This window comes from Paenibacillus sp. E222 (assembly GCF_013401555.1).
Taxonomy (GTDB): domain Bacteria; phylum Bacillota; class Bacilli; order Paenibacillales; family Paenibacillaceae; genus Paenibacillus.
Map to the genome: position 1 here is coordinate 576,714 of NZ_CP058552.1, position 57,671 is coordinate 634,384.

The 57,671-nt window shown below is 49.2% G+C and carries 48 protein-coding genes (2 of these 48 cut by a window edge); 11 read left to right on the forward strand and 37 right to left on the reverse strand.

The window, feature by feature from the left end; all coding sequences use genetic code 11:
• Positions 1-453 carry the start of a Gfo/Idh/MocA family protein gene (locus HW560_RS02500; protein ID WP_179261904.1) on the reverse strand. The gene continues 618 nt to the left of window position 1, outside the view, so the window shows 453 of its 1,071 coding nt (coding positions 1-453); the start codon lies at positions 451-453; its stop codon lies beyond the left edge, outside the window.
• Positions 454-491: 38 nt separating this feature from the next.
• Entirely contained in the window at positions 492-968 is a 477-nt protein-coding gene (locus tag HW560_RS02505; protein ID WP_090904216.1) for a GNAT family N-acetyltransferase, read from the reverse strand.
• Positions 969-1,250: 282 nt separating this feature from the next.
• Between HW560_RS02505 and HW560_RS02510 the strand changes: the two genes are divergently transcribed.
• Positions 1,251-2,324, forward strand: coding sequence for a copper amine oxidase N-terminal domain-containing protein (locus tag HW560_RS02510; RefSeq protein WP_177185874.1), 1,074 nt, complete (start codon positions 1,251-1,253; stop codon positions 2,322-2,324).
• Positions 2,325-2,487: 163 nt separating this feature from the next.
• On the opposite strand, the gene HW560_RS02515 is transcribed toward HW560_RS02510, so the two are convergent.
• From HW560_RS02515 to HW560_RS02615, 21 genes are all read right to left on the reverse strand, one after another.
• Entirely contained in the window at positions 2,488-2,910 is a 423-nt protein-coding gene (locus HW560_RS02515) for a RidA family protein (RefSeq protein WP_179261906.1), read from the reverse strand.
• A gap of 221 nt (positions 2,911-3,131) precedes the next feature.
• Positions 3,132-4,106: a M15 family metallopeptidase gene (locus HW560_RS02520; RefSeq protein WP_090904213.1), complete on the reverse strand. Its 975-nt coding sequence runs from the start codon at positions 4,104-4,106 to the stop codon at positions 3,132-3,134.
• Between the two features lie 317 nt (positions 4,107-4,423).
• On the reverse strand, positions 4,424-5,245 hold the full coding sequence (locus HW560_RS02525) for a hypothetical protein (protein WP_179261908.1): 822 nt from the start codon (positions 5,243-5,245) through the stop codon (positions 4,424-4,426).
• A 246-nt stretch (positions 5,246-5,491) separates the two neighbouring features.
• Complete coding sequence (locus HW560_RS02530; protein WP_179261910.1) at positions 5,492-8,695, reverse strand: DEAD/DEAH box helicase; 3,204 nt, start codon at positions 8,693-8,695, stop codon at positions 5,492-5,494.
• A 286-nt stretch (positions 8,696-8,981) separates the two neighbouring features.
• Positions 8,982-9,434, reverse strand: coding sequence for a chemotaxis protein CheW (locus HW560_RS02535; RefSeq protein WP_090904210.1), 453 nt, complete (start codon positions 9,432-9,434; stop codon positions 8,982-8,984).
• 257 nt (positions 9,435-9,691) lie between these two features.
• Entirely contained in the window at positions 9,692-10,654 is a 963-nt protein-coding gene (locus HW560_RS02540) for an ABC transporter ATP-binding protein (protein WP_090904209.1), read from the reverse strand.
• Positions 10,651-11,628: an ABC transporter ATP-binding protein gene (locus HW560_RS02545; protein WP_090904208.1), complete on the reverse strand. Its 978-nt coding sequence runs from the start codon at positions 11,626-11,628 to the stop codon at positions 10,651-10,653. The genes HW560_RS02540 and HW560_RS02545 overlap by 4 nt, the downstream gene beginning before the upstream one ends.
• Positions 11,629-11,687: 59 nt before the next feature.
• On the reverse strand, positions 11,688-13,025 hold the full coding sequence (locus HW560_RS02550; protein WP_257031636.1) for a M20 family metallopeptidase: 1,338 nt from the start codon (positions 13,023-13,025) through the stop codon (positions 11,688-11,690).
• 95 nt (positions 13,026-13,120) lie between these two features.
• On the reverse strand, positions 13,121-14,704 hold the full coding sequence (locus HW560_RS02555; RefSeq protein WP_090904207.1) for an ABC transporter substrate-binding protein: 1,584 nt from the start codon (positions 14,702-14,704) through the stop codon (positions 13,121-13,123).
• Positions 14,705-14,967: 263 nt separating this feature from the next.
• Positions 14,968-15,843 (reverse strand): ABC transporter permease, encoded by an 876-nt coding sequence (locus HW560_RS02560; protein ID WP_063568004.1) that lies wholly within the window; start codon positions 15,841-15,843, stop codon positions 14,968-14,970.
• 51 nt (positions 15,844-15,894) lie between these two features.
• A complete protein-coding gene (locus HW560_RS02565) occupies positions 15,895-16,905 on the reverse strand; it encodes an ABC transporter permease (protein ID WP_170867904.1) in 1,011 nt (336 codons plus the stop codon).
• Positions 16,906-17,217: 312 nt separating this feature from the next.
• Positions 17,218-18,750, reverse strand: coding sequence for a PucR family transcriptional regulator (locus HW560_RS02570; protein WP_179261912.1), 1,533 nt, complete (start codon positions 18,748-18,750; stop codon positions 17,218-17,220).
• A gap of 396 nt (positions 18,751-19,146) precedes the next feature.
• A complete protein-coding gene (locus HW560_RS02575; RefSeq protein WP_090904204.1) occupies positions 19,147-19,779 on the reverse strand; it encodes an aspartate/glutamate racemase family protein in 633 nt (210 codons plus the stop codon).
• 229 nt (positions 19,780-20,008) lie between these two features.
• Positions 20,009-20,959, reverse strand: coding sequence for an aminopeptidase (locus HW560_RS02580; RefSeq protein ID WP_179261914.1), 951 nt, complete (start codon positions 20,957-20,959; stop codon positions 20,009-20,011).
• Between the two features lie 19 nt (positions 20,960-20,978).
• Positions 20,979-21,650 (reverse strand): AroM family protein, encoded by a 672-nt coding sequence (locus tag HW560_RS02585; protein ID WP_179261916.1) that lies wholly within the window; start codon positions 21,648-21,650, stop codon positions 20,979-20,981.
• A 96-nt stretch (positions 21,651-21,746) separates the two neighbouring features.
• Entirely contained in the window at positions 21,747-22,697 is a 951-nt protein-coding gene (locus HW560_RS02590) for a DUF1177 domain-containing protein (RefSeq protein ID WP_090904202.1), read from the reverse strand.
• 228 nt (positions 22,698-22,925) lie between these two features.
• A complete protein-coding gene (locus tag HW560_RS02595) occupies positions 22,926-24,947 on the reverse strand; it encodes an alpha/beta fold hydrolase (protein WP_179261918.1) in 2,022 nt (673 codons plus the stop codon).
• Between the two features lie 78 nt (positions 24,948-25,025).
• On the reverse strand, positions 25,026-25,616 hold the full coding sequence (locus HW560_RS02600) for a TetR/AcrR family transcriptional regulator (protein ID WP_179261920.1): 591 nt from the start codon (positions 25,614-25,616) through the stop codon (positions 25,026-25,028).
• Positions 25,617-26,108: 492 nt separating this feature from the next.
• Positions 26,109-27,407: an ABC transporter substrate-binding protein gene (locus tag HW560_RS02605; protein ID WP_090904199.1), complete on the reverse strand. Its 1,299-nt coding sequence runs from the start codon at positions 27,405-27,407 to the stop codon at positions 26,109-26,111.
• A gap of 604 nt (positions 27,408-28,011) precedes the next feature.
• Positions 28,012-28,848 (reverse strand): carbohydrate ABC transporter permease, encoded by an 837-nt coding sequence (locus tag HW560_RS02610; RefSeq protein WP_076290578.1) that lies wholly within the window; start codon positions 28,846-28,848, stop codon positions 28,012-28,014.
• Positions 28,849-29,730, reverse strand: a complete 882-nt coding sequence (locus HW560_RS02615) for a carbohydrate ABC transporter permease (RefSeq protein WP_063567994.1) — start codon at positions 29,728-29,730, stop codon at positions 28,849-28,851.
• Between the two features lie 143 nt (positions 29,731-29,873).
• Between HW560_RS02615 and HW560_RS02620 the strand changes: the two genes are divergently transcribed.
• Positions 29,874-31,700, forward strand: coding sequence for a cache domain-containing sensor histidine kinase (locus HW560_RS02620; protein ID WP_179261922.1), 1,827 nt, complete (start codon positions 29,874-29,876; stop codon positions 31,698-31,700).
• Positions 31,701-31,705: 5 nt separating this feature from the next.
• The gene (locus HW560_RS02625; RefSeq protein WP_179261924.1) at positions 31,706-33,337 is read left to right on the forward strand and encodes a response regulator transcription factor; all 1,632 of its coding nucleotides are present in this window, start codon (positions 31,706-31,708) and stop codon (positions 33,335-33,337) included.
• Between the two features lie 165 nt (positions 33,338-33,502).
• Here the strand turns inward: HW560_RS02625 and HW560_RS02630 are convergent, their stop codons facing one another.
• Entirely contained in the window at positions 33,503-34,498 is a 996-nt protein-coding gene (locus HW560_RS02630) for an arsenic resistance protein (RefSeq protein WP_179261926.1), read from the reverse strand.
• A gap of 655 nt (positions 34,499-35,153) precedes the next feature.
• Here HW560_RS02630 and HW560_RS02635 point away from each other — a divergent pair.
• Positions 35,154-35,912 carry a tryptophan-rich sensory protein gene (locus HW560_RS02635; RefSeq protein WP_090904194.1) on the forward strand — a complete coding sequence of 253 codons (759 nt, stop codon included), beginning with the start codon at positions 35,154-35,156 and terminating at the stop codon, positions 35,910-35,912.
• Positions 35,913-36,011: 99 nt separating this feature from the next.
• Here the strand turns inward: HW560_RS02635 and HW560_RS02640 are convergent, their stop codons facing one another.
• From HW560_RS02640 to HW560_RS02655, 4 genes are all read right to left on the reverse strand, one after another.
• Positions 36,012-36,386, reverse strand: coding sequence for a RidA family protein (locus tag HW560_RS02640; RefSeq protein WP_024632179.1), 375 nt, complete (start codon positions 36,384-36,386; stop codon positions 36,012-36,014).
• 148 nt (positions 36,387-36,534) lie between these two features.
• Positions 36,535-37,215 (reverse strand): oxidoreductase, encoded by a 681-nt coding sequence (locus HW560_RS02645; protein WP_256222415.1) that lies wholly within the window; start codon positions 37,213-37,215, stop codon positions 36,535-36,537.
• 20 nt (positions 37,216-37,235) lie between these two features.
• Positions 37,236-38,393, reverse strand: a complete 1,158-nt coding sequence (locus tag HW560_RS02650; RefSeq protein WP_256222440.1) for an MFS transporter — start codon at positions 38,391-38,393, stop codon at positions 37,236-37,238.
• A 208-nt stretch (positions 38,394-38,601) separates the two neighbouring features.
• Positions 38,602-40,017: a sensor histidine kinase gene (locus HW560_RS02655; RefSeq protein ID WP_090904191.1), complete on the reverse strand. Its 1,416-nt coding sequence runs from the start codon at positions 40,015-40,017 to the stop codon at positions 38,602-38,604.
• Positions 40,018-40,249: 232 nt separating this feature from the next.
• Between HW560_RS02655 and HW560_RS02660 the strand changes: the two genes are divergently transcribed.
• A complete protein-coding gene (locus tag HW560_RS02660) occupies positions 40,250-40,903 on the forward strand; it encodes a phosphatase PAP2 family protein (RefSeq protein WP_090904190.1) in 654 nt (217 codons plus the stop codon).
• Here the strand turns inward: HW560_RS02660 and HW560_RS02665 are convergent.
• The 7 genes from HW560_RS02665 to HW560_RS02685 all read right to left on the reverse strand — a co-directional run bounded on the left by HW560_RS02665 (position 40,896) and on the right by HW560_RS02685 (position 46,079).
• Positions 40,896-42,419: an HD domain-containing phosphohydrolase gene (locus HW560_RS02665; protein ID WP_179261928.1), complete on the reverse strand. Its 1,524-nt coding sequence runs from the start codon at positions 42,417-42,419 to the stop codon at positions 40,896-40,898. The two genes, HW560_RS02660 and HW560_RS02665, sit on opposite strands and share 8 nt — an antisense overlap.
• Before the next feature lie 241 nt (positions 42,420-42,660).
• Positions 42,661-43,641 (reverse strand): anti-sigma factor, encoded by a 981-nt coding sequence (locus HW560_RS02670; RefSeq protein WP_090904188.1) that lies wholly within the window; start codon positions 43,639-43,641, stop codon positions 42,661-42,663.
• Positions 43,638-44,234, reverse strand: coding sequence for an RNA polymerase sigma factor (locus HW560_RS02675; RefSeq protein WP_090904187.1), 597 nt, complete (start codon positions 44,232-44,234; stop codon positions 43,638-43,640). Before HW560_RS02675 ends, HW560_RS02670 begins: the two co-directional genes overlap by 4 nt.
• Positions 44,235-44,809: 575 nt before the next feature.
• Entirely contained in the window at positions 44,810-45,115 is a 306-nt protein-coding gene (locus tag HW560_RS33645; protein ID WP_090904186.1) for a hypothetical protein, read from the reverse strand.
• A 164-nt stretch (positions 45,116-45,279) separates the two neighbouring features.
• Positions 45,280-45,384, reverse strand: a complete 105-nt coding sequence (locus HW560_RS33465; protein WP_212677023.1) for a YjcZ family sporulation protein — start codon at positions 45,382-45,384, stop codon at positions 45,280-45,282.
• Between the two features lie 44 nt (positions 45,385-45,428).
• Positions 45,429-45,545 (reverse strand): YjcZ family sporulation protein, encoded by a 117-nt coding sequence (locus HW560_RS33470; RefSeq protein WP_208642743.1) that lies wholly within the window; start codon positions 45,543-45,545, stop codon positions 45,429-45,431.
• Between the two features lie 207 nt (positions 45,546-45,752).
• The gene (locus tag HW560_RS02685; protein WP_024632187.1) at positions 45,753-46,079 is read right to left on the reverse strand and encodes an MTH1187 family thiamine-binding protein; all 327 of its coding nucleotides are present in this window, start codon (positions 46,077-46,079) and stop codon (positions 45,753-45,755) included.
• 762 nt (positions 46,080-46,841) lie between these two features.
• Between HW560_RS02685 and HW560_RS02690 the strand changes: the two genes are divergently transcribed.
• From HW560_RS02690 to HW560_RS02705, 4 genes are all read left to right on the forward strand, one after another.
• Entirely contained in the window at positions 46,842-49,175 is a 2,334-nt protein-coding gene (locus tag HW560_RS02690; RefSeq protein WP_179261930.1) for a ribonucleoside-diphosphate reductase subunit alpha, read from the forward strand.
• 208 nt (positions 49,176-49,383) lie between these two features.
• Positions 49,384-50,415 carry a ribonucleotide-diphosphate reductase subunit beta gene (locus tag HW560_RS02695; protein WP_024632189.1) on the forward strand — a complete coding sequence of 344 codons (1,032 nt, stop codon included), beginning with the start codon at positions 49,384-49,386 and terminating at the stop codon, positions 50,413-50,415.
• A gap of 166 nt (positions 50,416-50,581) precedes the next feature.
• Positions 50,582-51,556 carry an SMI1/KNR4 family protein gene (locus HW560_RS02700; RefSeq protein ID WP_090904184.1) on the forward strand — a complete coding sequence of 325 codons (975 nt, stop codon included), beginning with the start codon at positions 50,582-50,584 and terminating at the stop codon, positions 51,554-51,556.
• A gap of 21 nt (positions 51,557-51,577) precedes the next feature.
• Complete coding sequence (locus HW560_RS02705; RefSeq protein ID WP_179261932.1) at positions 51,578-52,615, forward strand: phosphotransferase family protein; 1,038 nt, start codon at positions 51,578-51,580, stop codon at positions 52,613-52,615.
• 173 nt (positions 52,616-52,788) lie between these two features.
• Here the strand turns inward: HW560_RS02705 and HW560_RS02710 are convergent, their stop codons facing one another.
• Together HW560_RS02710 and fosB are read right to left on the reverse strand one after the other, a co-directional pair.
• Positions 52,789-54,600, reverse strand: a complete 1,812-nt coding sequence (locus tag HW560_RS02710) for a S9 family peptidase (protein ID WP_179261934.1) — start codon at positions 54,598-54,600, stop codon at positions 52,789-52,791.
• A gap of 129 nt (positions 54,601-54,729) precedes the next feature.
• Positions 54,730-55,149 (reverse strand): metallothiol transferase FosB, encoded by a 420-nt coding sequence (gene fosB, locus HW560_RS02715; protein WP_090904181.1) that lies wholly within the window; start codon positions 55,147-55,149, stop codon positions 54,730-54,732.
• Between the two features lie 168 nt (positions 55,150-55,317).
• Between fosB and HW560_RS02720 the strand changes: the two genes are divergently transcribed.
• Together HW560_RS02720 and HW560_RS02725 are read left to right on the forward strand one after the other, a co-directional pair.
• Positions 55,318-56,217 carry a glucose 1-dehydrogenase gene (locus tag HW560_RS02720; protein ID WP_090904180.1) on the forward strand — a complete coding sequence of 300 codons (900 nt, stop codon included), beginning with the start codon at positions 55,318-55,320 and terminating at the stop codon, positions 56,215-56,217.
• 204 nt (positions 56,218-56,421) lie between these two features.
• A protein-coding gene (locus HW560_RS02725; protein ID WP_179261936.1) for a gamma-glutamyltransferase family protein crosses the window boundary here: on the forward strand, positions 56,422-57,671 show its 5' portion. Its footprint extends 361 nt past the window's final position; 1,250 of the gene's 1,611 nt are visible here — the first part of the coding sequence; the start codon lies at positions 56,422-56,424; its stop codon lies off the right edge, out of view.

A 57,671-nucleotide genomic window follows, 5' to 3' on the forward strand; every position in this document is an offset into this window, starting at 1 on the left:
ATAGTACAACTCACCAAACTCACCGGCATCAATGAAACCGCGCATCATCTGCATATTGTTGTCATAACGACGCACAAAGCCCACGACAAAGGTACATCCGCTTCTCTTCACAGCCTCTTCAATCCGCAGCGCATCTTCCACATTGGTTGCTACCGGTTTTTCCAGCAGCACATGTTTACCTGCCTCCAGGGCAGCGATCGCAAATTCGGCATGTGTATTATTCCATGTACAGATACTAACGGCATCCACATGCGGGTCCTTCAGCATCTCCCGATAATCGGTGTACACAGATTGTGCATCATACTTCTCAGCAGCCGCGGCTGCACGCTGTTCGTTCAGGTCACAGATGGCGTAAATGACTGCATTCTCGTTCTTGGCATAACACCTCATATGAAGATCCGAGATGGAGCCTGTGCCGATCATGCCAATATGCAGCATTTTGCTCGTGGTCATCTTCTTCCTCCCTTCCTTTTCCAGAACATGAATATCGTCTAGTCTGCCCGGAGCATGCCTTTGTAAATCCCTGGTGTTGAATTTTCGATCTTCACGGCCCCCAGGGTCTGAGCATAGAAATCCACGGGTCCCGCCGATCCAATAATCGCGTAAGCGTAACCATCTGCCTTCATGGCATGCATACAGGCCAACAGCAGCGCTGTACCGACACCTTTGCCCCGTGCCTCCTGACCCACACCTGTTGGACCAAAGAAATTACGACATGTTGCTTCATAACAAGCGAAGCCGATCATCTTCCCATGCTCAAGTGCAATATAACAAGTCACAGGTTGACGTGCAAAAGCTACATCACATTCATCCACCCAGGGCTGGCTAAAATGGGATTTCACCCAATCCAGCACAACCTGCTTCTCTGGTGCAATGGCTCTACGGATAACAATAGAGGACTCCTCCAACTTTTTCAGTCCACTCTCTTGCTCTGGCAAATGGTAAAGCGCCACTAACATATCACTCATGTGACTTCCCCCTCCTCTTATCTGGGTGCTCCCCACCCCCATGTAATCCAGGGTTAATTCCACGTCTGAATCACACGTTTTCCACTCATTGATCCTTAACCGCATCCTGCTTCTTATAACCGGGAATCTGGCATGTTTTTCAAATAATAGACTACCATGCTGCTCACATTAATTACCTTAAAGTGCAACACTGGACGAAGTTGTCCCGTCTATAAGGATGGAACGTGGCCTTAATAGGAGTTTACCGCGTCATAACCAAGATGAGAAGGGATGAAATCAACGATGAACAACAACATGAAAAAAGTTAGTGCCCTGATGGTCCTGTCCTTGGCCCTGGGCGGGGGAGCCGCATACGCAGCAAACCTGGACAGCATTCAGCCTGTTAATTCAACTTCCGTATCAGCCGATAGCAAAGCAACTGAAGCTGTAAAAGTATCTGTGAACGGTGCTCCGATGACTGACGGTTATTGGAACAAGGATGGTCAAGTACCTATGATCGCACTTCGTGATCTCACCGAAGCACTTGGCATTGAACTGAAATGGAACAAGGAAAACAAATCTGCGGAGCTGACAAAAGGTACCCTCTGGACACTTGTAACCACAGGCAAAGACCAGTATTCAGTCAATAAAATGCTGCTTAAGCTGGGAACAGCACCTGAAATCACAAATGGTACATTGTTTGTACCCGCTTCTTTTGCAGATAAAGTACTGCACGCACAAGTGAATACAACAGGTAACCAAGTAACCATCTCCAGTGAAGAGGAAGTGAAAACCGTTACTGAGCGTGGGGTCATTACGGGAATTAACAGTGAAGGCAAGTATCAATCCATCCATATCGGCGGTGCAGGTACAGAGGGTATCGTCCTTAATGTTAGTGAAGATACCGTGTTCAAATCCGCGGATGGCAAAGATATCAAGCTTACCGATTTGACCATTGGCATGAACGTGGAAGCTGAGCATTCAGAGATTGCAACCCTCAGTTTACCGCCGCAAACCCCTACTTACAAAGTCACTGTACTGGATACTGCTGCTTCTGAATCCGAAGCACAACCCAAAGAGGTTCTGGGTACAGCAGGTACAATTGAAAATGTAAAAACAACAGAAGATAATGGTACTCAGATCGAGATCTCTGGCTCCCGTCTGACAGAGACGGCCCCTGACCATGTTATCCTTAACATTACCAAAGATACACAACTGGTGAATCATAAAGGGGAAACGATCAAACCAGAGGAACTGACCAAAGGTGCTAAAGTGATTGGATTCTATAGCCCGGTCCTGACTCGCAGCCTGCCACCAATCGGAACGGCTTGGAAAGTGGTCATCGAAACACCAGCGGATCAACCTGAAGCGAAATAAGCTCTCAGTAAAGAAGCCTACCCTAATTTAGGCGTAGGGCTCAGTAGAGCTAGATTACACTATATCAATGCAAAAATAACCTTATCCCTTGCTTCCTCCTTCATGGAGGTTGGGGTAAGGTTATTTCTCGATCCTGCATTTCGTATATATGTACGCAATAGCTCTACTCCGTTATTGTTATTTCGGCTTTAACTTCAGCTTGTGCTTCAACAATCGCTTCTGCCTCAATCTCTACCATCAGCAAAGGATCAATGAGTGCACTGACCTCCACCATCGTGGCGACAGGCTGGATCTGACCAAAAAATTCACCATGGGCCTTGCCCACTTCTTCCCACCGGGAAATGTCAGTAACAAACATGCGGGTTCTCACGACATGAGACATGTCTGCTCCCAATTCTTTCAGTGCATTTTCGATGGTCTGCAAAATAAATCTCGTCTGTGCATATGGATCTCCTGCTCCAACCACAACACCATCCTGCATGGCTGTAGTACCCGCAACCTCAATTCGGTTGCCAACACGAATGGCACGGCAATATCCTACAAGCGGCTCCCAAGGAGAACCGGTAAACACCTGCTGTCTGTTCATTCTGCTTCCCCTCGCTTTAACTGTGATTTCGATTCCTGATTAAACATGAATTATATCAGCCTGCCGACTTGCTGAACAAGCAAATAAATAGGATATTAGCTGAACTTAGCTCAAATCAAAAAGCCCCTGAGTGATTTCCCGTGCCTTGGACAGGGGCTGAATCATTCAGCGGCTTTGGAGATTGAGATCCTATTCCTCAATCAAAAGATGAAGCATCAGGCTTACAGCTTGATATTAGCTTCGTCAAAGTATTCTTCAAGTGTCAGTCCACTTTTCACAATATCAGGAGCCAGATCAGTGCCAACATAGCGAATATGCCATGGCTCGTACACATAGCCGGTTATCGCTTCCTCACCTTTTGGATAACGGATGATGAACCCATATTCTGCTGCATGCTCAGCCAACCACTGGCCTTCTTTCGATGTGCCAAACACCTCTTCTATGGCATTGCCTACACTTGGACTGGAAACGTCAATCGCTAGTCCGGTCTGATGTTCGCTGTGGCCTGGCACAGAGCTTACACGATCCGTGTATTCTTGACCTTTGGTTTTGACATTGTTGTTATAGATCGACACCTGGCGCTGATAAGAACGATATCCAGATACCGCACGAAGCTCAATGTCGTCCGCTTTGGCACCGGCAAACAGCTTCTCCAACGCTTCGGCAGCTTCCTTGCGCATATGACGCTTTTCATGCGGCCCGTCGAAGGAGAACGGTACGTTAGGCTCCACCAGATCATCCGGCTCGTATCCTTCTGGCAAGCTGCGCTGTTTGTTAACGATCACTGTCATCGCTTCTGAATTGGTCACTACCGCTTGTGCATCAATCGTCGTTTGCAGCGCGCTAATGCTGCGTTTCTCCATCAGGGAATTCTCTGCTGTGGTGGCTCCATTGCCTGCGTCAGAAGAACCCGCTCCCCCAGTTGATGCATTGCCGGAACCACTATCTGTACCTTCATTGTTATTGTCCGAAGATGAGCTGTCAGCCCCACCTGTGTTGCTGCCATCCTTGCCAGTATCCTCCGTCAAATGAACCGTGGTACCGTCCGACTCTTGCTGTGCGCTTCCTGCTGCGTTCAGATTCTGGTTCTCCTCCGAGCCTGAGCCGTCCTGGCAAGCAGATAACAAAGCGGCGCATATCATAAGTGAGGACAGCATAACCGCAATGTGGCGCTGTCGTCCTGTACGTAATTTCATGTAAAAACTCCTATCGCATAGTAATAATAATTGCCGTATTCGTGCATGTGGGCTTGTCTTCCCCTGCGACAGTATACCTCAAATTGCTGCGAAGCTCCACCGGTAAAGACCTCCTTGAGAGGAGGTCACCCTAAAGATATGCCGGGTGTACAGCTTGTACGGTCGTTTTTTGGACTTTTAGAGCCCTATCCCAAGGTTCAACGCCATAGAAGCGAATTAGAAATGTATATATCCATTTTGGATCAAAAGGATTACGCCGATGCACAGCACAAACAAGCGGGGATGATCTAAGATCTCCCCCCGCTCGTAATGGTGCATCATTTGGTTGCCGGGCTGTCATTCTTCTTCTTTTGGACAGCCTCCCACATCCGCGCAGCTACGCGCTCGCGGATCAATGCCAGCCCTGCGGTGGCAGGCACGCCTGGCAGCAGGGCCGCCAGCTCTGGCGTTGCCGGGGGCTTGCCCGGCTGCGCCAGCCGCACCTTCACGGCGCCGAAGCCAGGCCCCGGCTGGTGCATGGCGCCGTCCGCGGCTGCCTCGGCGATCCACTCGCCGACGGCTGCGCCGCCTTCGCCGCCCCGCGCCTGCGGGCGGCCGGCCGTTTCGGCTGCGCGGCCGGGGCCGCTGGGATCATGGGCCAGTTCCTCCGCCCATGATCCCAGCACGCCGGCGAGCAGCGCTTCGCGCGGCAGGCCGGCGTGCGCCAGCTGCAGCAGCGGCTCGGCCGCGAAGCGCGCGGCAACGGCGCGCTCAGCGGCCGCGGCATGCGCGCAGCCCGGGCGGCCGCAGGTGCACGTCGCTGCGCCGCCCGCGCTTAGCGAGCTGCCAACGGCTGTGCCGTGCTCAGCCTCGCTTGGCGCATGCAGCGGCAGCAGCCCTGCGAGCTCCGCCGGGGCAGGGCCGCCGCGCAGCAGCGCGTACAGCGCCAGCGGACGCTTGCTCAGCTGTGCCAGCACAGCCTCCCGTTCAGCTTCACTAAGCTGCGTCAGCGTGCCTGTTACCGTAAACAAGCCTTCGGCTGATTCGGTCTTGCCTGCGGCGGCTGCTAATGCCTCTTTGCCTGCATCAGCAGCCGCACTAACTTCTGCTGTCCATCCACCGGGGGACATATGCAGCTCTACATTCCATTTTTCGCTCACAACAATCCCCCTTCCTGTCATTACACTCTTCATTTATGTGAGTGTGTATCTATATATGTTTAACTAAACATTCACACAATAACGGAGAGGACAGAAATAACCTGAAGAAGCAAAGCGTTCGCCTTTATCCCCGGATTTCCCCTTTTATAAAGGAATTAAAGAAATCTGGGGATAACAGCGATCGGAAGGTTGTTCTGTCATCGGAGTGCCAGTGTAAATATTCATTAGTTGAACTTATATAGCAACTTACAGCCATGTCTCGCCCTGAAGCGAGATCAGGCCGCGCAGCTCATCATCCGACATCTCGGTCAGCCAGTTCTCACCGGAACCGACCACTTGCTCAGAAAGTGCCTTTTTACTCTCAATCAGCTCATCAATCCGTTCCTCCAGGGTACCCTGACAGATCAGCTTATGCACCTGTACGTTTCGATTCTGCCCAATCCGGAATACCCGGTCCGTTGCCTGATTCTCCACCGCAGGATTCCACCAGCGATCGTAGTGAACGACATGACTGGCACGCGTCAGATTCAGGCCCACACCTCCGGCACGAAGAGACAGGACAAACAAGGATGGCCCTTCCCCTTTTTGGAAGGTTTCCACCATATCATCTCTTTGCGACTTCGATACGCCGCCATGCAGGAAGTAAGGTTCTTCCTCATACCGCTGTTTAAGCCTGGATACGAGCAGTTCTCCCATCGCTACATACTGAGTGAAAATCAGCGCCGACTCCCCGTTGTCACGGATTGCATCCAGCAATTCCAGCAAACGCTCCATTTTACCAGATGCCTCAGCCTTGCCGTGTTCCTTCCGACTGCTGTCTGCCAGCACCGGATGATCGCAGATCTGCTTCAGCTTGGTCAGTGATGACAACACAATTCCCTTACGAGCGATACCGTTACGTCCATCCAATCCGCCCATCAGATCATCCACCACTCGCTGATACAGAACGGTCTGCTCTGGTGTCAGGGAACAATAGGATTTCAGTTCCAGCTTCTCCGGCAGATCCTTGCGGATATCCGGGTCACTTTTCAGCCTGCGCAGCATAAAGGGCGATACAAGCCGATGAAGCTCACGCAAAGAGGCTGCATTTTCTTCGGATGGGCCCAGTCCGGTATAGCGCTGGCGGAATGAAGAAGCCGTGCCCAGATACCCCGGATTGAGGAATTGGAAAATGGACCACAGCTCGCTTAGTCGATTCTCCACTGGCGTACCCGTCATCGCAATGCGATGCGGCGTAGACAGACGCATGACGCTTTGCGCTTGCTTCGTACGGTAATTTTTAATATATTGCGCCTCATCCAGCACAACGGTAGACCAGTGCAATGAAGCCAGATCGGGGCCATCCCGGCCAGCCAGATGATAGGTCGTCAGCACAATATCATGGGACTGTGCTTCCGCCTGGAAGGCATTGCCGTGCAACCGTTGTCCGCCATGATGAATATATAACGACAGATTCGGAGCAAAACGCTTCAGCTCACGCTGCCAGTTCCCGAGCAACGAGGTAGGACACACAATAAGTGCAGGCAGATGCGCATCATGCACATGCGGTTGTTCACTGTTCCCGAACTCTTCTTCCATCCCCATAAACGCTTCGTGCTCACGCGCTTCATCTGCCGCGGCTTGCTGTTCCTCCTGTTTCAAGTCCAGCAAGCAGGTGATAACCTGAATCGTTTTTCCCAGTCCCATATCATCGGCAAGACATACTCCGAACCCAAGCTCACGCATGGCGGATAACCATTGGTATCCCCGCTCTTGATAGGGTCTCAGCTCGCCGTGCAGCTCTGCCGGAACTTGACGAGGCTCAATACTGCGGAGCACCTGCCCGTCGAGCAAAAAGGACAGCAGCCCCTCGGATTCCGCACCAAAGACGGAAAGTCCCTTCCATGCGGTATCTTCGCCTTCTTCCGCTGCCAGATGCAGCCATTCGGATAGAGGCATATATTGTTCTTCTTCTTTTTTCATATAACGCAGAACCTGGCGAATCTCTTTTGTATCCACTTCAATCCATTCGCCGCGGAACATCACATAAGGCACCGTTGCTTCTGCAAGGGCAGCCAGCTCCTCCGCCGTAACCGGTTTGCCGTCCAGCATCGGTTCTGCCTTGAAGGCAACCAGCTGCTCCATGCCCAGTGCAGACGGGGCCCCGACCGGTCTTTCTATGCCACGATTGAGCATTTGCAGACGTAGCCCAGCGCGGCGTTTCCCTGCTCGGCTCCAGCGGGAAGGCATTAACACGGTTACTCCCGCCTTCTGCAGACGAGGCACAGCATAGGTCAAAAATTCAAAAAAGGCTTGCTGTTCCAGCTTCATTCCTTCCGGTCGTGCATGAAGAAGCGCCGTTTCCAGCTCCGGTGCCAGTTCTGATGCATGCCCCAGCGCCATCAGGAGCTGTTCTGCAGCTGAAATATAACGTACTTTGCCTCGGTCCAGATCTCGTTCCGGATGCGCCCAGATCGTACGTGCAGGCAATCTCAGCCCAGATTCCTGCACACTGTCTGCCCAGAAGGTAATCCCCCACAATGATTCATGATCACCAAGGGGCGGTTCCAGCCGCAGTACCAGCTTCAGCTCCCCTTCCGTGGGAGCCGTTTCTTCACTGCCTACCACGGGTCTCGCCGTACCGCCAGCTTCTTGCAGCGTTCCAATGAGTTCTGCCATTTCTTCCGTAGGTCCCTGCACCGTCACCGGGCGGAACATCGAGATCAGACTATTCCACCACAGCTCTGCTACCGGAGAGGACCCACGCCGGAATGGCGTGCGGTAACGAGACAGCTCACTGTCCATGCTTTCCATCTCACTTGTGACAACCGCATGAATCATTCCGCTCATAAATGAAAATAATACGGCTGCTCCCGCTTCCTCCCGTGATTCCGGTTCAGAAGATGCGTATGCTCCAGGTGCAGACAATCCGATCGGCGGCATGGATTCCGCCAACTCCCGGAATCGTTCCACATCCGCTTCCTGCAGCAGACGCGGACGCCATACGCCCGTCAGTGTTTCCTGTCCGGTGCGCCGACGCGCACCCGTCTTGGCCGCAAACTCAGCGGATGGAGCAAATTCTCCACGCAGCAGCAGTTCCTGTGTAAACTGTGCTGCTTTCACCCAGTAGCGAATCTCTTCTCCGGCCTGAATTCCTGCCGCATTCAATATACTTTCGTCCCAATGGAGCAGCAGCTTGAATGTATCTTTAGGCGAGATTGCCAGCCCTTCCAACGTCCGTCCGAGCAATTGACGCCGCTTCGTACCCTTCGCTTCCGCGGCATTACGCATCGGATTGGGCCAACGAAGCTCCGCAAGGCGCAGAGCGGCAGGCTGAAACAGACGACCCCCGTCGCCAAAATTCAGCTTCCGTACCACGTGGCTCCACGCATCCACACGTGGCTCCGATGTTTCACCGGAAAAACAAAAAAATACGTCACCAAGCCATACTCCATACAGCGATTGCATCATTACAGTCTCCCGTCATCCCTTCGCATTGTTACTCTCCATCATATACGAAAATGCTCGGATTTAAAAACGTTTACGAATAAAAAGTGCTACATCACTTCGAAAAACCATCTTCAAACCACTTCGTACTATATTATGTACGGCTGTTAAAAGGTGAAACATACCACGTCATTGCATTCAACGATTAGGTGATCACACTAAAAAATGCCCCTCGTCCCCAAAAAGGGATAAGGAGCATTATCTAAATCAAGCGGATATGTGCTTTGTATATAACATTTCAACGTTGCGTTTACTGCGATTTGGTTAAATTACCGAGCAATACATCCAAATTAAGAATGCCCGCCTCATGATCGTCATTGTGTGCGATTTCCTTGAATATGCCCGTTGTGTAACGTCGATATTCTTCCGTAGGCTCTTCAAACCGATCATACATCACCACGGAATCCACGGAATCGACGACGAGCGGTACATAATCGTCGTGGTAAGGTACAACAATGATACGCGTCGAAGGTGTAGGCTCCTCGTCAGGCATGCCGAGCAGGACGCGGACACTCACAACAGAGACCACTTTGCCGTACAAGGGTGTGAAACCCTTGATCTCAGGACTGCCAAAAGGAACGGTGGTTACCGGGAGCATTTTAATAATTTCATGAACTTCATCAATTCGAAGCGCACAAATCTGATTTCCGACCGAGAAATTGATGTATTGAATTTGAACTTCCTCATCCATAGATGTTTTCATACCCTTCTTGTTTTCAGTTTCAATAGAAGCTTTTTATAGTCATCTTGATCATGAATCATTACATTTCATGTTGCTTTCTCTGTGTTTATATCGGTTAAAGCGAGATAAATTTTTACCCATTTCTTAATATGAAGATTCTATCGTCAGAAAATAAAGGCAGCAGAGCAGATATAAAAAGAAAAATGCAAACAGAGCTCCAAGTAAACCGGGAGTTTGTTTGCATTTTCTGAACGTATTTTTCAGTTCGAATGATCACTCTAATACAAATGGCACGCCACCTGACGCCCTGGTGAAATCTCCCGCAGCTCCGGGATGACGGAGCGGCATTCGTCCTTCACATACGGACAGCGGGTATGGAAGGTGCAGCCGGACGGTGGATTTTCCGGATTGGGCACATCGCCGCCCAGGACGATCCGTTCCTTTTGCACATTCGGATCAGGAACCGGAACAGCGGACATTAATGCTTTGGTATATGGATGCAGCGCCTCGGTAAACAGTTCGGATGTTGGCGCAAGCTCGACCACTTTGCCCAGATACATGACAGCCACACGATCACTGATGAACTTAACGACAGACAAGTCATGAGAGATGAACATATACGTCAGTCCAAATTGTTCCTGCAGATCCTGCATCAGGTTCAGCACCTGTGCCTGAATGGACACATCCAGCGCTGACACAGGCTCGTCACACACAATGAATTTGGGATTCAAAGCGAGAGCACGGGCAATCCCGATCCGTTGGCGTTGTCCACCCGAGAACTCGTGCGGAAAGCGATGTGCCTGGTAGGGGGATAATCCGACCACTTCCATCAGTTCTTCGATTCGGCTCTTTAACTCGTTTTTGCCCAGATTGTGGTGGGTAAGCAGCGGCTCCTCCAGTGTACGCTGTACTGTCCATCGAGGATCAAGGGAGGCGTATGGGTCCTGGAACACCATCTGCATATCCGTTCGGAAACGACGCAGCTCTTCTGGCGGCAGCTTCCGTACATCCTTGCCTTCGAAGAATACTTCACCATCTGTTGGTTCAATCAGACGCAGGATGGCACGCCCCGTGGTGGATTTTCCGCAGCCGGACTCTCCAACCACGGCGAGTGTTTCCCCGCGCTCCACAGACAGTGTTACACCATCGACTGCTTTGACGGCACCGACCTGTTTGGAGAACAGGCCTTTGCGGATAGGGTAATGCTTCTTGAGGTTTCTGACTTCCAATATCGCACTCATATAATCCCCTCCTGTTGCAGCAGACAGCGGCAGCTGTGGCTTGGTGCTGTCTCCAGTAATTCGGGCTGTATCGTCTCGCATCGTGCTTCCTTCACCGGACAACGAGGGGCAAAACGGCAGCCGGAAGGCATATGGGCCGGATTCGGCACCTGACCTGGAATGGATTGAAGACGATCCTGATCCCCTGCAAGCTGCGGCAGCGAAGCGAGTAGACCGCGAGTATATGGATGCTTGGGATCGGCAAAAAGGGTTTTGACATCCGTCTCTTCCACCACTTGTCCGGCATACATCACCATGACGCGATCACACATCTCAGCTACTACGCCGAGATCATGAGTGATCATCATGATTGCCATATTCTCCGTCCGCTGGAGGTCACGCATCAAGTCCAGAATCTGTGCCTGGATGGTCACATCCAGGGCTGTTGTCGGTTCATCTGCAATGAGCAGCTGCGGACTGCACACCATCGCCATGGCAATCATCACCCGCTGGCGCATGCCACCTGAGAGCTGGTGCGGGTATTGTTCTGCAATTTTGTCAGGACGGGGAATGCCGACTTTGCGAAGCATATCAACCGACCGTGTCCAAGCCTCTTTTTTGCCCAGCTTCAGATGATATCGTGCCGCTTCCGAGATTTGTTTGCCGATTTTGAATACCGGATTGAGCGAGGTCATCGGCTCCTGGAAAATCATGGCCATTCGGTTGCCCCGAATTCGACGAATTTCTCGCCCGGACAGCTTAAGCATGTCTTTCCCCTGGAAACGGACTTCCCCTGACGCCACGCGTCCGATCTTTTTGGGGAGCAGCTGCATGATTGATAACGATGTAATACTTTTCCCGCATCCCGATTCTCCGACAATACCCAGCGTTTCACCCTGCCGTATGGAAAGACTGATCCCGTCCACTGCACGGATTACGCCTGCATCCGTGATGAATTCTGTCCGCAAATCCGAAACTTCGAGCAGTTCAGCCATGTTGTTCCCCTCCCCTACCATTACGTTTTGAACTTTTTTTCTTTTTTCTTCTAAAAGAATTAACGCTTGGACGTCGTAGCTTCTTCGGAAGCAGCAGTCTTCGAATTCTTCAAGGACATTTCATCTTCCATACCTTCCACGCCCAAATATTTAAGCGCGCTCAGCGCGTATACTTTGGCGCACTGGATAATCTGCCATACGGGTGCTTTTTCGTTGAAATTATGAATTGTGGACAGCTCTGCCGGACCATATTGCAATACCGGAATCTGATGATTACGGAAGTGGCGTGCATCGCTGGATGCCCATTGCAGCACACCGTACGCCTCTTCGCCGCTCACTTCGCTGATGCTCTCCACCAGTTGGCTCACGATTGGTTCATGCGCTGGAGTCCAGTTGGCGTTGCCCTGGAAGCCAAACGGCTTCAGCTCCGATTCTATTCCTGCTTCAAGCAGAAGCGAGCGAGCACGGTCCAATACATCCCGGTAATCCACACCAAATGGAACGCGAGAGTCTACCTGAACAGTGCAGCGATCCGCTACCACATTCACCTTGGTTCCACCCTGAATGGAACCGATATTCACCGTGACATGGTCGAACACCTGATAAGCCAGACCTGCCTTCTCCCGATCACGCGCATACTCCTGCGAGATGCGAATAATCTCCTTCACCTCTTCCGGGATGTCTGGCTTGATGTCCCACAGCCGCTGCAAGGCTTCAATGCCTTTAGCTGCCTTCACAATCGCATTATCGCCTACAATAGGTTGAAGACTGCCATGACCCGGTGTCCCTTCCACCGTAAATTCAAACCAGCAGCTTCCCTTTTGTCCAATGGTTGGATGCTGCGGGCTGGACGGCTCTGCAATTACCGCGGCAGTTCCGGTTGCAAGACCACGTTCCAGAACCCACGGTACCCCCAGGTCACCGCCTGTTTCTTCATCTGGAACAATCATCAGCGACAGATCACCACGCAAAGGAACACCCAGCTTCGCCAGAATAACCGTCGCAAAGATTAAGCCAGCAAGCCCGCCTTTCATGTCGGATGCCCCGCGTCCCAGCATATATCCGTCCTTGATTTCACCGCAGAACGGATCAAAATCCCAACGGGAAAGATCCCCGGCTGGCACAACGTCCGTATGACCACAGAAAATCAGATGTTTGTCTGACTTGTCCGCGCCTTCTCCGTGTAACGTCGAGATCAGGTTAAACATCGTTTCCGTTGCCGCATGTACTTTGGTGTCTATTCCAGCCCGATGCAGATATTCGATAATAAAAGCGCTAATCTCACGCGAATCCCCTGGAGGGTTCTCCGTCGGAAAACGAATCAGCTGTGAACAGAGCTCCAGTAATTCGTCCTGGCCTTCCTCGATTGCATCAAGTACCTTCCTTTTCCAATCCATCCTGTTCAGGCTCCTTTCAATATGGGCTGTATGGTGGTCCGTACGAATCGTCAGAAGACAGGCATGATTGCCTGTCCCCCAGATCGTCCGTTCGTTTACTGCTCTTTGCTAAGCGGGTAGAAACGCAGAACCTCATCCGGATAATACACGTATCCGCTGACCTTGTTATTCATGCCGACAACCCGGTTGTATTCGTATAGATACGCCCATGGCGCTTCTGTCGTAATAATCTCCTGTGCCTTCATGTATAGCTCGTTGCGTTTCGCCTGATCCGGTTCGGCACCTGCTTCTTCCCACAGCTTGTTAACTTCCGCATTGTTGTAATGAATGTAGTTGGAAGAGCCTTTGCCATAGAGCAGGAAGCCCAGATGGTACCCAGGGTCGTTAACAAATGAAGTCCATTTGGAGATGTAAGAGACTAAGTTCCCTTCTTTTTGCTGTTCCAGGAACTGTGCACGAGCGACTTTGTTAATGTTCATTTTGACACCGATCTTGGCCAGCTCTGCTTGAATCAGAACCGCATCATACTCCCAGTCGTCAAAGCCGGAACCGAGGGTAAAGTCAAAGCTGAACCCTTCCGCATAACCCGCTTCTTTCAACAACGCCTTGGCTTTGTCCAGATTGTACTCGTACACATAGCCTGCATCCGTAAAGCCCGGTGTGTTACTTGCTACAGCACTTTTCATCTCTTTGGCTTGACCGTACATAACATCGTTAATCAATTGATCATAAGGGATCGCATAGTTGATGGCCTGACGCACTTTTTCATTATCAAACGGTTTGACATTGTTGTTCATCGCGAAGAACAAAATGCGGTTACTCGCATTGGACTTGATGGTCAAATCACTGTTCTCCTGCAAAGCTGCAACATCTTTGGGAGGAATCTCGATCGCCATGTCCACGTCACTCTTGTTCAGCAGCAGAACACGGTTGGAGGCTTCCTTCGTGAATTTCAGCGTAACTTTGCTGAGTTTCGGTGCACCCTGCCAGTAGTCGTTGTTGGCCTGGAAGACTGCTTCACTGGCCGGGTCCCATTTTTCAAGCGTGAACGGGCCTGAACCGGCAGCATTCGTTTTCAGATAATCATCACCTTTTTCCTCGACCAGCTTCTGGTCCACAATGGAGAAGGTATACATGGCAATGATCTGGGTGAACATGTGGTTTGCTTTATTAAGTACGATCTCGACGGTGGAGTCGTCCTTGGCTGTCACGCTCTTGATGTCGGCCATTCCGTATAGAAAGCTGCCGGAGCTGGACTTCGCCACACGGTCAAAAGAGTACACAACCGCATCCGCATTGACCGGATTTCCACTTTGGAATTTCAGACCGCTTTTGATTTTGAACGTATACGTTGTATTGTCATCAGACACTTCCCAGCTCTCGGCCAGCATCGGCTGAATATCCTCCGTGTTGGCTACGTCAGCACCATCCACCGTTTTGACACCATAGGTTACCAACTGATCATAGGTTGCCAGTACCAAAGTGTCCGAGGTCAGGTCATTCGCTTCCGCCGGGTCCATCGTGGTTCCCCCCTCAGAGTAAGCAACCGTCAGTGTTGGCGCGGGTTTTGTTTCCTCTCCTGAGCCGGATGCCGCAGGCTGCTGGTTGGCATTGCTGGCACAGCCGCCAAGAACAACGGTAAGAGCAATCATTGCAGAAAACCATTTGAGCTTTTTCATGTTTAGTTTCCTCCCCTTTTTGAACCAGTCTTATGATGTGATACTGTAAAACGTTGCAGCTTTTATTAGACAAAGCAAATGTGTGCACCAGTACCTTGGAAAGCAACTTACCCATTTCCTGATACCAACCGCAGCAGCATTCATTCTGCCTACTGCCGGCGATGGAACCTTGCATGCCATTAGTCCAAGGCATTCCCCGCAAGTCCGTTCCACCATCCAGCTATCTATGAATCGGTTCTGTAGAGGTCGGTGGTGACCCACCTCTATTTTCCCGAACGCAACCTTGGGTCCAGTACATCACGGAAACCATCTCCGAGCAGGTTAAAGCCAAGAATGGATGTGGCTATAGCCAGTCCAGGGAATGTCACGAGCCACCATTGTCCGGAAATGATATACTCCCGACCTTCAGAGATCATGGCCCCCCATTCGGCTGTAGGCGGTTTGACGCCAAGACCGAGAAAACTCAAACTGGATGCCGTCAGGATGGCAAAGCCCATACCGAGTGTGGCTTGTACCAACAGTGGTGCCAAAGCATTCGGCAAGATGTGGCGAAACAATATCACTCTGTCCCTCACACCGATGGCTCTGCTTGCCTCCACGTATTCCTTTTCGCGCAGGGATACCGTCTGCCCATACATCAATCTGGCAAATTCGGGAATGCCCACAATCCCTACAGCAATCATGGCACTCGTCAGTCCGTTGCCGATGGAAGCCGCGATGGCCATGGAGAGTACCAGCGAGGGAAATGCAAGCAATACATCCATTACCCGCATGATGATATTGCCAGTACGTCCGCCGTAGTAAGCAGCGATTCCGCCCAGCGGAACCCCGATGACAAACGAGATGCTGACGGCAATCAAGCCTGTCCAGATGCTGATTCTAGCTCCATACAGAACACGACTCAGAATGTCACGACCATAGTTATCGGTACCAAACCAGTGACCACCTGATGGCGATTCCAGCTTCACAGCCGTATTCGTCACGTACGGATCATACGGGGCAATCCAGGGGGCAATAGCTGCAATGACAGTCCACATGACGATAAAGGCCAGACCAATGGCAGCGAGCCGATTGCGGAGCAACAATCTCAGAAAGGTTTTGGGTTTGGGAACAACCGCCGGTGCAGGTTTGGTTCCCATGGAAGTCGGTGCGGCAGTACTCACAGCGGTACTCCTCCTTTCGCGGCGACCCTATTCATAACGGATTCGTGGATCAATCAATCCATAGACCAGATCCACCGCCAGATTTATAAAGCTGAACAGAATGGCACTTACCAGTGTGAAGGCCTGAATTGGTGCATAATCGGCGGCCAGAATCGAATCTGTGACATAACCGCCGACACCGGGCCAGGAAAAGATAGTTTCCGTGATGACCGCACCACCGAGTAATCCGCCAAACTGAAGACCAAGAACGGTCAACGTGGGAATCAGCGCATTGATCAGGGAGTGTTTGCCGACGACCGCGGTTTCGCTCAAGCCTTTGGCTCGTGCGGTACGCACATAGTCCTGTCCGATGACTTCCAGCATGCTGGACCTGGTCATACGTGCCACTATTGCCATTGTCCCTGTGCTCAGGCAGATGGCCGGAAGCAGCAAATGCGCAAGACTGCTTTTGAGTGCAACCATATCTCCGGTCATAAGACTGTCTACGACATACAATCCGGTGATATGCGTCGGTGGATTGAGGTCTCCGCTGATGCGTCCCATTGGAGCCGGAGCCCAGCCGAGGATGGAATAGAAGATGTAAATAAACAGCAGTCCCAGCCAGAAGATGGGTACACATGCTCCAATCAAGGAGAACACTCTGGAGATGTGGTCGATAAAGGACTCTTTTCGAGTTGCAGCGATAATGCCTACCGGAATCGCAACACAGATGGCTATAATCACACTGGCCAACGTCAGCTCAATGGTTGCCGGAAAGCGGGTAGCGAAATCACTTAGCACCGTATGACCGGTATGGTAGGCGAATCCCAGATTCCCTTGAAGCAACTGTCCCACGTAACTAAAAAACTGTACAAATAATGGCTTGTCCAATCCCATGTCCATTCGGATTTTGGCAATGACATCATCCGTGGCCTGTTCGCCAGCCATGACAATGGCGGGATCTCCCGGAAGAACGCGGGACAGGATGAAGGTAATCACCACAATGCCGATCAGTGCCGGAATCATCTGCAGCAGCCTTCGGAGCGTGTAAGCAAACAATCGATCAACCCCTTTAACTCTCATGTCTCACTTGCTGTTTTACGGTTCTCTGTGGACGGCCCAGTCTTGAAAACTTGACTGTTTATTCGTCTCTTCTTTGTAATTGTGCTTATTTTACCTAGAATCGGAGCGTCGAACTACGTCCCTTTTAGCTAAAAAAAAGCACAACCGTTTGTCGATTGTGCACTAATGTCTCCTATTAATGTCATGTTAAATTACACTCTAAGACATAGTTCGTCATTTTTCGACCTATATCTACCATAAAGTTCATCGTTGGTATTGCTGTAGAAACAAATGTCCGATTGGCAGGACCTACACCTCTTGTTTATCCTGCTTCATGTAGTAATACACAAGACACAGATGACAGACAAATTGTTCACGCGGGTGATTCAGGTCGAAGCCCGTAATGTCCCGTATTCGCTCCAGTCGGTATTTCACGGAATTCCGGTGAATATAGAGGCGGTTTGCAGTCTCGATCAGGCTGCCTCTGCTCTCCAGATAATAAAAAAACGTACGCAGCAAATCCCCGCTGTGCTCATCATCATAAGCACGCAATTTCCCCAGCTTCCGTTCAAACAATGCCGCAAAACCTGGATCATTCGCCGTTTCACTCAACAAATGATATACCTCCACGTCCTCAAACCGGGTTGTACGCCCACCGGACAAGCGGGAGGATACGAGCAGGGCATTTCTGGCCTCGCCATAGCTTTGATGCATATTCCAAAGTGGAACCTGGGTGCCTACGCCTGTTCTGAATTGTCCAAGCTTGTTGGCCGGATCTTCGAGCCATAGCCCGATCGTATCAGACCAGGATTGAACGTCATCCTTCCATGCCGCATCCCGGGATTCCGGTGTTGGCAAGAAGAGCACCGCCCTGTTGGTCCGAAACTCAATATGAGGCGCTACCCTCCGTTTTCTGGCCTCCTGACCAAGCAATTCCGTCAATAGGTCTTCATCTGGAGCAGTCTCACCTTCCATCACGGCTACTTCCCATACATGCTCCGGATTCATGCCAAGCTTGCGACCTCTCGATTCGGCCTCATGTGGCAGCAGCAGAGGTGGTGTCAGCAGTTCGTCAATGAAGTTGCCCCGCAGACGCAATTCGGTATCTTCCGCCACCTTGTTTCTCATCAATTCCAGGGATAATACTAATCTGGCTTGCTCAATACCGACTTGTTCCATCTCATCCAGGGAGTCCTTGTCCACCAGCAGTCGGGCGACCTTTCGCCGATCGAGATTTATCTCCCATACGAGCGGGTCCACAGCTTCTTTCCATTCATAATCCGGCGGTGAAGACACAATCATCTGACCAGCATTGTCGATAACACCCACGGGTGCCTGAAGCAGCTCAGCCACATTGTCCCCCACCGCCTGTATTCCGCTGTTTTCAAGTACCATGGTCATCAGTGTCCGATATACTTCCTCTGACCTGCGGAGAAGTGCGGCCTGTCGATCCAGTACCAATTCCATAACAGGCTGCGTAATATCCATGTAGGGTATTTCCGGAGGAATTTCAATGATGGGCAGGCCGCAGTCATTACTGGCTGCAACGGCTTCTTTCGGGATTTCTTTGAGAAAACGCGCAGGCTTGATAGCCAGAGCAGCCGCCCCTGCTTCATTAAGTGTATAGATTAGTTCTCCGAGCAAGCCGGGATTATCACGAATTGAATAGGCTGTCGTCAGCATAAGCATGCCTTCTCGCAACCACCCTTGCAGATCGGGCACCTCCATAATATCCACGAACCGCACAACCCGATCCAATCCCTGGTGCCCACTAATGACTTTGGCCTTGCTGAGTATAGGAATATTCAACAGTTCTTTCAATGTTATACCTGTCGTTTTCAAACCTATCGACCACCCTGAGCCAGATTTGCAAATCATTTTTGCATACTGTATCTAATTTTTTTGGATAGTTTACCAGACTATCTGATCAAAAAAAACGGGAATTTCTGTGATATCCGTATGTTATGTATTCATTTTATAAATTATAGTATTAACAATACGTTGTTAGTAGAAGTTAATTGCATGGAAAATAAATTCATTACTTTATCGCTTCACATTACAAAATAGGATAATTATATCCACGCTCCTCGCACACCTGCGCCATGCTATTCCAAGAGCCCCGATAACACCTTATCCAACACAAATAACGCCGATGCAGTTATACACATTGCATCGGCGTCAACATCAAATTAACCCAAATATAAAATCATCACATATCCACATCCGGCATTCCATAGATCAGACATTCAACGCAGACACAGCTGCTCCCAATGAATAGATCGGGTCAAGCGCCCGGATATGCAGTTCTTTTTCCACTTCCAAGGCGAATCCCATCGTTGCAAAACCTGTACACGCAAGAACAATGGACTCGGCGCCCTCCGCCTTCAGTCTTCTGGCGGCTTCCATAGCCGCGATTCGCCCCTGTGGCGTGTTGAGATCCAGCGTAGTTACCACACCTTCGGGACGCTCCATCCCAATATAGGCATCACCTAGTATTCCTCGAATTAGATGAGGCACTTCCTCAAGGATGGTCAATACACCTACACGCGCCGCTGAAGTGAGCGCAAGATGTGCTGCACATGATCCAGCACCATAGACTGGGATGTCAACAGCGGCACGCATTTCTGCGAGAGCCGGATCGGCTGCACAACTGATACCGATGGAGGTACAGCCTTCCTGTTCCAGTTTTCGTGCCAGATCCACAATTTTGGGAATCGATTCAAGCTCTGTGGCCTGATCATATACCCCCAGCGGTTGATCGGGAATGCAGCGACTCCGAACCTGAATGCCATAACGTCCTTCAATCAATGCCCCGTGTCTGTGGATATCTTCTTCATGATGAAGCGTAATCACTCTGATAAGACCCAACATCAGCATTCCTCCCCAGGCTGTGGATATCTTGTGCATATGTTACCCACAAACTGTTGATAGTTACCCCCAGTTATGTGGATATCTCTTTATATATTGTGAATATGTTGTGTATTTGTCGCTAAAACTACCGCGTAATTTACGCATTGGTCCCCACTGTGGATATGTTGTGCATACGCTCTCATTCACTTTTTTTTGATCTACAAGGTTATCCCTTGAATATTCTGCTCTGTTATTGATCGAGCAGTTCTCCCTGACGCATAATCAACACATCATCAATGTACACATCCGGCTTCTGCACAACGGCATCAATGTGAACACCTGCTGCAACTGTGCCGCCAAAGGTATTATTACTTCCAAAAGCAACATGAATCGTACCGTAGACTTTCTCGTCCTCCAGGACAACACCTGTAATTCGGGCCTTGTCATTGGTGCCAATGCCAAATTCGCCAAGAATCCGACCATCCCCTTCACCCAGCATGGATAACAACTTGTCTCCTTCAACGCCAGTTGCTGTAACAAGGCGCCCTTCTCTAACTGTCAGTAGAACAGGTTCACTGATCGCACCTATTCCTGCAATTGAGCCATCCACCAGGATTTCACCCTCGCCAATGCCTTCAACGGGGGCGATGTACGCTTCACCGGAAGGCAAATTGCCGGATTCACCTGGATTGAGGTACATACCTGTGCTCGGCACGCCATTACGACCCTGAATGGAGAACGACAGCTGGTGTCCATCTTTTTCGATACGGACACTTCTCCCTGCACTCAGCATGGCCGTAACCTTATCTGTCAATGCCTTCACTTTGGGATATTCTGCGGTAATGGCTCCGTTCATGAACATATCGTCCGTCATGCCCGGCATCGTAGCTACCCGGGTTCCAGCAGCTGCCGCCTGTTTACGCGCCTGCGTATGGGTTAATGAATAACGAGTTACGCACACTGCGACATCTGCACACTTCATCGCTTCGGCAATCGGCGCAGGCGGCTCTTCACCGGATTTGCTCCGTTCCTTCATCACCATTAGTACCGCATCTGCTCCCAGTGCCTTGCCTGCCTCATATATGGACTCGGCCAGTTCTCTCTTGGCATCATCCGCTACGACAGCCAGTGTCTCACCACTGCGAAGTCCAAGGCATTCCACCAAAACATTTTTACTGACGTCAATTCGTTGCTGGTTCATTGGTTCGTCTCCTCCTGTGTCAGACCATTTCCGCTACTAGCTTCCCCATTAGAGCATTCGACAAAATGACTGGGATTCCTGCGCTGGCATTGGCAACCCACTGACGGTGGCGCTCATCATACCCCATGCAATCCAGTAAAATAAGTTCAACACGCCCCTTTAATGATTCCGTCGCCTGCCGGAACTCAGCCTCCCCGGATGTATAAGGAGAAGCAGCGGCAAACGCAGGCTGGACCAGGGAGGAAAACTTCAAATCAAGCTGTCCCGCTTGCTCTGGCAATGGTCCGATAAGCCCCAGACGGCGGCCATCGGCCATCGCCTGTACGGCTGGAGGAATAATGCGGTCAGGCTCAATGAGGTGCACCTTGACTGAACGCAGACCTGGAAAGGAACCTGTGCACAGCAGCAGAATATTGGGGACACCCATTGCTTCGAATTCACGAATCTTTTGATTCAGCATCGGTCTGATTTTTTCACGGGATACGATAGCCGCACTGCCATCCTGTAGACGGGAAGTGAGCACATATTCACCAGGTTCCGGGGCCAGCGCAGCAATCTGAGTTGCCGACAGCCCGTCCAGCACTCCGACCTGAAGGAGTTCCGCCCGCCCCTCCAGATACTTTTCTATGACAGGCGCAACATCGGTTCGCGGAGCTTGTCCAATCGTAATCATGCCAAGCTGCTTGGTCATGTTCTAGCCTCCTACATATCAGATCGGCTGTAGAAGCCACGTATGTCCACAGCATTATTTTCACCTGCCGCGTTAACCGTGAACTTCTCGACTAAACTATGCTGACGGAGCTGCCTGGATTCCTGGGGTCTGAAGTACTTTCATTGATCCATATAGACGAGTAATCAGGTTATATTCCTCCACATTGTAGAAAGAACAGGTGCCATTCGTAAATTCCTTGGCTGTCTCCACGACCAAACGAACTGCGCTTGCAATGTCAACCTCATGGCTCGCTCCTGTGCCGCATCCCGGAACTGCGGATTGTGCGGTTACAGCTACGCCTACAACGGGTGCATGTGTAGCCACAGCTGGCTGTAAAATGGAATTGATATGGTATAAGTCATTGCCGTATGGCGTAATATCCTGCGTTGTAATCGGGAAAGTCACAGGCAGCTGCCCTGTGGTCATCTCCATAATTCGGAGCAAATCATCGCTCACCCGTAAAATATATCCCTCTTTCACTGTTGGCGAAATGGCGATGCCTTTATGGTTAATCACCCGGTTTCCTTTGGTTGTATCAATGGACAAAATGGCTTCCATCTCAGGTAGAACCTCATGTTCGTTCATCTGCAAAATGTCGACCGGAGAGTCCATAAAATCAACCGGTTCATGCGGAAGCGTGGGAGCATCCGGACAGATATGCGTAGTTACAATGACATCACCTTTAAGCGAATCACCCTTGGTCTGCATATCGGCGAGTTTCAGTCCTGCTGCGACAGCAGCAACGGCGCCATCGGCATCCGAGACGAGTCCGATGCGTGTAGGACGGGCACCGATTCCACCCAGTCGTCCGACAATCCCCATGGTCGGGGCCTGCCCTCCCGACAGCTTGCCTTGTGTACCAGGGATGATGATTTTAACAAAATCCGTGCTTCCCTTTTCCCCTTGTACGGTCAGCACTTCAACGGAAACCTGTGGGTATTGAACAAATAGTTGCTTTACACTTTCACCATTTACATAAGCGCTGTCCAGCGCGTCCAGTGCCAATAACGTTTTTTGAAGTGGCATTGTACACATCCTCCTCTTAGCTGTTGATCTTGAAATCAAGTCTATCGCAGTTCAGAAGAGGCTCACAATGTACTGCCTTGCCAAAATGAGCATCGTTTTATTGTGCGACAAGTATAAATGGAAGTGAAAATAACGTTTTCATTCCGTTTATCTAACTGTATGTGTAATATAATTTAACATTTTATTATCGAGCGACTTGAATATCATGTAATTTTGGGAATGCACACTTCATTTCTTCGCATACCCTCTTTTCATTTGCCACTCCACAAGCAGCGAAGCAGTTTCTTCCGCATGAAACAGGGGAAATTGGTGCCCATAGGGAAGTTCCACATGTTGAACGGAGGAATGGATATTTTCGGGGCGCGCGTATCCCTTATCGTTTGTCCCCCAAACCATAAGTGTGCGCTGCGCATCTGCACTTGTCTGCGACACTTTATCATTTGAATGAGACTGTATCCAGTGGAGCAAATCAGCATTCGCTCCTGCGATGCGGGGAGACTTCAAACCAGAAGAAACTCTTCTCGCATAACCTTTCAGCAGAGTTGGATTGATCTCCGAAACATCTGCTCTTTTTAACTGTCCAGCCACTTGCTGTGGAGTCATCCGAGATAACAGTCCTTGCAGCATTCTTCTCGGGAGCCTTGATATCAGGCGCTGCATTCCGTCTTTTGAAGCTCCCCATACGGGTTGCAGCAAGGCAAGCTGGATATTTTCACGTCCACTCTCCTGCATCACCGCCGCGGCTATGGCTGCCCCAACAGAATGTCCTAACAGTTTGACAGGACCTTGTATCTCATCCAGCACACTTCGCATCGCTTCGACCTGCCCTTTGAAGGCCGCCCCTATTATCTTGTTCCGATGAACCGGAGAACGCCCAAATCCGGCAAGATCCACAAGCCATACAGGGTTTCCCGTCATACTCCATAGCGCATCTCCCAGCGGGATCATATCGTCAGCACTGCTCATCAAACCATGAACAATCACCCACGGCTCCCCTTGACCCTCATGGAGCAGCACCGCAAGACTGCCCTTACGTGTCCGAGTCCAGCTCTGAGGCAGATCCTCCTGTGCAGGATAGCTGAAACGATAATCCAAATCGGCTATTACGTAAGGTAATAGCTCGCTAACTTCAGGCAAGTTTAGTCCCATTCGTCGAAATAACCGCTCCGTCTGCTGCACTTCAAACTCCTGTTTGGTAATAAACGCGATCGATTCAGGCGGTATTCCGCTGATCTTTGTACCACCAGCCTTCATCGCTGCATGGATCATGGGCAGAGGTACTGACCATCGAGGTGCAGATACATCCAACTCAACCGCCATTAGCCGAATCAGTTCCTTCATATCCGGACCGTCCGCTTTTCTGGACAACAAGGGATATGTCCCGCCGGATGGATGACTGTCCTGAGTCAGAAAAACAAGGGTCTTTGCAACCACATCATTGGATACAAGGGGCAGCCAATGCTGTCGACCACCAGGAATCACCGGCATTCTACGCCTTCTCATTGCCTGTATCATCATGCCAATTCCACCCGTTTGTTCGGTTGCCCCTGTAGGATATGGACCCACGATTGTACTCGGGTTAACAACAGATAAGACATACGAATGCTGCTCAGCGTGCTGTCGAATATAGCGGTCCGCTTCGAATTTCATATGTTCATAAGCACTTTCCGAATGGAAGGCTTTGCTAATCAATGACTTCTGACCGCTCGACTTATCCCCAACATCTTCATTCGTTGAAGATATAGGCGGAGAATCCTTCCTTCCATACGGACTCATAAAACCAACCACGTGGATAAAGTGCCTCAATCCTTGTTTACGCTGGATTTCTTCGGCCAATTCGGCCATCCCTCTTGCTCCATTCATAAAAATCTGTTCTGCCACCTTCGGTTGCAATGTGACATCCATCGTCCCACCTGCATGAATTATGACATTGGCCTGAAGAGCACGTTCACGATCAGCTTTGGTCAGTCCGAGGCCAGGAGCTGACAGATCTCCCTGAATACAAGTTATTCGGCTGAAATCCGTTACTCCGTATGCATTCAGAACCATCCTCGCTTTGGATTCCGAGCGTACAAGCAGTAATAACTGCACTTCACTGTGCCCAAGTTGTTTTACTGCCTCCTTGCCTATAAATCCGGTACTGCCTGTCATCAAAATAGTGGTTGATTCAGTCGCTATGTTGTTCTTAGCTGGATTGGAATCAGTCTTACCTCCTGCGTTTAATGATGATGATGAATTATGTATACTCATTTCTAATCTCTCTCCCTTTTTAGTATTATTTATTTTAGTACTATACAGTACTAGTTATGATCAAAAAAAGAGCTTCGTTTACCGAAGCATCTGACAAAATGTACGTGCTGACTGTTCAATTATCCCTATATCACGTGCAGTCTCCGCGAGTACAAGTGAACCCTCGAATGCAGCGATAAATAAAGCAGCCGCGGGTCCCGGCTCAATCCCTTTACGAAATTCGCCACGCTCCACCCCTTGCTGCAACAGCTTTTCCATCATCGGCTGCAGCTCACGGAAGAAACGGGCTATGCTCTCTTTCACTTCGGGTGCGCTGGCTGGTGTCTGCATATACAATGTAATAAACGGACAACTCCCTTTATAATCGCGCCCTTCCATGCCTGCGGACAGTAAGGCCATAAACGAATAGATCCGTTCTGTGACCTCTCGTTCACGCTGACTGAGCAGCAGGTAGATCTCCGATTCATACTGGGCAATCCAGTACTGCACCACGGCCTGGAGCAATTCCTCCTTGTTTTTGAAATGGTAATAAATATTCGATTTGGATACCCCGCTTGCCCGCACGACCTCATCCATGCTGACATAGCTGTAACCCTGACGCAAAAATAACTGAGCAGCCACTTCGACTGCCTTGGTCCGATTAACCGGATTGGAACTTTTGGATTTCATAGAAGCAGAATTTGAATTTGAATTTGAATTTTTCATAAATAGAACTATACAGTACTAATCAAACAAATACAAGTTATGTTGTTAACAAAAGATGATCTTTGCCCAAATATTTCTCGTACTTGTCCACATTTAGAACATTGTACACACAGGATATCCACATATAGTATTAACTCTGTGTTAAATATGTCATTGGGCCTCACCATATGATGGAGTTATCCACATTTCAAGAGCGGGTTCGCCATTTGTTCTTCCATTCGGCAATGATGATGGCGTCCACTTACAATAAAACAGGCCAACCAGAATGAAATTCTGGCTGACCTGTTCGAGGCTCGAGATACTCGAAATATGAATTACATAATATGAACTGTCCATCGAATCAAATCAGTTGCGAATGGCTCCAATAGCCTGTGGATACTAGTATGTGGATAACCATTCAAGGATGAGACAGCACTATTTTACTTATACACTTATACGGATAGCTCATCCGAGTGATTATTTTTTCAGACTATCCCAGTTTTGCTGCAATGCGTCAAGCAGGGCTTTTTTGTCCGATTTGCCTGCTACATATGCCTGAATCGTGCTGCCGAATTCTTGTGGAACACCCTCAGGGAAACGGTTAAAGTTCCAGCTTAATGTTTTGTTTTCCTGGCTGTATTTCATGATATCCGTTGCGAGGTCACCCAGATCCTCTTCGGATGCCTGAATGGAACTGAATGCCGGGATAAACTTGAATTCTTTGGTCATATACTGTTTCCCGATGTCGGATGTGACGAGCCATTCCAGAAACTCTTTCGCTTCCGGTTTCACTTGCGAATTCTTGTTCACAACCCAGTAGTTCGGTACGCCAACAAACAATTTGTCGTTCGGTTCATTCGTAATTGGCATCGGCAGAATGCCGAGATTCAGATTAGGATCAATGCCATCAATTTGTACCTGCGTCCAGTTCCCTTGCTGCATCATCGCTGCTTCCCCACTGGCAAACAGGGTTACCTGAGTGTTGTAGTCGGTTGTGAGCGGGTTTTTGTTGCTGTATTTCAGCGTCAAGTCGAGCAGGTTCATCCAGTCCGTGAACACCTGATTGCCAGGGATTTTCTCCGTACCTTCGTTAAGACCTTGAATAAATTTCACCGGATCTGCCTGATTCGCAAATGCCACGTTTACGTTATGATTGCCGAGTACCCACCATTCCTGATATCCATTGGAGAACGGGGTAATGCCTGCAGCCTGAAGCTTTTGTGCAGCCTGATCCAATTGTTCCAGTGTCGTTGGAATTTCAGTGATGCCTGCTTTTTGGAAGAGGTCTTTGTTATAAATGAAGCCATAGCCTTCCAGTGCCAGCGGCTGTCCATACAGTTTGCCGTCTTTGGTCATCGGCTCTTTGGCAACTTCAAGCACATCTTTTGCCCATGCTTCACCTGACAGATCCTCCAGGTATTCGAGCCATGTGTCCAGCTCACGATAACCACCAACGTTGAAAATGTCCGGTTGCTCGCCAGCAGCGAACTTGGCTTTCAATGCAGCACCGTAGTCACTGCCGCCGCCCACGGTCTGAATGTCCAGCTTAATTCCTGGATGGGAGGACTCATATTCCGCTTTGAGACGGTTAAACGCTTCCGCAATTTCGACTTTGTACTGGAATATTTTAATCGTTTTGTCTCCTGCAGCAGCCTCTCCGCCACCTTGGGTGTCTGTGTTGACAGGACTTCCACTCTTATCTCCGTTGCCACAACCCGCAAGCATTACAGAAAAAGCAATCAGCATAAGCAACGTCAACTTGGTCATTCTTTTCATACATACACTCTCCCTATAGTAGTTTCAGTATAACAGCTTCGTTGCATTTTTTAGCCACCAGGATGCAGGCGGCGATTGATTCACAACCGAAATTCCGCAAGTCGTTAACCCCTGCACTTACTTAGTGATCTCGTTCATCCAGTTTAACGAACCCAGCGCACGCTAATCGCTCCTATTTGCTATGGTTTGCATTCTAACGAATCCTGGAAGCGTTATTTCGCCGATATGGTCGATTTTTAAGGCTCTGATGCCGTTTTGCACCAGACTAGCGTTACTGAGGTTCGTTAAACTTTCTATACCTCAATTATTCACCTCATAAGATGCTGTGAGTTCGTTAGAACTTTGACCCATGTTTTTATCTTTTTCCCAGGAGTCAGGCCCATGCTTTGCGGGCCTGAATCCCTTTGCTCACCTCCGTGCGAGGTCGGAGCGGAGGGATCATGATGCGCTGGAGGAGCGAAGCGCTCGCCTTTGATACTTGGTGGCTTCTTTGCCTTCATTCATTCAGGCCACCGAGGAGCAACTGCGACCGTAAGTGCACATGATCTCGGAGTGGACTTCCCTCGCTCCCCCACATGATCCCGGAGTGGCTCCTACCCCGTACTTACCCTTTAACTGATCCAGCGGTAATGCCCTGAATGATGTATTTCTGCATCAGCAGGAAGAAGATGATAATTGGCATGATGCCAAGCACCAGTGCAGGCAGGGCAAGATCCCATTGCTTCGTATATTGTCCGAAGAGCGCAAAGGTCGCAATCGGAATGGTACGCAAATTGGAGCTTTGCAGAATCAGGGATGGAAGCAGATAGTCATTCCAGATCCAGAGTGTATTCAGGATGATGACGGTTACATACATCGGCTTCATGAGCGGGAATACAATCCGGAAGAACACGCCGTAGGCGGAGCTTCCATCCACCCGAGCTGCCTCTTCAATTTCGAGCGGAACTGATTTGACGAATCCGTGGAACAGGAAGATGGACATCGGTGCGCCAAAACCAAGATAACAGATGATGAGTCCGAAGAGGCTATCGATCAGTCCAAGATTACTGGTTACGGTAACGAGTGGAATCATGATAGACTGAAACGGAATCACCATGGCGGCAATAAACACGCCGAACAAAATCCGGTTGAAGCGCGTATCGCTGCGTACCATTCGGTAGGCGGCCATGGAGCTAATCAACACGAGCAGCAGATTGCTGACTACGGTGACGATGAGCGAGTTCATCAGGGCTGACGGGAATTTAATTTTCTCCCAGGCGTTTGCATAGTTGCCCCATTGGAACACCTCCGGCCATGCGGCCGAATTGGTAAGCAGGTCACCGAATGTTTTGACTGAATTGACAAACAGGAAGTAAAACGGAACCAGGAACAATAAACCAATGAGCACCATAACAATCTCGGTTACAATGGTACTGAAGCGGTAATTTTTTGACGTTTCCATCTATGCCTCCACCTCCTTGCTCTTCGTCACACGCACCTGAATCATGGTGATAATGGCAACGATGACGAAGAACACAAGTGCTTTGGCTGTACCGATGCCGTACCGATTATTCACAAAAGCCTCATTGTAAATATTCAGCGCTACCGATTCTGTTGATCCAAACGGTCCGCCTTTGGTCAGCGACAGATTGAGATCGAACATTTTGAATGACCAGGAGATGGCAAGGAACAGACAGATTGTGACTCCCGGCATAATGAGCGGAAAAATAATGCTGCGCAGTACCTGCCAGCGGCTGGCACCATCAATTTCTGCAGCTTCCAGCAGATCGGGTGATACGTTGGTCAAGGACGAGATGTAGATAACCATCAGATACCCTGCGGTCTGCCAGACAAATACAATGACGATACCCCAGAAGGCGGTCGGCTCGTCTCCCAACCATGGGAGGTTGAAGAAGGACCATCCGGTTACGTCGCCTACTGCTGAAAACCCTTTCACAAATATGAACTGCCAGATAAAGCCGAGTAACAATCCACCGATCACGTTAGGCATAAAAAAGATCGTGCGCAGAAAGTTTCTCGTCTTGAGCGGCTTGGTCAGGAAATACGCCAGGAAAAAACCGATAACATTGGTCAAGATTACACCAACCACGGTGAAGCGCACCGTAAACCAAAACGCAGATAGAAACTTGGGATCATTCGCAAAAATTTGCTTGAAATTGTCGAATCCTACCCAATGAATGTTCGCCGACACCCCGTTCCAGTCGGTAAAGGAATACACCATGCCAAGCAGGAAAGGGACCACGATAATGAGAATAAAAAAGACGATGGAGGGACCCACGAACACAAGCTGCTGTAACAGCTGTGAAGATTTGCGATGCTTCATATCGTTCTCCCCTTCTATAGATGGATGAAATTGGTCTCTTGTTCTATTAAACTCCAATCTCGCACAGGGAAACACCGACCCTGGTGAACAGTTGGGTGTAAAATATTGTCCTTTCTTAACCTGCAACCAGAAGGGGTGTCACGATGTCAAAATACTACAGCATTCGCACCAAGCTAATCGCTTTTATGCTCATTGCCACAACCATTCCGCTGCTGGCATCCATCAGCATGACGTTTATCCAGACCAAGACCGCCCTGCGCGAGCAGGCCGTCGCAGAGAACAAACGCCTGATTTTCCAGGCGTCCACCAATCTCAACAATTACGTGGATAACGTGGCAAGAGCTTCGCTTGCTGTGTACAACGATCCAAATTTTCTACGGAATCTGGCGAAAATCCCTGGCGACTATCGTGCAGTTGCCGAGGTATACACCACCTTGCAGACGATACGTTCTGCTGTGCCCGATGTATTCCAGCTGTATCTGCACTCCTTTGCTGCCAATCAATCGACATTAATTGCGAACCCTTTCCCGAAGCGGGAAGAGCGCAAACAGGCCTACTCTGACTCGCTTCATGGAAAATCGGACGCTAAAAGTCAGGATATCTGGGTCGAATCAGCGCATCTTAGTCATTCCTATGGCTTCAAGGCAGCGTCAGCGGATGATCCTCCAAGAACAGTGATTACCCTTCACCGTGTGATCAAGGATGTGCCATCAACAGAACGATTAGGTGTGCTCGCCATCGATTTGAACATGGATACCATTGCCGAAATCTGCAGCAGACTGTATGATCCGACAAAGGAACAGATCTATGTCATCGACAATCAGAACCAGATTATTTACGAGGGGAAGTCGGAAGTCAGCGGAACGGATGCATTACGGCAGGAAGCAGCGACTGAGCTGAATTCGGCACGTTCCAGCGCAGGGACAGCACAGACCGCTTCAGGTCATTTTGAACAGGATCATTCCATGTATGTGTACCAGCAGTTAGGAAGCCAATTTGCAGACTGGACCATTGTTAAACAGATTCCGAATGAAACACTTTACGCGAGTGCCACCACCTTAACGTGGAATAATGCCATGATCGCTATTGCCGCACTGTTATTGGTCATCGTGGCAACCCTGTTCATCTCGATCCGGATCACCGGACCGCTCAAGCAATTAATGCGTTATATGAACCAGATTCAGGCAGGACGCCTGCATGTGGATATCCGTTTAACGAGTCGGGACGAGATCGGTGTGCTGGCCCGTCATTTCCGGGATATGATGGATACGGTGAACAACTTGATTTTGCGGGAATATCGCCTTGAAATAGCGAATAAAACCAATCAGCTCAAAGCGCTGCAAGCCCAAATTCATCCCCATTTTCTGTATAATACGTTGCAATCTATCGGTACACTGGCGCTTCAACAGCAAGGACAACGGGTGTATGTGCTGCTCTCTTCCCTATCCAAAATGCTGCGCTACAGCATGCGTGACCAGACCCGGGTCACTTTGAACGAAGAAGCCGAGCATGCACGGCTCTATCTGGAACTGCAAAAAGAGCGGTTCGCTGACCGCCTGGAAGTTGAACTGGATTTTGCCGAAGATACCCTGCGCGCCGAAATGCCGAGGATGACCTTGCAGCCTTTAATTGAGAATTACTTCAAGCATGGAGCAGATGTTCAGCCTGGCAAAGGCAGGATACGCATATCCAGTCAGCGAACGGCTGACGATTGGATTCAGATTCGACTGGAAAATAACGGACCATGCATTCCCGAAGAGAAGTTGTCCGAGATTCAGCGTTGGTTGCGTCCGGAATCTATATCTTCCGATTCCTCTCAGGAACCGGACGAGACTGAGTCGATTGGATTGCGTAACGTGATGCGCAGACTGCAACTGAACTCACCTCCGGGATACAATGCGACGCTTACGATTGGCAATATGGAACCGAATGGCGTAGAGATCACAGTCAAAATATACGCGGGAGAGTGAACAACATGAAAGCCTTGATTGTCGATGATGAAAAACACGTCCGCGATGCGATAAAGCTGCTTGGTCAATGGGAAGCCGCAGGAATTGATACCTTGTATGAAGCGGCAGATGGTCACGAAGCGGTCGCTGCCATCACGGCCCATCAACCGCAAATTGTACTCAGCGATATGCGAATGCCTGGCAAGGATGGTATGGCTCTGCTCGAATGGATATCTGTTCATGCCCCACACAGCAAGGTACTGGTCATCAGCGGATATGATGATTTTGAACTGGTCAGACATGCGATTCGATATGGGGGTACGGACTACCTGCTCAAACCAGTCGAAGCAGATGAACTGAATTCATCCTTATTTAGGGCAGTCGATGCCTGGAAAGAAGCCGATGCCGTTCGTGTGCAGTCCACAAGACAATCCATGGTGGTAAATCAGATGCGTCCGCATTATCATGACAGACTGCTCACAGAGCTTGTCGTGGGACGCGGAAGCAACAATACCCAATTCCAGCGGCTGCGGGATGAATTAAATCTGCCCAAGGATATCGACAGTTGCAGTGTGGCCGTCACCAGCCTTTCGCATCTCGATGCTCAATGCTTGGCAAAATATCGCAGCCAGCCTGACCTTCTTGTATTCTCCGTTCTGAATATCTGTGCGGAGATGTTATCCCCACCTGCCGAAGGTGTCGTGTTCCGCCAGCTTGATCAGCCGGATGAAGTCGTTCTCCTGTATTGGGGTCAGTGCTCGACACTTCAAACCATTCTCGAAAAAGTGAACGATGGTCTGGAGCAGATCATCCAACGCCGTCTCCATTTTGGTATCTCCAGCTGTGAGTTTTACCCTACTGGAACCTCGGGAGCCTATCAGGAAGCCAGTTTGCGGTTGTGGCGACGCAATGCCTTGCAAATGAAGCAGTGTATTCACGATGCATTGGAGCCCTCCAACGGAAACAAAGGGCTGCGGTTATCTACCTTTGAGGAGTCCTTACGTCTCGCGTCGATGAGCGGGCGCGCTTCCAGCGTGTCCAATGCCGTTTCAGAATGGATTGATCCCATCACCCGGCTCGATGTCATAACTGCAGAGCAGATACAGCAATGGATGGATGAAATGGAATGGATGATTGGCCGTTGGCTCGACGATGCCGCCGGCGCCCCACCGAAGGAGGAAGATGAAGCGATAGAGGAACAATCCATTCCATTCGCCGAATTGCCTTTGGATCATGATGGGCTGTTATCACTGCCCTTGCTCCGCTCCCTGCTGGAACAGCGGTTGCTCGCAGCCGGAAAAGCCCTCACCGCACATCATCACGCCACACCGGACCCAATGAGTGAGATCGCTCGTTATATGGATGCTCATTATCAGGAAGACCTGTCTCTGCAGCAGATTGCTGCACGGTTCTACCTGAGTCGTGAATATATATCTCGCAAATTCAAACAGCAGTTCGGATTGAACTGGTCGGAGTATTTGGGCAAACTGCGAATCAATAACGCAAAGCTGCTGTTACAGAATCCTTCACTACGAATTGCAAAAATCTCGGAGATGGTCGGCTATCAGGACGAGAAGTATTTCAGTAAAGTGTTCAAAAAAATGGAGGGCATCACACCGGGGGAGTACCGCAAAACGTTATCTGACGGAAATGCTTAATTGAGACGCCGGATCTGTTGAAAATCTGTCTAATAGAACATGCTCGATTCGTTAAACGATAAAAGGGGCATCCCGTCATGTTCATGACTCTGGGAATAGCCCCTTTCCCTTTTACATATATGAATGCATATTGATGGATACACTCTGATCTTCTTTTCTAAGGGATCAGCGATCCCGCAGTATGACGGAAGGAACAATACGAATATAGATTAACTCTCCTGCCAGCTCGACGATCGTCTGGGTTACAATCACTGCGGCAGCAATTGTGGCCCACTCTTGCGGCAATGCAAGTGCCAATGGCAGAACAACAAGTGAATTCCGGGTCCCTGCACTGAAAATAACGGCCCTGCCTGCGCCTGTGTCCAATCGGAATAGAGCCACTACGATTCGTGAGATGAAGGGCATAACCATCAGAAAAATAATATAGATGGGCAGAACATCCACAATTACAGCAAAATCATCGTAGACCTTCCCGATTTGCGACGCGACAACCACTATCAATGCCAAAGCCATCAGGGGTACAGGCAACCAGGCGGTTGCGTTTATCACCCGTTCTCCTCCGGCCTTGCCTTTGGTCACAAATTGCGTAAGAATAGCCAACAGCAACGGAATAACGATCAGGAACAGAAAAGCCTCCACGAAAGGCCCCACTTGCATGACCTGTGCCGCTTCCTTCCCGATGAACAGCCACAAATATACCGGTAATAAAACCATCTGTATAACAAACAGGATTGGCGTTGCAGCCAGCATCAGTCTCTCATTGCCCCGACCCAACTGTGTAAAAACAATGACGTAATCAATGCAGGGGGTTAGTAGTACCAGATAAACGCCGATGAGCACGGCCGGAGGCTGTGGAAACGCCAGGGTTAACAACCACACAACCACAGGTACAACGATAAAATTAGCGACCAGCAAAGCACCAATAAATCGCAGGTTAGACAAGGATTCTTTGAGCTGTAAAAAAGGAATCTGTGCAAACATGCTATATAACAAAATGGCAAGCACAGGTGAAACCGTATAATGCATCGCTGCCCCCCATTCAGGGGTGCCCAGCCCAATCGCTGCTCCCACGAATAGGGCCACGACATAAAACCACGTTTGTTGCTTCTCCATCGTTTCTCTCGTAAACAACCTTCTTCCTCTCCCTCTGAGAATTAGCATTTTATCACAATATCAAAATGATAATTGTACGTTTGTAGTGAGTTGTAGTATATGTTATTGTCATATTAGAAAGCAGTTCTGGGTAATATGAAAATATCCGCAATGCGCTAACATTGCGGATATCCAGACAAAAGACCGATGGGTGACCACGGCGCGAACTTCAAATGCATGAAAAACCACCGAATTAAGGGGCCAACCTATCGTCGGTGGTTTTTCTTGTTTTTACGTGTCTTCTTTACGCCAAATAAAGTTATCAGGCCAGTACAAATACTGACGATCTTTAATAAAGCGTCCAGAATCTTCACGATCAAATCAAGGGACACGGCTCCACCTCCTTTCGGAGCAGCTTCGCCGTGTCTTCCCACCGATTACATTTCTCCTAAATTTGAGTATAGCAGAACGTTATGAACAAAATATAGATAAACTTACCAGCCAAATTAATAAGATAGAATTTCATGGATTAACATAATTCTGCTTCAACCAGCGTACATTGAGACGTAGCACAACGAATAAGAGAGCGGCAAACCACAGGACAGTCAGACAATGATCCTGTGAATTTTTTGCGGCTTCTTATTAGAATGCGAAAGAACTGGGTATATTCATTATAGACTGACCCGTGGTTCATTCATTTTTGTTAAACCAAGGAGGAAACACAATGTCACGTAACAATCCGTACAAGTGGTTAAACGCGATTGGGTTTATCGCTGTTATCGTAGTAAACTACCTTTCCAACGCGCTGCCGATCGGAGGCAGGACCAACAAGGAAGTATCGGATATGTACCCTGTATTGCTCACCCCTTCGGGCTATGCTTTCTCCATATGGGGACTGATCTATCTGCTGCTCGCTGGCTTTGTCATCTATCAATTCGTTCCCTCTTCGTGGAAAAGGGACTCCATTACCCGCCTCGGTTACTGGTTTCTGGCAAGTTGTGCCTTTAATGTAGCGTGGATCTTTGCTTTTCAAAATCTCAAAATCGGTCTCGCCTTAGTCGTCATCGTCCTGCTTCTGCTCACCCTTATCATGTTGTATGTAAAAACGCGTGCAATCACCCTTCCTACAACTGCCGAAATCTGGCTTGTGAAGCTGCCGTTCAGCATATATCTTGGATGGGTTAGCGTGGCAACCATTATCAATGCGGCTGTATTATTATATAAAATTGGCTGGGATGGCTTTGGACTCAGTGAAACTACCTGGACCATCATCATGTTAATTGTAGGCCTGGTGCTGGCTGTACTGGTGAGCTTTCCTTACCGGGATAGTGTATACCCACTTGTCTTTACATGGGCATACATTGCCATCGCACTCAAACAAAAAGACGTCACCTCCGTGTATTATACGGCAATTATCATTGCGATCGTACTGGCCATTTATGCGGTATGGCTGTTCTTCGCCCGTAATCAGGATCGGGATTAATCCGGATCTGTTCATTTAAATTCAAAAAGCCGATTTCGGTCATATGACCCGAAATCGGCTTTTTATGTATCTTTCTTACTTGGCGGATATCAGTTTCCCCTATTTGAGGGCAATGACTTCAATTTCCACAAGTGCATCCTTCGGCAGACGAGCAACTTCAACTGCGCTGCGTGCCGGATAAGGCTGTTCGAAGAACGTGCTGTACACTTCGTTTACCGGAACAAAATCATTCATATCTTTCAGGAAAACCGTCGTTTTCACAACTTTGTCCATACTCGTGCCTGCTGCTTCAAGGATGGCCTTCACATTGCTCAGGGACAAACGAGTCTGCTCCTGTACATCGGCTCCAAATTCCCCTGTTTGCGGGTTGAGGCCAAGCTGACCGGATGTATAGATGAAATCGCCTGCTTCAACAGCCTGACTGTATGGACCAATAGCGCCTGGCGCCTGATCGGTAGAGATTGGTTTTTTCATGGACGAGTTCTCCTTCATGTTCGCTGTCCTGCCGCCGCAAGGAGACAAGCCTCGAACTCATTTTTGAAGCTTATTATAACATGATCCCGCCCAGGCAAGAAACGTCTATCCTTAGCTCTCATTCCGATATGGGCAAACCATGAATATCTCAGGACTCATCCAGTCCAAGCACATGAATAACATCATTGGAATAGACGTGGTTTCCATTGGTTTGAACAAGTGCAATGTTTATCATGGCCCGAGCTATGGTTGCAGCTTGGATTGCCCGGTATTTATCCACTCTGCCTTTCATCCAGCGATCCAGAAACGTCATGGCATGAGCTGCCAACTGCTCACCCAACCGTTTTTCTTTGCGATCTCCGAGGATTAACGACGGACGGAATATATGCAGTGAACGTAAACCGATAGCCGATAACGCGTCTTCCATCTCTCCCTTGGTCCGACTATAAAATACCCGTGACCCGGCATCGGCTCCCATGGAAGAAATGACAAGCATCTGGGATACACCTTGCTCCTTGGCAAGTTTGGCAGCTCTAACGGGGTAGTGAAAATCCACTTGCCGGAAGTTTTCCTGACTTCCGGCTTTTTTAATCGTTGTACCCAAGCAACAATATAAGTCATCAACATCGCGAAACAGATCTTTTTGCTCCTCAAGCTGTTCCCAATCCACGATGTGCTGCTCCAGCTTTGGATGCTCCAATTCAAGCCGGCGTCTGACCAATACACGAATCCGGCCATAAGCCGGATTCTGAAGCAAGCTGCGTACCAATAGTCCACCCACAAGCCCAGTGGCTCCAATCACAAGAGCTTGCCGTTCGTGATTCTCCAAGTACATCCCTCCACATCTCTCTATTTCAGAAGCACACGACGTCCAAGCGTAAACGTAAGAACCAGCATCGCTGCACCAACACCCACTTGGAATCCATAGGCGGAAACCCAATTCATCGCATCTGGCCAGGTTTCCATTCTCTCATATAACCAGCCACCAATCAGTGGTCCAAGAAACGAGGTCACTCCGGTCAGTGCCGAATACACAGCGACAAACATAGGTCTTTCGCTTTTCGGTGTATCCCCGATTGTGAAGTTAAAGGCAAGCTGGTTGAATCCACCCACACCAATACCGAGAAAAATATGGGATAAAAAAAGCGCTATCAAAACAGGCATAAACGACATCAATCCCCATGACAGACAGGAGAAGGCGATGATCGGTAATGTCCAAAATAATAAGGTTTTGTTGCTGAATCTCGCGTTCAGATTGCCCCAGATATAGAATCCGGCCATCATGACGAGCGTCTGCACTACAGTAATGATGGATACCGTCTGATAATTAATGTTAAGCAGGTCAAGCATTACATAGGAAAATAGTGGAACGATCAACGTCTGGATCAGTAACCAGGCCGCGAGGAACAGTGCAGCCTTCAGAAAGGAAGGATCCTGAAACGGCTTTTTGAACATCCCCCAAAAAACCTTTTCAGTTGAACGTTCAAACGGTACATCCGGATAAAAGAAATAAATAACCGTATTGGCTATGGCGCAGATCCACACAGGAATGAACAGGATTAAGAAGCCAGTCTCTCCGGGGAAACGATCCAGAACGATGCCTCCCGCAAATAAGCATGCGCTTCCAAGTGCGTTCAGAATCGTGTTTCGGATTCCGAAATAACGCCCTCTCACCTTGGCAGGAACAATATCTCCAATCAACGAGGTCCAGATCATCCCGCCAATCGTATTGGCTATGAATGCAACCGTATACACACCAATATAAATGCCTACCCACCACTCCTTGGGAAACAGGAACGGAATGAGTCCCGTCGAACTCCACAGGATGCGATGCACCCCCACAAACAATATAAGCATGCGTTTGCGGCTGCGAATGCGCTGCATCCAGTAAGCCGCTCCAATCTGGGCGATATTGACAAACGTTGTAATAGCGAGCACAAAGCCAATATGTCTTGACCCGGCCCCAAGGTACAGCAGAAATCCGGTTAAAAATGGGCCTCCCAGCAACGTCTGCAAAATAATTGCCGGTACACCCTCCCATGTTGCAATGGATAAATTCGTGCGTTGTGTCGAACCCTTGCGCCGTGGCTTGCCTACAAACGGAGGAGGGTTAACGTTGACCGTCTTCTGTATGGGGATACACTCCTTAGACCGGGTTTCATGTGCCGGTCGATGCTAGTTGTCACCCCAAATTCTACTCACAGCGTGAAGGTTGTCAACTCATTTTTTCACGGTTCAACGGAAGGTAGAGATAGAAGGTACTACCCTTGCCTTCAGCGCTTTCAAGTTCGATCGATCCGTCCAGTAATCTCGCCAGATCCCTACTAATGGACAGGCCAAGTCCTGTACCCCCAAATTTCCGGGTGATGGACCCGTCAGCCTGTTGAAATGCTTCAAAAATGGACTGATGTTTATCTTTGGCAATGCCAATTCCTGTATCTTGCACCGAAAAAACAATCCATTGACTCAGAATGCCTGACTTCTTGATTTGCTTGGTGCTCACGGTCAGTGTGACCTTCCCCTTAACCGTAAACTTGATGGCATTGGACATGAGATTACGTAATATCTGCTGGACTCGCTGGGGATCAGACCAGAGGGTCTCTGGCAATCCTGGCTTTTTGACCAATTGCAGCTCTACTCCCTTTTTCTCAGCAACCAGCTGAAAGTGAGTCATGGCATCTTCCGTGAGTTGTGCAATACTGATATCCTCCAAGACAATATCCAGTCTGCCCGCCTCCACTTTGGACAGATCGAGAATGTCATTGATTAACGTTAGCAGCTCCTGACCCGAATGTTCAATCATTGTGGCAAAACGTACGACATCTTCCTGCTCCATCGTATCACCATTCTCGCTGATCATCTGGGCAAAGTTAATAACACTGTTCAGCGGTGTTCGCAGTTCATGCGACATATTCGCCAGAAACTCCGATTTGTACTGGGAAGCAATACTCAGCTGCTTGGCGCGGTCTTCCAGCACAATCTGGGCTTTCTGCAACTCTTCTTTTTGGACAGACAACAAACGATTGGTGCTCTGGATGAGCAAAATCCGATTCTGTTCGTTCTGGAAATCTCGTAAAATAAAAGCAAAAATAAGACTAAGTAAAATGCCAACAGGAAGGGTATACGGCATAATATGAGAGAAAAAATATGTAGCCGGGATAACGCCGACGATAGCAATGTTCACACTATTGACCACATTTACAATCAATATGACGATGATACCTTTAACAATTAGCCTGTAGTCACTGCGTCTCATCCATATATTTAACCCTGCACACAGCACACCCAAGATTGACATGTTGATCAGTGCAGCCACCGTAGCATCATTGATACCGAAAGTTAAACGGGTCAGTCCAATCCCAACACCAACAATAATAACGCTATAGGGTTGTCTGTACGTCAAAACGGCAACAATTAAAGGAACAAAGCGAAGATCGAAAACCACTTCATCATTAAGCTGAAATCCAAATACCGTGCTGATCCAGCCTGCAAAAATAAGCACAAACAACGAACTGATCTGTTTTACTTGTGATGAAGCTCGTATTACGATGTATTTATAGAACACACTAGCAAGGTAAGCAATGGTAATGAGCATCCCCATATTTAATACGAACATTTTTGAAAATTGCATTCACTCACTCCTGTTGTCGTGTATTCATTGACATAAAACCTATAGTTCGTATGCATCTCTATCATATCATGCCCATTCAACCTTCGACATTGCTTCGTCGTCAAAAAAATGCACAAAAATACACAAATCAGGATTCAATTTGTGCGCCGAAAGTAGTAGAATATATTGTTGTTCGATTTTATTTGCTGTGATCCAGTTCCTTGCGGACCTGGATGAAAGGAGAAACGGTGTTGTGCACGTGTTAAAAAGCAAATCCTACTGGCTGTCGTTAAGCTTGATGCTTTCCTTGGCTGTCATGGGGATGTTCTATGATATTCTGAATAGTCCGGAACGTGGTTTCTATGTGCTGAATTCCCCGTTGGACCGGATCATCCCTTATGTACCATCTATGTCCATACCCTATCTGGGTTGGTATCCGTTTGTCTTCGGTGTGCTGGCTTATTTATGCGCCAAGGATCGGCTCACTTATTATCGCGTCCTGTTATCCATGAACATCTGTGTCTGGATCTGCTACCTGATCTACTTTAATTTTCAGACCATGGTGCCGCGTCCCGAGTTAACAGGTACAGGTCTCGGTGCATCTCTTCTTGGGTGGCTCTACAGCCAGGACCGTCCATATAATTGTTTTCCAAGTATTCATGCTCTTCATTCTTATCTGGTGATGCGTGCTGTTCTCTCCGTTCAGAGCATTCGCAAACAGGTTAAGGTGTTGGTTGCTGCCGGGGCAGCACTGATTATATTATCCACCTTGATGATTAAACAACATGTCATCTATGACGCCCTTGGTGCGGTCGTACTGGGTGAATGCATTTTCACAATTATCACCGGGCTCTCGCTGCACCGTCGTCGCAGAAAAGAATCGAAGTGGACAGAGGGGATCAGCTGACCCCTCGCTCCGACGATTTCTGGAGATGCTGTTGTCGTCTCCATTCATCAATAAACAAGCTTGCAAAATAGGGATCCCACTGGGTCCCTTTTCCTTGTTCCAAAATAGATAGCGCTTTCTCATGACTCATCCCATTCCGGTACGGACGATCAGACGTCATGGCATCAAAAGCATCAGCCACGGCAATGATACGGCCAAATAGCGGAATCTCTTCGCCTGCTATGCCATCCGGATACCCTTTGCCATCATATCTTTCGTGATGAGACCTTACACCCGGCAGAAAATCTGCCATCGCATCGATCGGTTCAATCTGTAACAAAATACTCTCTCCAAGAACGGGATGTGTGCGAATGATGGCAAATTCCTCATCGGTGAGTTTTCCATCTTTCAATAACACTTCGTCGGGTATGCCGATCTTCCCGATATCATGCAGCAGTGCTGATTTGTATAACAAATCTGCTTGCTCTTCGTTCATGCCGCTCAGCTTGCCAATCATAAGGGAATACTCTGCCACCCGCATGGAATGACCGGCCGTATATTTATCCCTTGCGTCCAATGCAGCCGCCAAGGTGGAAAAATAACTTTGCAGCAACTGTCGATTGCGCTCCTGTCTCATCTCAAGCCGATTAATCATCATATTGAATCCGGAGATGAGTGCAGAAAATTCATCCGCGTAGAGATCAGGCGTTCTTCTGCCGAGGTCTCCCTCTTGAATTCGGTTCATCTCCTCCGTCAGCTCCGCAACTGGACCGCGAACATCCCGAATCAGCAGCCAGCTTCCCACAAGGGCGAAGCCCCCGCCCAGCACAACGATAAGAATGGCCCACAGAGTATACTCTTTCGCAAACTCGCTATCCATATATTGAAGACGGATCGATGTAGCCAAGAAGAACAGAAATAATGGAAATAAACCGATCAGCGCCGTACTCAGCTGAAATTTACGCTGAATGGACACCAGAACACGTCCTCCGAGAGAGGGCTCCATACCATGCTGTTCTTTACCTCTGCGGCGAACTTCCAGCAGCAGCGGTCTCACGGTTCGAACCGTCAGAAAATATTCAATCAGGGCATGCATCACGGCAATCAATAAGGCACACGCAGCTGCAACGGCTACGTAGCCATAAGGAAACTCCAGCCATCCCGTGGAGATCATCCATAATGTCAATCCGGCAGCAGGCAGGGAAAAACCAAGCATATGCGGACCCAAAATACGATAAATCGTTTGTCCCGGAAACCGGTGAATCCTTTCATACATCTTCGTCAGTTCGGACTCTTCATGATGTTCGGCGGAAAAGAATTGCCGAATGGGGCCAAGTTGTGCCCAGAGCGTAATCAGTTCAGCAACAAGCATGAACAATAGTGAAATCAACACAATGAAAATGAGGCGTACAAATTGAATATTCGGTATTTGTAAGGTAGACACCATAACCACTGTACCTACCACAAAAACAGCCGCCATCGAACCGATAAGATAATTTCGTATCAGACGAAAGATAAATGAACGGTATACTTCCACCCCAACCCCTCACTCTCTAGGTGTAAACCAGTTCTCCCCATTGATGCCACAGAGGGAGATCAAGGGTACAGCCTCCTATTTGTTATCGGTCATTCGGACTTAAAAAATTAATTCATTTCACGGACGGGAAACCCCCATACTGGAATTAACTATGAATCGCTCATCTGCTTATATGTACGCGTACAACCATACAAAAAAGACTGCCTCCCGTAGGAAACAGCCTGATATGGCAAAACATTTCTTATCCTTTAATCTTGGCAGCCAGAATCATTGTACCACGCGGCTCATCACCCATCGCATCCGGTTCAAGTGTGATCGCGACCGTGTCGTAGTCATTGACAGAGTCTAACGTGTAGTATACTGCTCCCGTTCCATTATGGCTCAGGAAGGTCCCCGCATTCTGAGGTGTATCACCCTTGATCAGCCACACCTGGAACGCCTCTTTGCCTTCCAGCGTAGGCAGGTTCTCCGCCTGTACGACCAGGTGAGTGCCTTTGCTGTCAATAACGATAGTAGCCAGTCCTTGGGCCACAATGTCCTGTGTCGCAGGACTAAGCTTGACGGCTTCGCCTGTCTGCATTCCCTGTGCAGGCTGCAGGGATGAAGCAAGCTGCTCTTGCAGCTGCGCATTCTGCGCCTGCGCCTGAGCAAGCTGCTCTTCCACTGTTGATGAGCCCGCAGCTTGCTGCTTCAGCGAATCGACCTGGCCTTGCAGCTGCCCGGCGTAGATGCCGAGCACAAGCGCCGCTGCCGCGAGGGCTGCGCTCGCTATGCGCCAGGCGCGGCTGCTGCGCGCACGCGCGCGCCCTTGAGGCTGCCACGGCTGTGCCTGTGCAGCCTCTTCTGCCCGGGCTGCAGGCACCGCCGTCTCCGGCGGCAAGCCTTGCCCGGGCTGCGCCGCTTCATGCTGCGGCGCAAGATCCTCCTGAAGCACCGCGGGTGCTTCAGGCTGCGCAGGAGCAGCCGCCGGCTTCGCTTCGGCGCTCTCCTGCGCGTGTCCGAGCACGTTGCCCAGCACACGTGCTCGCATGCCAGGCGGCGGTGCAACAGGTTCCGCCGCGAGTGGCAGGAAGCCTGTTACTTCCTGCAATTCCCTCACCTCCTGGCGACAAGACTCACAATGGGCCAAATGCGCTTCAAATGCTGCCACTTCCTCCGCTTCGAGTCCTCCCAGCACATACACCGGTGCCAGATCAGACCATTCCTCATGTCGTTCTATCATGGATGTATGCCCTCCCTTCCCGCGTCCGGATGCATTTCAGCATCGGCGAGCAGCTTCTGAAGCTGCCGCATCGCAAGCCTGACACGGCTCTTTACTGTACCCAGCGGAATCCCGAATCTGCTGGATACCTCTTGTTGGGTTAAACCTGCATAATAGATCGATTCAATGACCTGTTGCTGGTCACCATTCAACTGGGACAGGGCTTCCTTGATTCGGACACCTTCCCACTTGCGCTCTATTTCTTCTTCTGTATTTGTATGTTCATCGGCATAGGCCGCCAGTGTTTCGTTCTCCACTGAGGTTGTAGCTGCGCTTTTGGATTTTCGCCTCAGCATGTCCACTGCAATGTTGCGCGTTATGGCGAACATCCACGTGGTCAGCTTCCCCTGTGAGGCCTCATATCGTTCAGCATTGTTCCAAACCCGCAGGAATAATTCCTGGACAGTCTCTTCTGCTGTCATTGGATCACCAACGATCCGATAAGCAAAAGAATACACCGCCCGCTCGTAGCGGTCATATAAAAGCTCCAGTGCAGAAGCATCTCGCTCTGCAATCTGCCGCATCAACCTGCTGTCCTCTATTGATTCAGTCATGCGAGGGCCCCTTTCCGTGTCATCCCTCTTATTATAACCTACGCAGAATCATTTGAAGAGGATTACCTTATTGAAGAAAAACCTGAAGTGTTTTCGCAATTGTTTTCAAAAAAAAGCTTCTACCTTCCTTTTTATTGCAAAAAATTACAGCCTGTGGTATACTATAAGAGTTGGTAATTAAACAACCTCATATGATTTTCTGTCTTCTTTAAACCCCGGAATATTTTCTTCATGCTGCGACCGCAGCGAATATGCACATTAACCTATGAAGATTGAAGAACCTGAATCACAATAACCCGGTAGTACAGAGTTTCACAAGATGTTCCCATTCACACTGGCGCGGTCATCGGAGCCGCAAGGACAAAAGAGAGGTAGGGCTTTTGTTGTTTTGGATGTCACTTATTCTTGAGAAGATTGAAAACATAAACAAAGCACCCGGAATTGGGTTCCGGGTGTTTTTCCATGTCCATTTTTAATAAATAGTGTCCAAACAGCCAAAAGGCACCGATACAATCTCGGTGCCTTTCAACGGAGTTGTATGGATCAACTCCCTAATACAGTTGCTGTTGCACAATTTAGATAAACATTGTTTTGGAGATAATAACCAACAGGATGAACAGTACGAGAATCGTACCCATCGATCCCCAGCTTCCCCCGCCGTGTCCATAGGAAGTTCCACAACCTTGGTGGTAACCGTGCAGCATTGGCGCATGATTGGGATGATGAGCGTATCCGTAGCCATAGCCCGCTGGCATTGTTCCACAACCATACCCGTACCCATGCATTTCATGACCTGTGTATCCATGCATGTGCTCATACCCTCCCACGTATCCGTATACGTGTCCCTGTCCGTTCGGTGAATTCGGTTTTACTTCGCTCATTGTTCATTCCTCCTTAACATTTGCCTACACCCCTAAGCTATGTATTATGCCTACCTCTGGACCGGGCTATGGCCCTACTTTGACAAAATAGGCGTTTTCACTATGGATATAGGCTTGTCCTTAAACCAAAAAAAACCCCACCGGTTAAGGCGGAGTTCAACACATTATACCCAGAAAGATTTAGTGATAATGACAAGGAGAATGAACAGAACCAAGATTGCACCAGTCGATGTCCAGCCGCCGTATCCTACGCCTCCAACTTCGCTCATGGGGAACCCTCCTTTACTAAAGTATTAGGGTCCAGATACTCTTATTAGATCAGGAATGCTTTAGAGATGATGACCAACAGGATGAAGAGTACCAAAATGGCGCCAGTCGATGTCCATGCTCCGCCAACACCGTAACCTACTCCTCCAACTACTCCACTCATTGAAAACCCTCCTTTGATTTGAGGTACAGTTCACTATATGCAAAAATCACACGCTAGATCGGGCTCTGGTTAAATTTGGGCAGATCACTATGAAGGAAAGCAAAATGCCTTTTCCGCTGTTCCCATTGAATGCAAAAAACTGCAAGCCTCAGACAGAGACTTGCAGTACATTGTATAAAGCCATTTTCCGTACGCTGCTGACTTCCGTTAGTTCGGCCGTGCCTGACGGGATGCCAGTTTCTCCTGAACCGATTGCAGCTTCTGCACACTGGAGGCATCCGGTTTGTCACGACGATCGTCAATCTTGACGGAGGTGGAGACACGCTGAGCTCCCGATAGAAACGGAGCTTCATGCAGAGCCGCAATGGCTGTAAATACTTCATTGAGCGGGCCTTCGATAATGGTACTCATGGAGGTCAACTGATATGTAATGCCCCGCTGGTTTTCCAATACTTTCTGCATGTCTGCCACATAACTGCTCAAGCTGGTTGTCCCGGTGCCAATTGGAATTACGGTCACTTCTGCTATTGCCATTTCGCTCCGCCTCCCTTGGGCCCCGCAAGTTACCGGTGCCGCTCATTTTTAGTCGATTTTTGCCTGTTTTTATTCTACCAGTTGAAGGAGGCATAATTCAAACTGACGTGATAACGTCATCTGATTTGACCAAAAATTTTTTTTGATAAATCTTCAAATCTTCCAGTCCTTTTCCTTTGCGGAATCCCAGCTTAAATGGTATACTCGGAATTACGTTTCACTGTGTTGACCCTGTTTACAAACACTATATGTTGGGTTACAGTTAGAGAACAGCAACAAAATGTAGTAAAATTGAATTACCCCACTTCTATTAGTCATCTTCTGAAATCTCGCGAAAAACAGGATGAAATCACCTCCAAAGGCACGTCCCTGTAGGTGTAAATCGTTTTCTCGAAACAGACTTGACTCGGAGGTCAACGGGGCTATTTGGACTGCACCGGTATCCTCTATTTACAGGCGTGTCTGCTTATAGACAAAAGATTACATAAGCACCCTTTTCTGTCTCTTTATGAACCTTTAAAGACAGCAAGGAACTCAGAACATCCATGGGCATTTTCAGCCAATAGGCAGAGAGAATGCTTTTTATGTGACCATGTTCTGTGTGCTGCTCCTATGTGCAAGATAAGGCAAGACTCGCGATCACCGCCGTTCAGTCCGCAATATGCAGCTATTTTCTTTATCTCACCGTAAGAAGACACTCAATTCTTTATATAAAGAATTTCTCCAATTTATCTCTTAAACATGCGAAAGCGAGGAATATTCATGCCACAAGTTGTGACCAAGCCGAACAACCGCCAGCTTGCCTTTGATGATATGCGCATCTCGGTATATGCAGATCGTATTCTGGAAGGACTGGACATGCTCGACAAGGAACGTCTGGTACGCGGGGTAAACAGCAAGCTCCGTCGTGACGAAGTGACCGGAGACGAGATCAGCAACGCTTTTATGATGAGCGCGCTGGAACTGGTAACGAAGGAAGAGCCTAACTGGAAATTTGCAGCGGCACGCTCCCTGCTTACTTCCCTTTACAAGAAAGCGGCAACCAACCGCAGATACAAATCTTACCCAGAAGAGCCTTACGGTGCTTTCCACCCGCTTCTAGTGGATCTTGTGAAGAAAGGCATCTACCGCGAAGAACTGCTGGAATGTTACACCAAAGAGCAGATCGACGAACTTGCTGAATGCATCGACTACCGAAACGATCTGTTGTTCGACTACATCGGCTTGCTCACACTGGCAGAACGTTACCTGGCTCATGATTTTGACGGAAAAGTCATGGAGCTGCCTCAAGAGCGTTACATGGTTATCGCGATGTACCTGATGCATCAGGAGCCTGCTGAGAGACGTATGGATCTCGTTAAAGAAGCTTACTGGGCAATGAGCAACATGTACATGACGGCAGCTACACCTACAATGTCCAATGCGGGCAAAAAGGTGGCTGGACAACTCTCCAGCTGTTTCATTGATACCGTGGATGATTCCCTTGAGGGCATCTTCGATTCCAACACAGATGTAGCACGTCTCAGCAAAATGGGCGGCGGCATCGGCGTTTACCTCGGTAAAGTCAGAGCTCGCGGTTCGGACATCCGTGGTCACAAAAACACAAGTTCTGGCGTAATCCCTTGGATTCGTCAACTGAATAATACTGCGGTCAGCGTAGACCAGCTCGGAACACGTAAAGGTGCGATCGCCGTTTATCTGGACGTTTTCCACAAAGACATTCTGGCCTTCCTTGATCTGAAGCTGAACAATGGTGACGAGCGGATGCGTGCGCATGACGTATTCCACGGCATCTGCCTGCCTGACCTGTTCATGGAGCGAGTAGCGAGCCGCGGCGAATGGAGTCTGTTCTGCCCGCATGAAACGAAAAAAGTGATGGGCTGGAAAGACGAGAACGGTCGTCCACTCGGACTGGAAGATTTCTATGATGAGTCCGTAGGCGAAGGCGCGTTCCGTGAGAAATATGAAGAAGCGGTCAACCACCCGCTGTTGTCCCGGATCACGGTTCAGGCGATTGACATCATGAAACGTGTTATGAAATCCCAACTGGAAACCGGTACGCCTTACATGTTCTACCGGGATACGGTTAACCGTGCGAACCCGAACAGTGCACACGGCATGGTGTACTCTTCCAACCTTTGTACGGAAATCATGCAGAACCAATCTGCAACTGTTGTTGAAAAGGAAGAACTCGTAACCAAAGATGGACAAACCCGCATCGTGATTTCCAAAGTGCCGGGCGACTTCGTAGTCTGCAACCTGAACTCCATTCACTTGGCACGTGCTGTACCTCATGATGTATTGGAGCGTCTGATACCGATTCAGGTTCGTATGCTGGACAACGTAATCGACATTAACAACATTGAAGTACTGCAAGCCCAATACACCAACAGTCAATACCGTGCGGTTGGTCTGGGAACATTCGGACTCCATCACCTACTTGCTCTTGAAGGCATTCGTTGGGAATCGGAAGAAGCAGTCACTTATAACGATAACTTGTATGAAAAAATTAACTATTTGCTCGTAAAAGCCAGCATGGAGCTGTCCAAGGAAAAAGGACATTATCCGAAATTCCAAGGTTCCGATTGGCAAACGGGTAAATACTTCGACCAACGGGATTACACGACTGGTGAACGCGTAGGTCAATTCGTTACAACTGAACAATGGAAAGAACTGCAAGCACAAGTACAGCAAAACGGTGTACGTAACGCCTGGCTGTTCGCTATTGCACCAAATGGTTCAACATCCATCATTGCCGGTTCAACAGCCAGCATTGATCCGCTTTACGAACTGTTGTCTTATGAAGAGAAAACGACATATAAGATTGCCAACCCGGCACCTGACCTGTCCGAAAAAACGATCTGGTACTACAAAACAGCGTTCATGGTGGATCAACATGCTTCCATCAATATGGCTGCCGCCCGTCAGCGTCACGTCGATCAGGGACAAAGTTTCAACTTGTATGTTCGTCCAGATATCAAAGCAACGGAATTCCTGGAACTGCATCTGCACGCCTGGAGAGCCGGCATTAAATCAACTTATTATGTCCGCAGTCGGGCATTGACTATTGAAGAATGCGATTCTTGCGCAAGCTAATGTTTATCGTGATGCTGAAAGCTCACTAGATCTACGATGACCACCAGGGCATCCTGTTTTGATTGCAAAATGGCGTTGCCCTGGTACTTTTTTGCCCAAAACACGATCACAACATCACGAGATGTTGATATAGATGCCACAACACAGCCCCTAATATATAAGTTGAAATAATATTACAGTGTAAATTCATTCAAGGAGTGAACGGATTATGCAATTGCAGAAAATTTTCAATACCGAAGCGCCTAACCAGTCTACCCGTATCATTGAAGGGGAATGCTCAGGCATTCTGAACTGGAACGATATTCGTATGCCTCATATGTACAAACTATATAAAGTACTGCTGCTCAACCACTGGATCGCGGATGAAATTCCAATGTCCAAGGATGCTTCCCAATTTGCCCAATTGGACCCGGAAGAACAGCGTACATTCAAAGTCAATATCTCCCTGCTCGCTGTATTGGACTCCATGCAAACAATGTTTGTAGGTGACGTGAAACGTTATTTCACGGATTCCTCACTGGAAGCGATCTCGGCAATCATCGGACAACAGGAAGTTGTACACAACCAATCGTACTCTTACGTTCTGTCCTCCATCGTATCCGATCGGGAGCAAAAGGAAATTTTTGAATACTGGAAACATGATCCGGTGCTGCTTGACCGTAACCGGTTCATCGCGGACATCTACCAAACCTTCCGGGATAACCCGTCTCCACAGACGTTCTTCCAGGCTATGGTAGCCGATCTGGTACTTGAAGGTATTTTCTTCTATAGTACATTTGCCTTCTTCTACAACCTGGCCCGTGACCAGAAGATGATGGCAACCAGCCAAATGATCTCTTATATTCAGCGTGACGAGAACCAACACTGCTACTTCTTCGCTGAAGTGTACAAACAGCTGTTGGTAGACTTCCCTGAACTGAACACACCAGAGAACATGGACTATGTGTACAAAACGATTAACCGTGCCGTTGAACTCGAAACCAACTGGGCGCACTACACACTCAGCAATGTACGCGGAATTGACCTGAATGAGTTGGAAGACTACATCAAGTACATCGCTAACAAACGTCTGCGTCTGATGGGTATGGAAAAAGCTTATGAAGGCGTGGATGTGAACTGCATGCCTTGGATCAAACCATTCTCCGACGAAGCGCTGAATGCGACGAAAACAGACTTCTTCGAAGCCAAATCCCGTAACTACGGCAAAGTCGGCGACGATAACGGATTTGACGATCTGTAAACCCAGCTAATTGCATTCTTCAATCATTCATAATTATTACATTAAAGCACTCCTTGTTAGTAGAAAGCCATCGTGGTTGTCTACAAGCAGGAGTGTTTTTTTATCTCTGAACCTTGTAAAATAGTTGGAAGAGATTCTCATCCCCTACTGAAATGAGGCCTACGTAATGCAAAGTGAACTGTTGGAACAACTCCAATCGTGGCATGAGCAGGATGAATTTGGACGTATCATTGAACGTATTGAAGCTATACCGGAAACGGAACGAGACTATAATCTCATCGGCCAGCTCGCCAGAGCTTATAATAATACAGGGCGTTATCGCGAAGCTGTCGAGCAATTGCTTTCTGTTCATCAACAAGGGGCATCTGACCCGCTCTGGCAATATCGCTTGGGTTACGCGTACTGTTATATCGCCAACTATGAACAAGCACTTTTGGCTTTTGAGAGAGCGGACGAACTCATGCCGCACGATGAATCTACCTTGGAATTCCTTCGTCAGATTCGTCCCGAAGCGGACAAGATGCGTCGAGATCGCCAGCGTCATGAAGAGGAGCTTGCCGCATTCAAGCAGAGCGGTATACAGAACCATCTAAGAGCCGCTTCAGGGACTTATGATCCTGCAACGTTCTGGGTACAGAGCGATTATGCGCAGGACAATCATGTATCAGACCCATTTGACGAAGAAGAAATTGTGTCTATTGAGCAAGAACTAGGTTACAAGCTGCCCGCATCCTATATTCAACTGATGAATACGCAGAACGGCGGTATACCTGCGCTCACTGTATTTCCCACCAAAGAAGCAACTTCATGGGCTGAGGATCACATCGCCATTTCAAGCCTTATGGGAATCGGACACGATAAAATATACGCACTCGCTGGTGAGCTGGGAAGTCGGTTCATGATCGAAGATTGGGGATACCCCGATCTGGGGATTGTGATCTGTGATTGTCCATCCGCTGGTCATGATGTCGTTATGCTGGATTATCGCTTCTGTGGTCCTGAAGGTGAACCCTGTGTAGTTCATGTGGATCAGGAAAATGATTATGAGATTACATATCTTGCGCCGAATTTTGAAGCTTTCATCCGTGGATTGGTCGATGAGGATACGTATGACCTGTCTGACGAAGAGAATGAGGACTAAAATCCAGGAGGGTCCGACCATATGACAACCCGTATATATTTTGGTTCCAATCAACTTGGCGAAGTGGCCGCAGTTTCATTGCAGGATGCGCTGAATGAGCTTGACCTGGGAACCCTTGAAGATTATCGACGAACGGATAAAGGGGTTATGGGTCAGACCCTGCTCATTCGCTCTTCCCGTGGAGAGTATGTTCTGAAAGGCAATCCTTTATATGCAGGACAGTTACAGGAAGAAAAGTTCTTTGTAGAACAACTGGCGAAACATACGTCCATTCCTGTCCCTGATCCATATTTATTACATGAAGATACTCATCTGCTAGGCTGGAGTTATGCGATAATGCCGCGCCTGCCCGGGAATCACCTGTATGATCCAACTTTCCAGGCTTCACTGTCACAGCAAGATCAGGAAGAGATCGCCTGTATGTTTGCCCATACTTTGGCTGAACTGCACCGCTGGAAGGTGCCTGATGCCGGGGAGTATGACCCTGTAGCGAAGCAGATTGTTTCCTTTGCGGGCGATTATCTGGACTGGTTGTACGGAACCATTCGTCACTGGTTACATGATGCTGAACAGTATTCGGTGATTACGGATGAAGATGTGCAGTGGGTGGACGAGCAATTCAAGAATGCTGAACCGGCATTTCGTTCCAAAGCTGTTCCGGGATTTGTCATGGGAGACTTCAAGGTCGAGAATATTCTGATTCAAAATCTGGACGGCCCTTCTTCAGGGTGGCAGATTAGTGGTCTGTTCGATTTTACAACCTCCTATTTCGGAGACGGCACAGCCGACTTAACCAAAATATCCACCAGGTATGTTCGTGAGGGTCAACCAGAACTGGCCGCACAGTTCCTTCGCTGCTACCGGGATCTGGTCCGTACAGCAGATGAAGAGAAAAACCAACACTTCCGTGCACGCCTCAGCGTGCATCTGCTGTATCAACGTATCTTATGGTGGGGTGAAGCCAAAGCGACAGGACAAGTGACGTGGGCAGCTGACCTTCCTTTTGCACAATGGGCGGAGCAGTCCATCGATTCGATTCTCGCATTGCTGGATGAGTAGATTTGGACAGGTCGCTTAATGGATAACAGCCCTCCAAACTAAGGTATGTATCGTTCCATATATGTCGCCCAACATGCGGGAGCACGCATGAAACCGCCAAAGATCAAGGATGATCTCTGGCGGTTTTCGTCATACCAATATATATTTCGATCAAAGACGAAACCTCGCTCACCTTAAGCCTGTGTGACGGGTGACTCCTGATGTTTCTGCAAAAACTCCAGCATCCGCCGATAAACGAGAATCTCATTCGTTTTCCTGGAGAAGCCATGGCCTTCATCATCCAGAACGATGTATTCCACGTCTACCCCTTTCCCCTGCAACGCGGCCACGATCTGATCGGATTCCGCCTTGACGACCCTTGGATCATTGGCCCCTTGAATGACCAGCATCGGGTTCACCATCTGGTCGAGATACGTAATTGGTGAGTCCTTCGTTAAACGTTCGCGGTCACGGACCGGATCACCCAGCCAGTTGTCCATCATCGGTTTCCAGTCTTCCGGCACGGATTCCAGGAAGGTGAACAGGTTACTAGGTCCAAAAATATCGACCGCAGCGCGGAATAATTCCGGATGACGCCCTGCCAGCAGCAAGGTCATATACCCGCCGTAACTGCCTCCCACCACAAACAGGCGATCCGGTGATGAGATACCCTCGTCAAAGAGCCAGTTTATACCGGCAACACAGTCCAGCCTTGGGCCCTCGCCCCAATCTCTCTCGACCATTTTGCCAAACTCGGCGCCATATCCAGTGCTCCCTCGGAAGTTCGGAGCAAAAATATGATAACCCTGAGCCAGCATCATTTGGAACATCGGACGGAAGAATTTCGCTTCCGATGCCTGTGGCCCCCCATGCGGCCAAAATACTGTGTAACCATTCGCCTGCTCCGGCTTCGCGTTGAAAAAAAGCGCTTCGATCTCCAGTCCGTCATAGGAGTTATATCGAATGACATCCGGGTAGACGAGATCGCTCGGATCAAGCCCTGTTACCCGATTCGCAGTCAACGGTTCCCAGGACTCACTACCTGCCATCAACCGATAGATATTATGCGGCTGGATAGCTCCACGCCCCAAGATATACACATTGCCGGCCTTGGTAACCGTCACATCTTCCACCGTATCCAGTGGCATGTCCATACGCCGAGGCTGCTCCGAACCTTTGTCCAGCGCGTACATCCGATTCTCGGGACCTGTAAACGTCCAGAAGTATAACGTCTCTGAATCCTTGTGCCAGCGGATGATATCCACGTCTTCTCCCTCCACTTTGCACAGAGGACGAAATTCATGAGTATCCAGCCGGTATTCGGCCACATAGGTGTACGGTTCATTATCATTTGTAATCATCAGAAGCCGATTATTGTCTGCAAATAAGACATACGAGACCTGACTCTGCCGCTCGGAGACTGGAATAATGGATTCTGACTGACCGTTCCGATACACGTATGCTGTCTGGTAGGTATTGGAGTATACATTCAAGATCACATAGGCCTGTTCATCCGAACTCACAGTAACCAGATTGCTTGTGACCTCTTCCCCCTGATGCAGCAGCTCATCCTCTCCCGTTTCCAGGTTAATCCGGCGTGAATTGAGATAGTTCGGGTTATCCCTACTTGTCATATAATAAAGACGCTGTCCATCCTCGGACAGATGGGAGAAATAACAACGATCATTGGGCTCTGCCGGAACGACAGGAAATGGGACCCCGCCTTCCGGTTGAAGTGCATACAGATGATAATTCTCATCCCCGTCCCGATCAAACGCCGTGAGAATATGACGTCCTTCTGGGTCTGGTTTGATAAACTGGCTGCTCTGATTCAAATATGTCAAAGGATACGGGTAGCCACCCGGCAGATCCATCGCCCAGATATTGGGCTGGCCATTCAGATTGCTGTCAAAAAACAAACGTTTCTCATCGGCCGATACGGCAAAATGGGAAATCCGATACGTCTGGAAATACTGTTCTACATCCGGTTTGGGAAACTGAATCATGACAAACCTCCTTAAGTATGAACTAAGTATCAAACGGTGGTAAATTAAGGGTATATTTGTCCATATTATATGTACATCCATTGTTTGTACAATAGATATGGCACATTTTTTTCCATTTTAACTCATTGATTACGTATAAAAGGTCATATGGGGTTTGTCTTCCCTGTAATATTCCAGCCTTTGCTTCATATTTCCGGTATGTAGCTCGAACAGATGTCCATCGGGATCGGTAAAATACACAGATAATGCATCCTTAGGGTCACGTGGTCTTCCGCGAAGAATGTGAGCCCCGGCTGCTCGCAGCTGCTGCACAGATTCGTCGAATTCCTCTTCTTTTACGGTAAAGGCAATATGTGTATACGTTCGTTCCGTATAGTTGCGAATGACGTCTTCCTGATTCAATGCGATCCACAGTCCGGCAAGTTCGAAATATGCCAGCTTCCGGCCTTTCACCTGAATACGGGCACCGAGAGCCTGCTCATAAAAGGTAATGGACCGCTCCAGATTGGATACGGAAAAGCACAGATGATTAATCCCCTGAATATTCATTTGGCTCCTGACACCTCCACATTTTAATGAACTGCTGCAATAACTACACCCTTATTATGGTATATTTTGCGCCAAAAACAAATGCCCTTCTTGCTCCTGCCGCACCTTCTTCTGGGCGAATGCATAGTTTAGACGTATGAACGAACGTGCGAGGAGGATGTAAACCGAATGAATCCTGTCTATCCTTTTTACGGTGAGAAAACGGTGTGCAAGCCACAAAAGTTGGCTTTCCCGCCCCAGCATCAGGACCTGCAGCCAGGTCTGGAAACCCTGATGGTGCCTGAACCGATCAGCGAAGATCCTGCTTATATTGGCAGCTGCAAGCTGGAAGGCAAGGTTGCGATTATAACCGGTGGTGACAGTGGAATCGGCAGAGCAGCAGCTATTGCTTTTGCCAAGGAAGGTGCAGATATCACCATCGCTTATTTATATGAACGGACCGACGCCGAAAGGACACGTGAACGCATTGAAGAGCTGGGACAACGGTGTCTGTTAATCGAGATTGATCTGCGGTTGAAGAAAAACTGCGAGGCTGTCATCCGTACGACCATGGAAACCTTCGGAAAGATCGATGTCCTTGTTAACAATCATGGCGTGCAGTACGTACAGCCGAGCATTGTCGATATTACGGAAGAACAGCTGTACCATACGTTCCAAACGAATGTGTTTGCCTATTTCTTTCTTATTCAGGCGGCTCTCCCGCATCTGTGCAAAGGAGCATCCATCATCAATACAGCTTCCATTACGGCCTATAAAGGTGAAGTGCAGCTGATCGATTACTCATCCAGCAAAGGGGCTGTCGTCTCCCTGACTCGTGTACTCGCCAAATCGCTCGCATCGGAAGGAATCCGGGTGAATTGCGTGGCTCCGGGACCCATCTGGACACCACTCATTCCATCCAGCTTCTCCGCTGAAGATGTACAGGTATTTGGAACCGAGACGCCGATGGGCCGGGCAGGCCAACCTTATGAACTTGCGGCTGCCTACGTCTATCTTGCATCTCGCGACTCCTCCTATGTCACTGGTGAGTGCATTCATGTCAATGGCGGCGACATGGTAACAACCTAGTCATCTGGAGAACACCTCAAATCTTTGAAAAAAATATAATTGCACTGATATGAATTCAACTGTATCATCCCCGTTCACGAGCCATGTCAGGTTGGATTTCGCGTTGGCAGCAGGAGAACACGTCATCTGTTCCGAAGAGGGTTAGGAGTAAATGATCCGGCGAGCCGGAACCTGACATCTTGCGACAAGGAGCTGAACAACCTGATGAACTACGATCCACTCTACCAACCGTATCCGTCTTACCGTGTGCCCGTTTATGCCAAACAAGGTATGGTCGCCACTTCACAGCCGTTGGCTGCACAAGCCGGTCTGGACGTGTTAAAAAAGGGCGGCAACGCCATTGATGCCGCGATCGCCACCGCTGCTGCGCTCACCGTGCTGGAGCCAACGTCCAATGGCATTGGGGGCGATGCCTTTGCCCTCGTCTGGACCGAGGGCAAGCTGCATGGCCTGAATGCCAGCGGGCCTGCGCCTCAGAGTATATCGATTGAGGCGCTCAAGGCGGCAGGCTATTCGGAGATGCCGAAGCTTGGGGTCATCCCGGTGACGGTGCCTGGCGCACCGGCTGGTTGGGCTGAGCTGAGCCGCCGATTCGGGCGGCTCACGCTGGCGGAAGCGCTGGAACCGGCTGTCCGCTACGCGGAAGAAGGTTACCCGCTTGCGCCGGGGCTGGCCCGCCATTGGGCACGGGCAGCCGACATCTATGCACGCCAAGGCGATGCGGAAGCCGGGCGGGCGTGGTTTGAGACGTTTGCCCCAGGCGGGCGTGTTCCCGCCGTGGGCGAGATGTGGCGTTCGCCGGATCATGCGGCAACACTGCGCCGGATTGGCGAGAGCGAGTCGCGAGACTTCTATGAAGGTGAACTCGCGGAGCGTATTCACTCTTTTATGGCAGAACACGGAGGTTACCTCACCAAAGAAGATCTGGCTGCATTTCAGCCTGAATGGGTTGATCCGATCTCGGTCTCCTATCGCGGATATGACGTGTGGGAGATCCCACCGAACGGTCAGGGGCTGATTGCTCTGGCAGCGCTCAATCTGCTAAAGGGCTTTGATTTTGAAGAAAAGGAATCCGTCCTGGCATACCACAGGCAGCTGGAAGCCATGAAGCTGGCGTTTGCCGATGGGGAGAAATACATTACCGAGGAACGCAAGATGGGCGTAACCGTGCAGGAATTATTATCCGAAGCGTATGCAGACGAACGGCGCAAACTCATTGGTGATATGGCACTTCCACCTGAAGCAGGCGATCCAAAGGCAAGCGGAACGGTGTATCTTGCAACGGCAGATGGTAAGGGCAACATGGTTTCCTTCATCCAGAGCAATTATATGGGCTTCGGCTCCGGACTAGTTGTGCCAGGCACAGGCATTGCCCTGCAAAACCGGGGACATAATTTCTCACTTGATCCCGATCACGCCAACGCGCTAGCGCCGGGCAAACGGACATATCATAC

Excerpts from the sequence above, each read along its gene's own strand:
- HW560_RS02575 (WP_090904204.1), bottom strand. The coding sequence starts at position 19,779 with ATGTTGGGTCTTATCAGAGTGATTACGCTTCATCATGAAGAAGATATC.
- HW560_RS02555 (WP_090904207.1), bottom strand. The coding sequence starts at position 14,704 with ATGAAAAAGCTCAAATGGTTTTCTGCAATGATTGCTCTTACCGTTGTT.
- HW560_RS02535 (WP_090904210.1), bottom strand. The coding sequence starts at position 9,434 with ATGAAAACATCTATGGATGAGGAAGTTCAAATTCAATACATCAATTTC.
- HW560_RS02710 (WP_179261934.1), bottom strand. The coding sequence starts at position 54,600 with ATGATTCAGTTTCCCAAACCGGATGTAGAACAGTATTTCCAGACGTAT.
- HW560_RS02625 (WP_179261924.1), top strand. The coding sequence starts at position 31,706 with ATGAAAGCCTTGATTGTCGATGATGAAAAACACGTCCGCGATGCGATA.
- HW560_RS02585 (WP_179261916.1), bottom strand. The coding sequence starts at position 21,650 with ATGACCAAGCAGCTTGGCATGATTACGATTGGACAAGCTCCGCGAACC.
- HW560_RS02595 (WP_179261918.1), bottom strand. The coding sequence starts at position 24,947 with ATGAGTATACATAATTCATCATCATCATTAAACGCAGGAGGTAAGACT.
- HW560_RS02600 (WP_179261920.1), bottom strand. The coding sequence starts at position 25,616 with ATGAAATCCAAAAGTTCCAATCCGGTTAATCGGACCAAGGCAGTCGAA.
- HW560_RS02635 (WP_090904194.1), top strand. The coding sequence starts at position 35,154 with ATGTCACGTAACAATCCGTACAAGTGGTTAAACGCGATTGGGTTTATC.
- HW560_RS02605 (WP_090904199.1), bottom strand. The coding sequence starts at position 27,407 with ATGAAAAGAATGACCAAGTTGACGTTGCTTATGCTGATTGCTTTTTCT.
- HW560_RS02545 (WP_090904208.1), bottom strand. The coding sequence starts at position 11,628 with ATGGCTGAACTGCTCGAAGTTTCGGATTTGCGGACAGAATTCATCACG.
- HW560_RS02685 (WP_024632187.1), bottom strand. The coding sequence starts at position 46,079 with ATGGCAATAGCAGAAGTGACCGTAATTCCAATTGGCACCGGGACAACC.
- HW560_RS02505 (WP_090904216.1), bottom strand. The coding sequence starts at position 968 with ATGAGTGATATGTTAGTGGCGCTTTACCATTTGCCAGAGCAAGAGAGT.
- HW560_RS02530 (WP_179261910.1), bottom strand. The coding sequence starts at position 8,695 with ATGATGCAATCGCTGTATGGAGTATGGCTTGGTGACGTATTTTTTTGT.
- HW560_RS02560 (WP_063568004.1), bottom strand. The coding sequence starts at position 15,843 with ATGGGAACCAAACCTGCACCGGCGGTTGTTCCCAAACCCAAAACCTTT.
- HW560_RS02700 (WP_090904184.1), top strand. The coding sequence starts at position 50,582 with ATGCAAAGTGAACTGTTGGAACAACTCCAATCGTGGCATGAGCAGGAT.
- HW560_RS02540 (WP_090904209.1), bottom strand. The coding sequence starts at position 10,654 with ATGAGTGCGATATTGGAAGTCAGAAACCTCAAGAAGCATTACCCTATC.
- HW560_RS02675 (WP_090904187.1), bottom strand. The coding sequence starts at position 44,234 with ATGACTGAATCAATAGAGGACAGCAGGTTGATGCGGCAGATTGCAGAG.
- HW560_RS33470 (WP_208642743.1), bottom strand. The coding sequence starts at position 45,545 with ATGAGTGGAGTAGTTGGAGGAGTAGGTTACGGTGTTGGCGGAGCATGG.
- HW560_RS02640 (WP_024632179.1), bottom strand. The coding sequence starts at position 36,386 with ATGAAAAAACCAATCTCTACCGATCAGGCGCCAGGCGCTATTGGTCCA.
- HW560_RS02510 (WP_177185874.1), top strand. The coding sequence starts at position 1,251 with ATGAACAACAACATGAAAAAAGTTAGTGCCCTGATGGTCCTGTCCTTG.
- HW560_RS02515 (WP_179261906.1), bottom strand. The coding sequence starts at position 2,910 with ATGAACAGACAGCAGGTGTTTACCGGTTCTCCTTGGGAGCCGCTTGTA.
- HW560_RS02630 (WP_179261926.1), bottom strand. The coding sequence starts at position 34,498 with ATGCTAATTCTCAGAGGGAGAGGAAGAAGGTTGTTTACGAGAGAAACG.
- HW560_RS02550 (WP_257031636.1), bottom strand. The coding sequence starts at position 13,025 with ATGGATTGGAAAAGGAAGGTACTTGATGCAATCGAGGAAGGCCAGGAC.
- HW560_RS02615 (WP_063567994.1), bottom strand. The coding sequence starts at position 29,730 with ATGAAGCATCGCAAATCTTCACAGCTGTTACAGCAGCTTGTGTTCGTG.
- fosB (WP_090904181.1), bottom strand. The coding sequence starts at position 55,149 with ATGAATATTCAGGGGATTAATCATCTGTGCTTTTCCGTATCCAATCTG.
- HW560_RS02580 (WP_179261914.1), bottom strand. The coding sequence starts at position 20,959 with ATGAACCAGCAACGAATTGACGTCAGTAAAAATGTTTTGGTGGAATGC.
- HW560_RS02520 (WP_090904213.1), bottom strand. The coding sequence starts at position 4,106 with ATGAAATTACGTACAGGACGACAGCGCCACATTGCGGTTATGCTGTCC.
- HW560_RS02695 (WP_024632189.1), top strand. The coding sequence starts at position 49,384 with ATGCAATTGCAGAAAATTTTCAATACCGAAGCGCCTAACCAGTCTACC.
- HW560_RS02620 (WP_179261922.1), top strand. The coding sequence starts at position 29,874 with ATGTCAAAATACTACAGCATTCGCACCAAGCTAATCGCTTTTATGCTC.
- HW560_RS33645 (WP_090904186.1), bottom strand. The coding sequence starts at position 45,115 with ATGAGCGAAGTAAAACCGAATTCACCGAACGGACAGGGACACGTATAC.
- HW560_RS02720 (WP_090904180.1), top strand. The coding sequence starts at position 55,318 with ATGAATCCTGTCTATCCTTTTTACGGTGAGAAAACGGTGTGCAAGCCA.
- HW560_RS02655 (WP_090904191.1), bottom strand. The coding sequence starts at position 40,017 with ATGCAATTTTCAAAAATGTTCGTATTAAATATGGGGATGCTCATTACC.
- HW560_RS02590 (WP_090904202.1), bottom strand. The coding sequence starts at position 22,697 with ATGCCACTTCAAAAAACGTTATTGGCACTGGACGCGCTGGACAGCGCT.
- HW560_RS02705 (WP_179261932.1), top strand. The coding sequence starts at position 51,578 with ATGACAACCCGTATATATTTTGGTTCCAATCAACTTGGCGAAGTGGCC.
- HW560_RS02690 (WP_179261930.1), top strand. The coding sequence starts at position 46,842 with ATGCCACAAGTTGTGACCAAGCCGAACAACCGCCAGCTTGCCTTTGAT.
- HW560_RS33465 (WP_212677023.1), bottom strand. The coding sequence starts at position 45,384 with ATGAGCGAAGTTGGAGGCGTAGGATACGGCGGCTGGACATCGACTGGT.
- HW560_RS02670 (WP_090904188.1), bottom strand. The coding sequence starts at position 43,641 with ATGATAGAACGACATGAGGAATGGTCTGATCTGGCACCGGTGTATGTG.
- HW560_RS02610 (WP_076290578.1), bottom strand. The coding sequence starts at position 28,848 with ATGGAAACGTCAAAAAATTACCGCTTCAGTACCATTGTAACCGAGATT.